At 43.1% G+C, this 57671-nt stretch carries 39 protein-coding genes and 1 tRNA gene (1 of these 40 running past the window's edge); 9 read left to right on the top strand and 31 right to left on the bottom strand.

Going from position 1 to position 57671, the window contains the following annotated elements; genetic code table 11:
- Positions 1-136 precede the first annotated feature (136 nt).
- The 6 genes from ABDW33_RS26865 to cysQ all read right to left on the bottom strand — a co-directional run bounded on the left by ABDW33_RS26865 (position 137) and on the right by cysQ (position 6833).
- On the bottom strand, positions 137-1840 hold the full coding sequence (locus tag ABDW33_RS26865; RefSeq protein WP_343693195.1) for a ribonucleoside-diphosphate reductase subunit alpha: 1704 nt from the start codon (positions 1838-1840) through the stop codon (positions 137-139).
- 136 nt (positions 1841-1976) lie between these two features.
- Positions 1977-2951 carry a ribonucleotide-diphosphate reductase subunit beta gene (locus ABDW33_RS26870; protein WP_343693196.1) on the bottom strand — a complete coding sequence of 325 codons (975 nt, stop codon included), beginning with the start codon at positions 2949-2951 and terminating at the stop codon, positions 1977-1979.
- A gap of 312 nt (positions 2952-3263) precedes the next feature.
- Positions 3264-4043 carry a universal stress protein gene (locus tag ABDW33_RS26875; protein ID WP_343693197.1) on the bottom strand — a complete coding sequence of 260 codons (780 nt, stop codon included), beginning with the start codon at positions 4041-4043 and terminating at the stop codon, positions 3264-3266.
- 24 nt (positions 4044-4067) lie between these two features.
- Positions 4068-4877, bottom strand: a complete 810-nt coding sequence (locus ABDW33_RS26880) for a universal stress protein (protein WP_343693198.1) — start codon at positions 4875-4877, stop codon at positions 4068-4070.
- Between the two features lie 83 nt (positions 4878-4960).
- The gene (locus ABDW33_RS26885) at positions 4961-5959 is read right to left on the bottom strand and encodes a response regulator (RefSeq protein WP_343693199.1); all 999 of its coding nucleotides are present in this window, start codon (positions 5957-5959) and stop codon (positions 4961-4963) included.
- Between the two features lie 115 nt (positions 5960-6074).
- Entirely contained in the window at positions 6075-6833 is a 759-nt protein-coding gene (gene cysQ, locus ABDW33_RS26890; RefSeq protein ID WP_343693200.1) for a 3'(2'),5'-bisphosphate nucleotidase CysQ, read from the bottom strand.
- Positions 6834-7374: 541 nt separating this feature from the next.
- Between cysQ and ABDW33_RS26895 the strand changes: the two genes are divergently transcribed.
- Positions 7375-7740, top strand: coding sequence for a MerC domain-containing protein (locus ABDW33_RS26895; protein ID WP_343693201.1), 366 nt, complete (start codon positions 7375-7377; stop codon positions 7738-7740).
- A 300-nt stretch (positions 7741-8040) separates the two neighbouring features.
- The gene (locus ABDW33_RS26900; RefSeq protein WP_343693202.1) at positions 8041-8937 is read left to right on the top strand and encodes an EamA family transporter; all 897 of its coding nucleotides are present in this window, start codon (positions 8041-8043) and stop codon (positions 8935-8937) included.
- Positions 8938-9270: 333 nt separating this feature from the next.
- Here ABDW33_RS26900 and ABDW33_RS26905 read toward each other — a convergent pair whose 3' ends face one another.
- Entirely contained in the window at positions 9271-10152 is an 882-nt protein-coding gene (locus ABDW33_RS26905; protein ID WP_343693203.1) for a nucleoside phosphorylase, read from the bottom strand.
- A gap of 93 nt (positions 10153-10245) precedes the next feature.
- Here ABDW33_RS26905 and ABDW33_RS26910 point away from each other — a divergent pair.
- Positions 10246-10316: transfer RNA gene (locus ABDW33_RS26910), tRNA-Cys, on the top strand.
- A gap of 280 nt (positions 10317-10596) precedes the next feature.
- Here ABDW33_RS26910 and ABDW33_RS26915 read toward each other — a convergent pair.
- Positions 10597-10863, bottom strand: a complete 267-nt coding sequence (locus ABDW33_RS26915) for a hypothetical protein (protein ID WP_343693204.1) — start codon at positions 10861-10863, stop codon at positions 10597-10599.
- Positions 10864-11409: 546 nt separating this feature from the next.
- Between ABDW33_RS26915 and ABDW33_RS26920 the strand changes: the two genes are divergently transcribed.
- The gene (locus ABDW33_RS26920) at positions 11410-11979 is read left to right on the top strand and encodes a hypothetical protein (RefSeq protein WP_343693205.1); all 570 of its coding nucleotides are present in this window, start codon (positions 11410-11412) and stop codon (positions 11977-11979) included.
- A 1935-nt stretch (positions 11980-13914) separates the two neighbouring features.
- Here the strand turns inward: ABDW33_RS26920 and ABDW33_RS26925 are convergent.
- The 17 genes from ABDW33_RS26925 to ABDW33_RS27005 all read right to left on the bottom strand — a co-directional run bounded on the left by ABDW33_RS26925 (position 13915) and on the right by ABDW33_RS27005 (position 48025).
- On the bottom strand, positions 13915-14265 hold the full coding sequence (locus tag ABDW33_RS26925; RefSeq protein WP_343693206.1) for a hypothetical protein: 351 nt from the start codon (positions 14263-14265) through the stop codon (positions 13915-13917).
- A gap of 22 nt (positions 14266-14287) precedes the next feature.
- Entirely contained in the window at positions 14288-14488 is a 201-nt protein-coding gene (locus tag ABDW33_RS26930) for a hypothetical protein (protein WP_343693207.1), read from the bottom strand.
- 652 nt (positions 14489-15140) lie between these two features.
- Positions 15141-15785: a hypothetical protein gene (locus tag ABDW33_RS26935; RefSeq protein ID WP_343693208.1), complete on the bottom strand. Its 645-nt coding sequence runs from the start codon at positions 15783-15785 to the stop codon at positions 15141-15143.
- Between the two features lie 17 nt (positions 15786-15802).
- A complete protein-coding gene (locus ABDW33_RS26940) occupies positions 15803-16123 on the bottom strand; it encodes a hypothetical protein (protein WP_343693209.1) in 321 nt (106 codons plus the stop codon).
- A gap of 48 nt (positions 16124-16171) precedes the next feature.
- Positions 16172-16891: a hypothetical protein gene (locus tag ABDW33_RS26945; protein ID WP_343693210.1), complete on the bottom strand. Its 720-nt coding sequence runs from the start codon at positions 16889-16891 to the stop codon at positions 16172-16174.
- Between the two features lie 31 nt (positions 16892-16922).
- Positions 16923-17423 (bottom strand): hypothetical protein, encoded by a 501-nt coding sequence (locus ABDW33_RS26950; protein ID WP_343693211.1) that lies wholly within the window; start codon positions 17421-17423, stop codon positions 16923-16925.
- 314 nt (positions 17424-17737) lie between these two features.
- A complete protein-coding gene (locus ABDW33_RS26955) occupies positions 17738-18325 on the bottom strand; it encodes a hypothetical protein (protein ID WP_343693212.1) in 588 nt (195 codons plus the stop codon).
- A gap of 6 nt (positions 18326-18331) precedes the next feature.
- Positions 18332-26899 carry an RHS repeat-associated core domain-containing protein gene (locus tag ABDW33_RS26960; protein WP_343693213.1) on the bottom strand — a complete coding sequence of 2856 codons (8568 nt, stop codon included), beginning with the start codon at positions 26897-26899 and terminating at the stop codon, positions 18332-18334.
- A 10-nt stretch (positions 26900-26909) separates the two neighbouring features.
- On the bottom strand, positions 26910-27689 hold the full coding sequence (locus ABDW33_RS26965; protein WP_343693214.1) for a hypothetical protein: 780 nt from the start codon (positions 27687-27689) through the stop codon (positions 26910-26912).
- Positions 27690-27702: 13 nt separating this feature from the next.
- Complete coding sequence (locus ABDW33_RS26970; protein WP_343693215.1) at positions 27703-35193, bottom strand: hypothetical protein; 7491 nt, start codon at positions 35191-35193, stop codon at positions 27703-27705.
- Positions 35190-35687, bottom strand: coding sequence for a hypothetical protein (locus tag ABDW33_RS26975; RefSeq protein WP_343693216.1), 498 nt, complete (start codon positions 35685-35687; stop codon positions 35190-35192). The genes ABDW33_RS26970 and ABDW33_RS26975 overlap by 4 nt, the downstream gene beginning before the upstream one ends.
- A complete protein-coding gene (locus ABDW33_RS26980; protein ID WP_343693217.1) occupies positions 35684-36781 on the bottom strand; it encodes a hypothetical protein in 1098 nt (365 codons plus the stop codon). Before ABDW33_RS26980 ends, ABDW33_RS26975 begins: the two co-directional genes overlap by 4 nt.
- 7 nt (positions 36782-36788) lie before the next feature.
- Positions 36789-39218, bottom strand: a complete 2430-nt coding sequence (locus tag ABDW33_RS26985) for a hypothetical protein (RefSeq protein ID WP_343693218.1) — start codon at positions 39216-39218, stop codon at positions 36789-36791.
- 704 nt (positions 39219-39922) lie between these two features.
- Positions 39923-41026 carry an aldose epimerase family protein gene (locus ABDW33_RS26990; protein WP_343693219.1) on the bottom strand — a complete coding sequence of 368 codons (1104 nt, stop codon included), beginning with the start codon at positions 41024-41026 and terminating at the stop codon, positions 39923-39925.
- Between the two features lie 91 nt (positions 41027-41117).
- Positions 41118-43349 carry a hypothetical protein gene (locus tag ABDW33_RS26995; protein WP_343693220.1) on the bottom strand — a complete coding sequence of 744 codons (2232 nt, stop codon included), beginning with the start codon at positions 43347-43349 and terminating at the stop codon, positions 41118-41120.
- Positions 43350-43458: 109 nt separating this feature from the next.
- Entirely contained in the window at positions 43459-44973 is a 1515-nt protein-coding gene (locus ABDW33_RS27000) for a RagB/SusD family nutrient uptake outer membrane protein (RefSeq protein WP_343693221.1), read from the bottom strand.
- A 19-nt stretch (positions 44974-44992) separates the two neighbouring features.
- Entirely contained in the window at positions 44993-48025 is a 3033-nt protein-coding gene (locus ABDW33_RS27005) for a TonB-dependent receptor (protein ID WP_343693222.1), read from the bottom strand.
- Positions 48026-48163: 138 nt separating this feature from the next.
- On the opposite strand from ABDW33_RS27005, the gene ABDW33_RS27010 reads away from it, so the two are divergent.
- Entirely contained in the window at positions 48164-49066 is a 903-nt protein-coding gene (locus ABDW33_RS27010) for an AraC family transcriptional regulator (protein WP_343693223.1), read from the top strand.
- A gap of 266 nt (positions 49067-49332) precedes the next feature.
- On the opposite strand, the gene ABDW33_RS27015 is transcribed toward ABDW33_RS27010, so the two are convergent.
- The 5 genes from ABDW33_RS27015 to ABDW33_RS27035 form a co-directional block, all read right to left on the bottom strand.
- Positions 49333-49722: a hypothetical protein gene (locus tag ABDW33_RS27015; protein WP_343693224.1), complete on the bottom strand. Its 390-nt coding sequence runs from the start codon at positions 49720-49722 to the stop codon at positions 49333-49335.
- Positions 49723-49994: 272 nt separating this feature from the next.
- Entirely contained in the window at positions 49995-50516 is a 522-nt protein-coding gene (locus ABDW33_RS27020; RefSeq protein WP_343693225.1) for a hypothetical protein, read from the bottom strand.
- A 132-nt stretch (positions 50517-50648) separates the two neighbouring features.
- Positions 50649-52124, bottom strand: a complete 1476-nt coding sequence (locus ABDW33_RS27025) for a M28 family peptidase (protein WP_343693226.1) — start codon at positions 52122-52124, stop codon at positions 50649-50651.
- A gap of 72 nt (positions 52125-52196) precedes the next feature.
- Positions 52197-53135, bottom strand: coding sequence for a 3',5'-cyclic-nucleotide phosphodiesterase (locus ABDW33_RS27030; protein WP_343693227.1), 939 nt, complete (start codon positions 53133-53135; stop codon positions 52197-52199).
- Positions 53136-53334: 199 nt separating this feature from the next.
- Complete coding sequence (locus ABDW33_RS27035) at positions 53335-53763, bottom strand: hypothetical protein (RefSeq protein WP_343693228.1); 429 nt, start codon at positions 53761-53763, stop codon at positions 53335-53337.
- 280 nt (positions 53764-54043) lie between these two features.
- On the opposite strand from ABDW33_RS27035, the gene ABDW33_RS27040 reads away from it, so the two are divergent.
- From ABDW33_RS27040 to ABDW33_RS27055, 4 genes are all read left to right on the top strand, one after another.
- Positions 54044-54964 (top strand): AraC family transcriptional regulator, encoded by a 921-nt coding sequence (locus tag ABDW33_RS27040; protein ID WP_343693229.1) that lies wholly within the window; start codon positions 54044-54046, stop codon positions 54962-54964.
- A gap of 308 nt (positions 54965-55272) precedes the next feature.
- On the top strand, positions 55273-56019 hold the full coding sequence (locus ABDW33_RS27045; protein ID WP_343693230.1) for an SDR family oxidoreductase: 747 nt from the start codon (positions 55273-55275) through the stop codon (positions 56017-56019).
- A gap of 137 nt (positions 56020-56156) precedes the next feature.
- Complete coding sequence (locus ABDW33_RS27050) at positions 56157-56441, top strand: hypothetical protein (protein WP_343693231.1); 285 nt, start codon at positions 56157-56159, stop codon at positions 56439-56441.
- A gap of 93 nt (positions 56442-56534) precedes the next feature.
- Positions 56535-57449: a hypothetical protein gene (locus ABDW33_RS27055; protein ID WP_343693232.1), complete on the top strand. Its 915-nt coding sequence runs from the start codon at positions 56535-56537 to the stop codon at positions 57447-57449.
- A 163-nt stretch (positions 57450-57612) separates the two neighbouring features.
- Here the strand turns inward: ABDW33_RS27055 and ABDW33_RS27060 are convergent, their stop codons facing one another.
- Positions 57613-57671 carry the end of a hypothetical protein gene (locus tag ABDW33_RS27060; protein ID WP_343693233.1) on the bottom strand. It continues 415 nt past the right edge of the window, so 59 of the gene's 474 nt are visible here — the last part of the coding sequence; the start codon falls outside the window, past its right edge; the stop codon is at positions 57613-57615.

Consider the following 57671-nt stretch of genomic DNA (forward strand, 5'->3'; position numbering starts at 1 on the left):
CGGGATCTATTTGAAAAACTTTCCTTCTCAAAACGATTACCCAAAAATCAATATAGGGCGACCCTTAAAATGCTATATAACTCAAAAAAATGAGAGGGTGCCTCATTTACTTATGAGACACCCTCTTTCAATTTCATTATCCTTCGCAACTCTTACAAGTTACCAGGTTCGTTACCAACTCCTTGGAAACGCTCTGGCTACGTTGATAATAGAGTGTCTTCACACCCAGTTCCCACGCCTGTATCAGTAATCTGTTCACTTCTTTTACAGGGAGGTTCGAAGGTATGTTCAGGTTCAGACTCTGTGACTGATCCACATATTGCTGACGGATAGATGCCTGCTGAATGATCTCCAGCTGGCTGATCTCCTTGAATGTCTTGAATACTTCTTTCTCTTCTGCAGTCAGTTGTTCCAGGTGCTGTACGCTACCATGGTTCATCATGATGCTTCTCCAGGTTTCTTCATTATCGATACCTCTTTCGGCCAGCAGCGCCTTTAGGTATTTGTTTTTACGCATGAAGTTACCTTTAGACAGACCCGCCTTGAAGTAGTTGCTGCTGAATGGCTCAATACCGGGAGATGTCTGACCCAGGATCGCACTGGAAGAGGTGGTTGGCGCAATTGCCAGCAGGGTAGTATTTCTCTTACCATAACCTTTCAGCAATTCCGGCTCACCATAGATCCATGCCAGTTCTTTACTTGCTTTTTCCGCTTTGGTCTGGATATCCTTAAAGATAGAAGATGTCAGTTGTTTTGCACGCAGCCCTTCAAATGGAATCATGTTCTTCTGAAGATAAGAGTGCCAGCCTAATACGCCAAGACCCAATGCGCGGTGTCTCTTTGCAAAACGGTTGGCAGGCTCCAGGAAGTGATTGCCCTCTGTCTTAACGATGAATTCCTGCAGTACGGCATCAAGGAAGAATACCGCCAGTTTCACAGCATTGGTATCTTTCCACTCATCGTACAGCTCCAGGTTCATAGAAGACAGGCAACAGATAAAGGATTCCTCTTCTGTAGAGGGCAGCATGATTTCGGAACACAGGTTGCTCGCGTGGATGGTCAGGTTCTGATCCTTGTATACCTGTGGCTTATGTCTGTTGACATTGTCTGTGAAGAAAATATATGGCAGCCCTTTCTGCTGACGGCTTTCCAGCACTTTCGCCCAGATCTGCCTTTTCTCCATATCGCCGTCAATCATATCCTTCATCCAGTAGTCAGGCACACAAACGCCGTAGAACAGGTTCTGGATCGGATGGCCGATATCTTTGATAGAAAGGAATTCTTCGATGTCACCATGATCGATATCCATGTAAGCTGCAAATGCACCCCGTCTTACACCACCCTGGCTGATGGTATCCATTGCGGTGTCGAACAGGCGCATAAAGCTGACCGCTCCACTGGATTTACCGTTGTCAGTAACCGCACTTCCACGCTCACGCAGAGAACCGAAGTAAGCCGAAGTACCGCCACCCAGTTTGGTTTGCATGATCACTTCACCCAGTTTGTGAGTGATGCCTTCAATATTATCAGGAATGTGTACATTGAAACAGGAAATCGGTAACCCTCTTTCCGTTCCCATATTCGCCCAGATCGGAGAACTTAAGCTCATCCAACCTCTTTCAATCATTTCTTTGAATACATCTTTCAGCTCTGGCTTGTACAGGCGCTGTGCAGCAGCTGAACAAATTCTTTCAATCGCACCTTCTACAGTTTCACCTTTCAGCAAGTACCCTCTGTTAAGGATTTGCTCACTCTCTTCATTTTTCCACCACAGGCGGTTGCTATCCTGTTCGCTGGTGACAGCAGTTTCGGGGGAGGCTGTTTCAAATAAAGTCATCATTGTCTATTATATCATCAAAAAGTTAAAACAAAATCAAGGTACGCGGCAAATCGGTCATTCCTTCTCATCGATCCTTACACGAGCCCTTTCCAGTTGAAGTCCCTGAGGTTTTCTAAAGTAGTCACAAGCGACTTCCTTAGAACAGGTCGTGCGCAGAAATACTCTTATCAAATTTAGTATACTCTACCGGACGTTTTGCAAAAAAGTCATCCAGGCTGTTTGAATAGATTTCTTCTTCGAACCACAACATTTTACCACTCTCTTCAGCCGGCACGTTGAAAATCGGGTCTATACCAATCTGCTGCAGACTGTCATCCGCTCTCTTCTTCATAAAGTTAATCAGATCCGCTTTCCTGATCACCTCAATTTCACCTTCATTGAAGATCCAGTCCAGCATACGGCTTTCAGTTTCAATGGACAGTTTTACTATGTCAACCACCTGCTTTACAGCTGCTGGTGTGAAAATGTCGGGATACTCTTCTTTTACTTTGCTGATCAGATAGATACCCGCATTTGCGTGAATCTGCTCATCTACAGAAGTCCAGGCAATAATGTTGCTCACATTCTTCATCAGGCCTTTGAAACGTGTAAATGACAGCACGATTGCAAACTGGGAGAACAGGCTCACGTTCTCGATCAACAGGCTGAACAGGATGAGAGAAATAGTATATTCCTTCTTATCGTTGGATTTAGCATTTTCCAGTGCGGCAGACAGGTAGCTGATACGCTCCTGGATAATAGGCACTTTCATCAGTTCGGTGAACTCATCATTGTAGCCTAATACCTCCAGCAGGCGTGAATAAGCCTCCGAGTGACGGAATTCACATTCTGCAAAGGTAGAACCCAGACCATTCATCTCCGGTTTTGGAAAATGCTGGTACAGGTTACCCCAGAATGACTTAACGGCTACTTCTACCTGGGCAATAGACAGCAGACTATTCTTTATAGCACTTTGTTCTGGTATAGATAGGTGGGCATGGAAATCCTGAATATCAGCCGTAAAATCCACTTCTGAATGCACCCAAAAAGATTTGTTGATCGCATCAGTATACTGGAGCACTTCCGGATACTCAAATGGTTTGTACTGAACCCTCTTGTCAAATAATCCCATGTCTGATTTTCTTATTTTTTAAACAATGTCCGAACAGATGGAAATAAAACCACATCTATCATGTCCGGGGAGCAAATGTCCCGATAAAATTAAAAGGAGATAAAAAAAGTAATCAACATGGTGGGGATAATCAAGTTTTGGAATGATCGTTCTCCCTATCACGGCTGATTTGGGAGAATTTTGGTGCCAGGAGCCATCCCACACCGTAATATTAAACAATTTTCTATATATTCAGTCCACATAATGAAAGAATACCATACATAACCAATTCGTTTCGTTTGTCGCAAGCCAGCTGATCAGGTGTGGTATCGGCTATTTATTATGTGCGATAAACAAGGGCCATTGCTGTTCTCTCACCAGTACATCTGCCATACTGGGTCTAAACAGCATAGACAGGGCATTTCGCTGGTAAGCGCCTAAAATCACCAGGCTTTCTGGTGCATGTTCCCGCAAGTAACCGGGTATCTCCACTTCCGGCTGCCCCCTCAAAGAAACAAAATGAGCCTGCGGTGCATGCATCGCTGTCAGCTCCTTCACCATGCCTTCATGAGGTAACTGCTGCTCATGGTATGCGGCCTGCACCGTTATAACATTGAACGACAGGGCATTAAAAACAGGCAGAATATAAGAGAACATTTTAAATGCAAAGATAGACACCGGAGAACCATCGTACAACCAGCAGATCTTTCGTATATTATTAAAATGTCTGGGTAACAACAAAACCGGGCACTTCGCATTCGCCAGGATATCCCTGACAAAAGGCGTTGGCACTTCTTCCGTGAAAGGATTCATTGTTTCACTCGCATCCAGCAACAACATATCGGCATACCTGCTCTCCCTGAGAATACTTTGGGTAACCGCATCACTCCCTCTTTTTACATTGTAACTTATACCCGCATCCTGGCAGGCAGATTCAAACAGCGAACACCCATCCCTGTTGCTCCGTCCTCCCCCGCCGGCATAAGCTAATTCCATCCTTTCTGCAAACACGCCGGTAATGGTCGCATTATGCTGTAAACCCATTCTGATTGCATATTGCAGGGTACTATCGGAAAATTTGGACCCGTCGAAGACAGCCACTATCTTTTTCATAACCTTGGAATTTAAAATAACGCTTTACTTATGCGCAATGAATACAGGATACCTGTATGCTGATATATAACTGGTGCAAAAACTTCTCTTAAATAAATTGGACAGACCGGACCGGCCAAAGGCGCCCGTTACAAGCATGGGCTTCGAAATCTCTGTAAGAAATGTACTCATCTCCTGCTGCTCCAGTTGCAGGAAAGTGAGATCATGGAAATGACGGCCTGCCAACTCTTTCAAATAATCTTCATCCGGCATTTCCTCCTGATGCTTCAATGTAGCATACACCAGGGTAGTACTGCAATCGCAGAGATCACTGAAGAGGTAGGAGAACATTTTGATGGCAAACACCGATGAGCGGGTGCCATCATACGCCAGTATAACGTTCTCCGGATAGTCAAATCTTTCCGGCGCCACGATGACCGGACATTCCGTATCATGCAGGATATCGCGCAGGTATTCGCTGGGAACTTCCAGTCGCAGGTTCTCGTAGAACTTCTGACTACCAATTATCATAAGATCTGCAAACCTGCTTTCTTTCTGTAATTTCGAGATAGCATACGGAGAATGATCTTTGTGTACACGGAATTCAATATTATTCCTGACACACTCCTCTTCGAACCGCTGGATATTTTCATCTACCTTTTCTTCGTCTATTTCGATCTGTAATGGAACATACAATCCTCCGCCTCCGAATATATAGCCTAACCCTGAAAAATCAACTTCAGGCAGGAAGGCGCCTACCAACAGGATCTTTTCACTTTCATTCAACCTTTTAGCCAATCCAAATGCTCCGTTAGAATAATGTGTGCCATCAAAGGCGACAATTACTTTTCTCATGGCTTTTGAATTAAGAGATGAACAATAGGGGAACTACTTCAATTTCATTAAAAGAGAAGGCAAAATGAATGACCACCATCAATCTAGTAAATGACTTTGCTTAGCTTGTCTGCATCCAGGATAAAGATGACGCCCTTTTTGATATCAATCAGCTGCTCATCCCTGAAGTCAGACAAAGTACGGGCAAAGGATTCTTTCGCCACGCCAGCCAGTGCTGCCAGATTACTTCTGCTGATGCGGATGCCTTCATTGTTGTACTTCCGGTTAACCGCCAGTAAGGTATCTGCCGTCTTTTTCCTGAGTGAATCATACGCTACCTTTAATAGCTGTCCTTCCTTGTCATCTACATTCTGCGCAAGTATCCTGATGAGCTGATGCTGGGCGTAATTGTTCTCCGTGACCATGCGATCAAAGTCCGCGTTAGGTATTACCGCCAGTTCTACATCATCTACAGCTTCCGCACTTTCATGATAACAGGTTTTGTTGATGAGGGCCACATGCCCAAGAAATCCTTCATTATATAATGCCGTGATCAGTTCCCGGCCGTCTTCGCATACCTTGAAAGTTTTAACCTTTCCTTTCAGGATAAAGAACAGGCAGGAAGGATGATTGCCCTCCTGGTAAATGAGTTGTTTATTTTTATAATAACGGATATTCCTGTTTTTGATCAGGTCTGCCAATGGGTCGTCCAATAGCAATTGTACCTTTTTCACAGCCGATTTTTTCAGCCTGCATTCTATCGAGTTTAACAATTCCGAAGATTCAAAAGGCTTGGTGATATAGTCATCTGCGCCAAGGTCCATACCTCTGCGGACCTCCGCACGATCAGAGCGGGAAGTCAGAAAGATAAATGGAATACTACTGGTTTCCTTATTATTGTTTAGCACCTGGAGGACGACAAACCCATCCAATATAGGTAATGTCAGGTCACAAATAATAAGGTCAGGATGTTTTTCTTCTGCAAGCAAGATTCCCTCTTTTCCGTCAATTGCCTCTAATACCGTATAATTTGCCAGCCCAAGTATTTCAACAATTTCCTCCCGTACAGCAGTGTTATCTTCGATAACAAGAATAGTAGACATACAGCTGTGGATTTTTTTGAGTTCACTCAAAACTACACACAATCGCCCACGTATTAGTTGATGGCTGTCAACCAACAAGGAAACAACTATCTATGATAAATATCAGTTCAGACGATTAATATGACAGAAAATAGGGATTGGTGAGATCGGCTTTGTTATAGGTAAGCTCTTCTTTATTACCTGCATGGTAAATGCCCCGGTTAGATGCATTCAGCAACGCATGTGCAGCAGCAGTATCCCACTCCATAGTTGGGAAGAGTCTTGGGTACAGATCTGCTTTCCCTTCGAGCAGCAGCATGAACTTCAGGGAACTTCCCATGGAGGTCAGGGTAACGTTGGAGAACCGGGCAATAAAATCTTTGGTTTCGTCAGATAAATGTGAGCGGGAGGCGATGATGGTAATGGATGGTCTGAGTAACAGGTCAGATAACGACTGTTTTCTTGCTAATGCAGGTATAGAGATATTATTTTTATACACCCCCGTTTCCAGACTGCCATAATACAGGTCGCCCAACACAGGCGCATATACCACACCGGCTACAGGTTTATTCAAGTGTATTAAAGCAATATTAACAGTGAACTCCCCATTTTTACTGATGAATTCCTTTGTACCATCCAGGGGATCCACCAGCCAGAAATATTCCCATTGCGTGCGGGTTGAAAAGTCCTGGTGCTTACCTTCTTCTGATAAAACAGGGATGTTGGTCCGGGCTAAGTACCCGCTGATGATAGCATGGGCAGCTTTGTCAGCAGCGGTCACGGGAGATGCGTCTGCTTTCTTCCGGGTATCAAAAGCGTTTGATCCGTAAATATCCAATATGGCCTTCCCCGCAGCATAAGCTGCCTCGGTAGCGATAGCTAATAATTGCTTCATACACCACAAAGATAGAAAAGAGTGGGTAGAGAAATCCACCCACTGATTACCTTTGGAACAAAATGCTGTATGAACTTCAATCGAAGCATTTAGCGATTAAAAGTAGCACACATATGGTTCCTGAAACAATAATGACCATCACGTCTTCACGGGTAATCAGTCAATCACTGCTGCTATTCAAATCATGCTATTCAAGAACGTCAAGGCACTGCATGGTTTTGTAACCTGCAGCCACCTTTCTGCCTTTCAATGTTTTCGTTAATAAGAAATTGACCGTGCTTCCAATTATTGTCAGACATGCAATAAATGAGATTGCTTTGATGTACTTTTTCATGATGTACGGGTTTACAATATGAAATTACCACCGGGATAGAAGGCGGCAAATGATGGCCCTCAAGAGAAAGATTGATTCGGATCAGGCGAATTATCTAATTGGCTTTCAAATTGTTACAAAGAAATAAAATTATTTGCAACACGGTTTAATATTCATTCTTATATTTGCAACACAGATGCAATAGGTATAATTATAAAACTGATGTGAATGCTTATGAATAAAGGATGGGATGTTATTGGCATTGGCGCATCAATCGCTTGCGCTATTCATTGTATATTACTTCCACTGATCTTCACCACCCTGACTTTGTGTGGTGTGGAATTTATCGAGAATCCATTCCTGGAAGTGTTGACGATCGCAATATCCATGTGTGCCGGCAGCTGGGCGTTGATCAGGGGATATAGGAAACATGCTCACCGGCTGTCGTTGATCATGTACTTTGTAACCGGCCTTTTATTAATGATCGCGGGCAATTTTGCGCATGCCATATACCTGGAGATGTTATGTAAGTTGGTCGGTGCGGGTTTAGTTATTACCGCCCATGTAAAGAATATGCACGTTTGTAAGCATTAATGCGCATTGCTGTCCGGGGGAAGCAAATCATTCGCTGTGGCCCGTTTCGCCTTCATGAGGAGGCATACCAGCCTAACGATCAATATAACCATTGTAGTTAGCATTTGCATTTCTGAAAATCACGCCTTACCTTTGCGGCCTATTACTCCTAATAAGTCCAACATGAAATTTGCATTCAGAACAGCCGTCTTAAGACACCAGATGTAACTACCCGGTTACTATTGTTCTGATCTATTCATATCTACACTCTCATTTATTCTTTTTATCTAATTCCTGCGAGGGATACCTATCTCCTTTTTCATGAAATTGAAAGAAATCTCTGCATTCTTATGCATTTACATTATCTGGGGTACAACATTCTTAGGCATTTCATATGCGCTCAAAGGGTTTCCGCCATTTATTCTGTTAGGACTCCGGTTTACGACAGCAGGTGTATTGCTATTATCATGGCTGTTTTACAAGGGTGAGAGGCCCGTACAACTGGATACCTGGAAGCAAAATAGCATCTCCGGGGTATTGATCCTGACCATGGGAATTGGAAGCCTCACCTATGCAGAACAATACATTACTTCTACCGAGGCCGCGATCGTTGCAGCGCTGGAACCGTTCTGGTTTATGCTGATCGATAAAAAAAGCTGGAAGTACTATTTTGCGAACAAACTTTCCGTATTAGGCATTATCATTGGTTTCGTGGGACTGCTCATTTTCTTCAGGGATAGCCTGGCGGTACAGGCAGGTATGGATCACGGCCGGACAATGGGTTTCATGGTCATGGTATTTGGCACGATTGTATGGGTGCTGGGTGCTTTCCATTCCAAAAAACCAACCCGGGCATCGTTGCTCATGAATGTATCTCAACAGCTATTTATCGGAGGGGTGATCAGCCTGGCAATAGCCACCATGAAAGGTGAATGGCAGATCATTAACTGGGCAACTATACCCATGGCATCGTGGAGTGCCCTGTTATACCTCATCTTTTTCGGGTCGATCCTGGCACACCTGTCATTTATATGGCTGTTATCAATCAAACCTCCGGCGATGGTGAGCACACATACGTTTATCAACCCGATTGTAGCTGTGCTGGCAGGTACCCTGATAGCCGGGGAGGCATTGACAGGCGGGCAGGCGATTGGCATAACCGTGATTGTTATAGGGGTGGCTATGAATAACCTGATGCAGTTCAAACTGAGCGACTAACTTTTGTAGTCTAAACAGATAAAGAGGCATTGATGTAGCGCAAACTGGCTGACTGCACCTTTTGCAGCGCAAACTGGTTAACTGTTGTTTTACGTGTCAAACTGATCGAATAATCTTTTGCAGCGCAAACTGGCTGACTACCCTTTGCAGCACAAACTGTTTAACTACCGTTTTGCGTGTCAAACTGATCGACTGCTCTTTTGCAGCATAAACCGGCTAGCTCGCCCTTCGCAGCGCAAACGGCCTGACGGACCTTTCCCTGCACAAACCCACTAAATAATTCCAGATGATTCGATTTTCCCCTGGGCATATGATATGCCCAGGGAAAAAGAATTACAATTTCTCAATAATCCCCAGGGACTGCTGAATCAAAGTCTCCACTGCAGCACCTCCATCTTTAGAGAATTCCTTCTTTACTCTATTCGCCACAATCGCGCTGATAGACAGGCAGTCATGCCCTAAAATCCTTCCCATTCCATAAATACCAGAGGTTTCCATTTCGAAGTTTGAGATGAAATGGTCGCCTTCTTTGAAAGCGGTCAGCTGGTCCAGCAGGTCGGGATGTGAGAGTTTACCTCTCAGCGCACGCCCCTGTGGTGCATAAAAACCCGGGCAGGTGATCGTAATACCAGCATGATAACCTGCTGTGAATTTTGAAGCAAGGGCCTCAGAAGCGCTAAAAAGGGTTGGATGGGCGCTGCCATGCTGAATAGCCACCTGTTTGCCAAAAGCCGCTAAAAGGGCCTTTTCTGCCGCTGTATTCTCAAATTGGTACCACGGGAGGAGGTTATCCAGACCGAGGCCATGAGAAGACACCACAAAGCTATCTACCGGCACACTTGCCTGCAGGGAACCGGAAGTACCCAGGCGGATCACCTTAAGTGCAGTCAGCTCATTTTTTACAGTCCGGGAAGTAAAATCAATATTTACCAGGGCATCAAGTTCATTCAGCACAATATCGATATTATCCGTACCAATGCCGGTAGATACCACCGAGATTCTTTTCTTCCCGATATAGCCGGTATGAGTGACAAACTCCCGGTGCTGACGGGTGACTTCAATTGTATCAAAGTGTTTGCTCACAACCCCTACCCTGTCCGGGTCGCCAACAGTAATGATAGTATCGGCCAATTCCTCTGGTCTCACATCCAGATGATACACGGCGCCACGACTATTGAGGATCAATTCTGATTCGGCAATTCGATTATTTTCCATGAAAAAAATATATTTAGTTTGAAAAATATTTGGCAAATATCAGAAATTTACTACTTTTGCAATCCCATTAATTGATGGGGCAAACAAAAAAACGGTATCGTGGCCGAGCGGCTAGGCTGAGCTCTGCAAAAGCTCCTACAGCGGTTCGAATCCGCTCGATACCTCTGGAAAAAGGGATCACAGTAATGTGGTCCCTTTTTATTTGTATGTAACCCTTACGCTGACTATGCTTGTCTCTTTGGTCTATTTTTAAAAAGCCCATTACATCACGAATCCGAATAACTGAACCTTGCCATACAGGATACCCGGTTCTCAGATTCTCAGACATAAGATTTCTAATATTAATTTAATAATACAGCAAATCTCTAAAAGGGATCGATATTTTATGAAAAAAGCCCCGGTGATATTCACCGGGGCCACAATAATTATCACAATGTAAAACACTCATACATTCTTTTTCCTCCTTAGTCTTCTTCCTATGTCTGATATCCACTCTTTTTTAAATCCCAATAAAATCATTAGTCCACCTACACAGTAATTAGCAATTAGCGGAACATGCATTACTGAATTATATCTTCTAACATCGTAGTATTCATAATTAGTTATACCCCTTAAATTTATGGCAATCGTAACTAAAATAAATATAACTCCTATTACAACTAATGTTAGATTGCCCCACTTTCTTAAAAAAAAACCTAAACGCTGAATCATAGTTATTGATCTACTGGTTGCTGGTTTTTGTAATTTATACCATCAAAAATTTGCTTACCTGCCTCTTTTATAAATTCATTCTCGTGCTCATAATGCCTTGCTGTGATTTGATCTAATTGGTTATTAGAATTTTTAAGTCTATCTATTTCTTCCAATGAATATGGCAAAAACCCCGGCATTTATATAATAAATGAACTGAATGTCTACCAATAAAATATTTATGGCTTGTTAACTATATTTGTTAGTATTTTTATACTATTAGCACAGTAAAGAACTATTTAATACAATAATGTGCCAATATAAAAACCCATCAGCAAGAAATTAAGAGAGGCCATAGAAGCTAAACCCTTCTTTCAGGCTGTGTTGGCAAGACAACTAACCACCTACTATTACATTATCGGTAAGTTTGACGGTGATCAAGTGATTCTTAATACTAAGGTCGTTAAAAACTGGCTGTTCTTGAGCCAACAGTGGGTTAAAATCGTTGTCATAATTAATAATGTCAAATTCAAGGCTATTCAATAAACAGGATTTATTCAAATAAACATGGATCTAATTGCGAAATACAACTCTTTCGAAATAAAATTCTGGGACAACACCAAACTCATATTCTCCGGAGCTAGATCAACAGAAAGGTTCCGCTACATATGGGAGCTGTCTGATTCAGAGAAGAATACCATTTCAAAAATAAAACTAAAACCTTATATTATTTCTTTTTCTCTAAATGAAGAATATTTAATCTCATATGTGTTTAATAACATTACTTATAGTCTGATTTTATTTTATAAAGTCAAAAAAGCCCCACATTATAAGGTTGTATTTAACGATGATCTTTATGAAATAATAGTACACAAAGGGACTAAAATCTCATTTTTTAAAAACCACCTGCAATTCGCCTATTTAATGGAACAACCAACAAGTATTGGGTTCTCAGGAAAATTAAATATCGTAGCAGATGACGACATCAACATCAGTTTCTTCTGCACAATTATCTATGCGATTATATGCAAACAAGAAACTGATGATGGCAATATTAACTTTAATATTGGCAACCTGTCTCCAGAACTGAGAAAATTCGATACTCAATGGCAACCAAAGCTAAAGTTTAGTAACTGATTTAATAACCTCGTTCAAAGTATTTCATTATATAGTAACTCAGATTCTCAAAAGCCCCGAAGCTAAACTGGCAGCTTCATCTCAATAAGTAATCTGAGCAATTTAAACCTGCATGCATTCAAAGTAATTTATAGCCAACACAATCAAGTATATCCATATATGATTGGAAGTATTCTCGCAGATAGATATCTTTATTGGCTTTGATATCTCTAAGAAAAAAGTCTTTCTTTGAACTTTTCTCAGGCGACATGTATTTGAAATACATCATTGATACTTTTACGGAAACGACTGCCCGAAAATACGTGATAGATCGTTGATCCACCTTCCCCGAACTATATATATGTATGTTAGGGTTCTCTCTAATAAAAGCAGGAAGTGTAATATTCTTTACTATAAAGTCCTTAAAATCATCCGCGTACAAAAAAATATAGGGCAAGTATGAATTCTTCTTTAATGCTTCAACTAAACTAGTATCATTTGTACTGATAAACAATCCTTTAAAATGTGGCTGTGTATATATTACAAAACCGGTGTCCGAGAAAATCAGATATTTATCATTTACCAATTTACCGGAAATATCTTGACTGTATAGCTTACTGCAAAAAAGTAAGATTACAAATAAAAAGTATTTCCCCATTTCAAATTATTTTTTTTAGAATATTAGATGCTGCTTCAACAGGTAAATTTCCATCACTAAAGACTCCGTATTTGATCTTTTTTTTAAATAAGAAAATCTCGCTAATGAGAGCCAACCCTGACATATAAATAAATGTGTATCTATCCAACATGAATAACAATGCAATTATAAAGACGACTGGGACTAATACTAAATGTCTAAACTTTAAAATTTTGATAAAAACATAGGCTACTGCTGATAATAACAAAAAGTAGCTTATGCCTCCAGCAATCAGTAATAATATTAGCCTTGGCTCCTTGTGAGGAGCAATAAACTGATAAAAAATCCTACCCCAAATAAACACTAGTACCATGCATATTATAATTCAGATAAAATTCTTCATAAAACTATTCTTGTATTGTAAATTCCGTACCTAAATACACTTTGCGCTTAACTCCAAATTTTCTACGCTGTCCATAGATCTCACACCTTTGCTCTCGCGACTTCATAATTTATAATCCTAATTAAGGATGCCTTGTTAGTCACTGCATATTTACCAAGCTACATTGGTTTATTCCTAAAGCTTCCAATTTTTCACTATCATATTTTTCAAATTTCCTATTTACATGAACGAAAAGGCAACCGATGATTATTTTCTTAACATCACGGGTATTAATTTAAATTTGGTCGTAGTAATACTTTAAATACTTGGCCAATCAGTCACGTTTAGGTTAATCCAAAGCGTATATTTTCTGGTATAACAATTTCACAGACGCTAACCTTCTCTTTCCTTGTACAAAACCTTCCTTCTTAAAAAAACTGTGCCGATGGGTTCCATTACTACAACTATCATCATTTAAAAAACCCTTACAAGGTCTTTTAAATCCTGTAAAAATCCATAGAATGGATACTCATGGATATCTAGAAAATCTAAAATAATTATTCCTAAAATTATTCCCGAATTATTTCCGTATCCAATTACTAATTTTCAACTGTTGCCCAACATCAATTGTATTCTGATCTTTAATATTACCGTCTTGGGCTAATCTGTCTACCGGTGTTCCTGTCTTTTTTGCAATTTCTGATAAAGTTTTCCCTTTCTCTAACAAATAATTTGATACCATGCACCTTACCGGTACCATCCAAAGCAACAGATACTTCTTCAGCGGCACCTCTAATAATGGATATTGCCTCCGTATATACAACTCCACCTCCTTCTGCAGCCAATACTACTTCCTTAGCAGGGAAAAGAAGTTTTGAACTTGGAAGCGCGTCTCACCTATTTTGATGAAACGGCTTCGAGTTAAGGTAATGTAAGCTTAGTCATGTTGCGGAACCAATCTCGCCGTATGGTAAGCGACTTTCTTCAATCGTGGCTTTTCAAAATTCATTCTGTATAATACATTAACAGAATCTACCTGGGGCTCTATGACATACACTTTTGTCCAGACCTTTTGCTGATGAACTCTTTTATCCAGATAAAATGAGTCAGGACTAATTACTCGCCATGAATAGGCTACAGAATCATTCTTAGTAAAATCCCATGGCTTTTTGATTTTATAATAATAAGTAAAATACAAATCTTCATCCGGAACTTTTACTCTTTTTTCCTGTGCCTGCGCAAATGTGGTACTAAAAAAAGCGACTATTATTAGTATATACTTTTTCATTTTATTTTTTTTCATAAATAGACTATCTGGCACCTTGTGCAGCTCTGTAGGGATCTCCATCCGTTACACCTGAAAGAGAATAGACGATATTAGCTGGTGTACCTGACGTTGCTGGAGCATTCGCGCCTGTCGCCTGTTGTTGAATATTAGGATTAATATTTACACTTACATTAATATTCAGCGTACTTTTTAATTTCGTACGGACTGCATTCCAGGATGCCATTTGAGAATTGTTACTTACTGTAATTGTAATTGAAAGTAGTTTATAATTAAGTCACTGCGTAAGTATCTCAGGATATTGCCATTCGCATCATATCTAATCTTTTCCTGGAAATCAGAAAGTGCACTAGACGCGTTCGTTCAGTAATCAGTAAGACTATCCAGCCATCTGCATACTATGCAGGCTTTTGCATATAGTATAAAAAATCCAGAAAATCACCTTCTCTCATATCATTATTATTCTCCCTGTCATTAAAACCATACCTGTATTCATTAAACAAAATGCTGTAACTCACTCCATTCCGCCACACCCAGATCAGGATTAGAATGGTGTACCTATGATTGCGGAAATCCATCCCCATCGCGCTTGAAAATTCATTTCCGAACTCAATTGATTCTGTATATAATTGTTCGGTAAATTATTTACAAGTTTTGTCACTGCTAAATTTGAAGGAATTGTATAGCCATCGATGATTACTTTCCCTGGTTCGTCCAAGCTCATTCTAATATGCCTACCTTTTCCAGGCATCAGCATGACAAAAGAATAATAATCCTGAGCAGATGTATGACTGCATCATTAATGACACATGGCATTAATGAAATATCTATTTTTGAACGACCATATATTGCCAAATTTAAATCACCATATTCATTCTTTATAAGTATCGTCGATAGTAATACTTTGTAGATGTTATGGGCCATAAATAATGAGCACGACTAAAGCTCTCTATAACAGTCCTACTAGGTACGAAGTCAATTATTAAAAAAGTGAATACGAATGGCTGTCCCTGATATTCGTTTTTTGCCTGATCAACTATTTTCTCAGAATAAGAGGGATTACTTCGTTTAATTTCCTCGTATGTACTATCATAATAGGTAGTTGTAATTCGAATATTATTCCCTCCCCGAATAATTGAATATACACCGATACTCCTAAGGAAATAAATCCGCTCTAAAATTTTATTTTTAAATTTGCTGACAGAATAGCTTTGACCAAGTGTATCCAATTTTCTTTTAGTAAGATCATTATAAGCCCATAACATATTTCTATACATATGAAACTTGTATGTTTTTTTATAAACCACAACCCAGAATAGACTTGGACCATTAGCTCCATAGGGGCAATAAAATGACAAGTCATCGTCATTTATTTCCTTAAGCAGATAATTACAAAGCTCTTCCTTTGGCTTATTCCATTTTCGATATTCTATTTTTTCTCTTTTAAAAAGAATAAATATCAGAAAACCAAAGGTTAGCAATACAAAAAAAATAATTCGCCGATAACGAATTCCAGATTTCATAATATATACATTAAGCATCAATTATTCCTAAACCAAGTAGGTCTGGTAGTATTATAAGATCTCCATAAAAAATTCCCTTTAGATTGTGGCTCCAGGAATCGCTGCTGATAAAAGAATCCTGCATTTATTGCACGAATATCTGCTTCAGAATCTGGTGTATGATTTTTTATCATTTCGTGCCGGTCATTACCCCACATCACAAGATCATGACTTATGTTCATTCGCGCAGCAGCAACTCCGAAAAGAAAATTACCAGCATCTGGCAGGTTATATATATAGTTCAAATGGTAATCCTTACTTCCATTAAAATAAAAAAATCCTCCATTAGAATTTCCCATTAGTCTAAGATAACCCTAAACTAAACATCTCTATTTTAAAAATCAAACTCATCTCCTTAATTGATCATATAATTGTCTATAAATCGTATCCAAAATCTCCGGCTTTCCTACAATCATTTCATCCAATAAAAAATGACCGTTTGATGCTGGGAAAAGGTAATTGACAAGACGGTGATCATAAAACAACAATTCTCTCACCGGGAAATTTAAAGTATCTCTAACACTAAATTCTGAATTAAAAACTGAGTCTTTTACATTCGTGAAACTACTATAATCTGCAGAACTCCCATCTGAGGTTTCTCTAATGACTAGTGTGAGATTAAAATTACTATCCAGACAAAGGCTATCTATAATTTTCGAACAATTAGTTGATGCACCATTCTCTTCGACAAGAATATATTTTGCTGAATATCCCCTCGGGAACCCATTGTCACTATCCCAGGGGTTATCTTTCCTGTATTTATTCAACCTTGCAAATATTTGTCCCCTTTTAACCGAATCTACTTTTTCACCTGGAAAATAAGACGCCCCAATTAATTTACTTTTCTTGTCAAAAAACAACAAATATGGATCATATCCTGCTTCATTTTTGGAGAAATTATAAACGAGTATTAAACCTCTGTCTGTTCTAATAATTTGATCTGCTTCTTTCAAAATTTCCAGGGTTAATGGGCAACCCTGTGAAAACTTCATCCTAACTTGTTCAGGCAATTGGCTACCACAATAACAAAAAAGAACGCATAACAGGCAGTTCAAGTAATACTTCATAGATATTTAATTTCAAGGTGCATATTTGTCTTTATCTATATACCTCAACACCGTTCAATTTATATTTAAGGTTATTAGAGTTGATAATATAAACCCAATTTCTCACGCCATTTTCCCAATATTCACTTTTGTCCCTAAATTTGTTATATGGTAACGCAGGTTTATCATAATCGCCGAAAAAAAATGTGTATTCCTTAAAATCAACTCCTGTGTTTTCAAATTCTATTGAAAATTTGAAGGGATCTGTCCAGTCTGATTCATTACCTATAGCCCATATCATTATCCCATCTATAGTTAATATGCTATTTTTCAATTCCAATTTTGTTATTAAGCAGTCATCAATCCATTTTGCACCAAGCCACTCATCATTTTCTTCTCGCAAATGAACCCGTAAGAGTCCTGCTAAAACACCAGAAGTGAACCCAATTACTTCATTATAATATTTAAACTCTCCTTTCCAATCTTCTGAATCAAATATGTTTTTATGCAGCTCATCAATTAAAACCTCCTGCATTTCGGGTATTGATTTCATAAATTTAAATACTTTTTTGTAGCCTGAACTAATTGCTGTTCTGCGGCTTGTCTTTGTCAATGCGGTTTGTCACGACCTAGTCTGGCAGTATATCCAATCCTTTTTTTATACAAACTTTTAGCCCTTCCAAAAGGATTACCAAATCTTCCTTTGAATATTTTGCCCCATGGATATCATAACTATAGAAGGACGCAATTGAAAACTCTTAATAAATCGTGCTCCTTACACTTAAAACAAAGGTGTCCGGATATCCAGACACCTTATTATATAAAGATTGTAGACGTTGCACGTGACGTTATATATACTACCCCTATTTATATACTATTGTTTACCAACTGCCAAGTGTTATAGTACTCTGACATCAGTTTACAATTTTTATCCTCAGGATTATCTGCGACAATGTTTTTTAAAACTGTAAAATATTCATTTAGGGCAATTGAAACAGCTTTAATCCAAACCTTCTTCGGTATATATACACCATCAAAAAAATGCGAACCTCTTTTTTTAACCGGCCCATCATTGACAGATAAATAAGACAGTACTATATTATCACTATCAGCCTTCTTCATTGTAAACAATTCGTTCAAACCAAATTTTATATCAATTTGTACGTCCTCACCATCAATATCAAACCAGTCACTCTTTTTGCCTTTAAGCCAATAAATAGAACTGATTAAAAAAGAGGTCGCCTTTACCATATTGTAAAAATTGTGCGAAGTAAATATTGTATAAAACCCATCAATTGTAATGGAGAATCCCCCTAATGAGGCCCAAAAGTTAGTTGGTGTAAAATCGTCTTCGTCGATACTATCTATACCATTGGATATTTCGTAATAATTAGTTTCCCGTCCGGTATAGGAATAGTATAAACACAACACTTCTACTTCACTGCTGTTTTTCATTTCTTATTATTTCGCTTTTGTAAAAAATACCTGATGAACCGATTCTACAAATTGTTCGCCCACGAAGTAACCTACAGCTCCACCAACAAATCCTACCAGTAAGGCACCAGGACCAGTTTCCGATGCAGCTAACGCACTTCCCGCAGCAAATTCACCTGCTACCGTCCAACTAAACACTTTTTTAGTGACTGTGTATACTTTATCGTCGCTGTTGTAAACTTCGATTATATCTGATGCAGCACTTACTAAAAGCATAGCTCTTCCTCCCCAGTGAACAAACCTTGGATTCTGATTGCCAAATTGCACTAATGCCTTTTGAATTGCCTCACCAGATATCCCATTCAACTGTGTAGGAATATTCATTCCAATATGACTTAAAGCTTTTCCTACAGAGACATTTTCAATTTTTGCTAAAGACTCTAAAGCACTTACCATCTCCTTGCTAAACACCTTGCCAAGAGATTTATTTTTAGCCAGATTGGCAAAAATTTGTTCTCCGCTAGCTGCACCACCTGCTTTAGCTGACCTTAATGCAGCAGTTTCCATTTTTGTCAGGTTTATAATCCCCTCACCATTTACAGGGTAGAAATGCCCATCCTTTGTATTAATATTCCACGTTGTTCCATTACTTAAAGTAACATCTGACATCGTTTTTCCGGAAGCTTTTCCAAGCGCCATTGCTTCCTGGAAAAAGCCTTCGATAGCTGTTCTGTTTTGCCAGGCAGGGTTAATAATTACTGAATTCGGCATGTTAGCAGGAGCACTTTTACTCATATTTCCCCCTAAAAGATGTCTCTCGGCAAAATGCACCCAGTCTAACGTCGGAGGATCACCAAGTCCCTTATAGTCTGTAAAGTTAACCGGATTATTTCTGTGATATACAAAAGGCGACTGCCATGGATAAGCACCAGATTGAGGATCTATTGACATAAACCTGCCAATCCGAGGATCATATTCCCGAAACTCAAAACTTATGAGATTACCCTCGCCATTCACCTCATTATCATTCTCCTTCCCATTAAACCCATACCTATACCCATCACTACTATACCTCCTATCCGGCTGCATCATCCCAAATGGATAATAATCCTGCGCACTTGTCGCAACCGCCTTATTATCCCCGCCCAGATAATCTCCAACCGTAGCAATCACATTTCCCAGATGATTACTAAGCTCATACTTCTTCTTACCTGCCATTCCCCACAAAGAAACCGCATTATTACTGGTCACAACCATATCAGGCGTCCAGACACCTAACCGCTGACTACCATAAAGGTTTTGCTCCTTCCAGTAAATCTGGTTATCTCCGTTCTTATTTCCATATACAGCCAGCACATTACCCTGCGCATCCCGCACATACCAGGTTTTATCAGTTACACCACCATGAGTGTACCCTTTATAGATTCGATTGCCGGTCGCATCATAACGATAATCAAGATAAGTATTATTTTTCGTATTAGTAATGGATCTGATTTTACCATAAGCCGTCCATTCTATTTTGGAAATCCCCGCCTGGTCGTCCTTTACTAAATTACCAATATTATCATAACTATAATTACCATCATTCTGTGATCGAAGATCATCAGCATATTCTGTACTGGTAACCGCATCCTTTACCTGCAATAATCTGTTGGTTAGCAAATTGCCCGCGGCATCGCGCTGGTACCCATAACTAAGGTTGTCCATCGCTTTACCCTTATTTACTCCACTACCATTCCTCAGATAAGTGAGGATATTACCATTACCATCATATGTCACATCCTCCTGGTAAGCATCCCCCGCCGTAGCCGCACTCCAGGTCGTCGCACCTGTCGTCAATCCATGTGTACGCATCTTTCGTAACCTGTTTAACTGATCATAGCGGTAACTATATCCTACTACGTTATTAAACTGGCTGATAGCCATGGTACTACGGCTGATGTTACCATTATAAAGGTTTCTGCCCACTTCTGACGTTGCACCGTCTGCCCAGCTGAGCGGAAGCAAAGCAGCTGCAGTAGTACTGATAGGCTTATAATCGCCCTTAAAATAATCAAGTGAATACCCATATACATCAGGCGCTACTGCTGATCTGCCACCAGTACCACCATCTCCACCGATATCACTGGTTGGAGACAGGTATTGACCGTTCACCAACTTTACCCAACCTTGTATGGTATAAGCGTAATCAATCCCCTGCACCAACTGTCCATGTCCTAATTCTGTTCGTGCCAAAGGCCCATGGAGATAATAATTGTACGATGCATCTGTCTGTTCATTCTCTATATCCCATCCGTCATCCGATACTGTACTAACACCTGTCGTTGCTGACCTGATCCGGTTGTCCGCATCATACTGGTATCCATACCAGAATCTATCATTACTATTTCCCTGGTAATTATACCGCAATTTGTTTGCTTTATTAATTGCCAGGTCATACTGATAATCTACCTGTTTAATGCCCAGATCCTTGAGCTGCTGCCAAAGTGTTTTTACATTTCCCAGCTGATCATAACTGTAATAAGTCGCCTGCTGTACCTCGCCGGACGCCAGGTCTTTATACGTCGTAGCTGCTACCCTTTTACGCAGGTTCTCCTGCGTATAGGCAAATCCACTGTATGTGTCATAGTAGGTATTTACAATTTGCCCATTAGATCCAGACGCATGAAAAGCAGTCACCTCCGCCGGTTGCATAAACCGGCTCACAGGTGCAACGCCGGATGTTTTTTCTCCCACTTCTATTATACGACTTTGATCATCATACCTGGTGTAACTGTACTTTGCCTCTACGTTCTGCTGTGCATTCTGAGAAGCAGTAATTCTTCCTAACCTATCATACCAAAATTTACTTTTCCCACCATCTGGTGATGCCTGTACACTCACCTTATCCAACGACTGATACGCATACGAAGTCGCCAATCCATGTACCGGGTACACAGGAGAATACTGCGTTTCCGTATAACTACCTGCACCTGACGTAGTGCCCGCACCCAAGGTCGCCGTATTAAACCGCCCCCTGTAAATCAACGCCCCACTCAATGCCGCATAATAATCCGATGCCAGTGACATACAGGACTCGGCCGCATTCGCCGCTATTTCAGGAGCAGATAAAGTCCTGTTATAAAAACGGATCTGTTTCAGTGATGCCAGGTTCTCCGGATAATTTCCATTCTCCAACGTCCAACCGCAATCACCCGATGGCTGATTAGTAGTCGTGACCGGGCACAACTTTCCATTCACATATACCGACAGGTTATTCGCATTCAATATGGCCCCCTGGAATACCACATGCGTCCACGGCGTTAACGGCAATGCAGATTGCATATCTGCAATGGTATGTACGGAAGCGTTGATAGCCACCTCATTCGTTGTCGTTGCCAGTGTATACACATCCAGGTGCAGATACCTGCCAGATACACACGCATTGACCAGATACTTCTGGTCGCTGCTGGTTGCCAGGAACTGCCCTCCCGTTGCCGAAGCATTATACATCCACAACTCCATTGCCCGTGGCGAAGTTGCATTGAATGCATCCCTCAACGCCATCAGCGTCGAATCTTTTAAAGTATTCTTTATCGGACCGTCAAATGTGCAGCTCTCACCTTTACGATTTCGTGCCCCATCAATTTGCGGTTGTAATGATGCGTCCAGCAAATGTACCCCTTCAGGCGGCACCGTCCTTACGAGATTACCTGCCTGATCGTAATAATACAGGGTATAATGATACAACTGCTCAAATGTTGTCATTTGCAGGTTAGGCTGCGCTCCTCCGCAGTAAGCAATATAGTTCCTACGGAACTTCTTCTTCTCTTCTGCAATGTATTCATTATATAAAACAGTTCCTGTTGATACCGCATCGTCAATCATCTCCTCTGTACATCTGTAAGGATTCACCGTGACCGTACCATAAACAGGTGTATTACACAATACAGCGTTCGGATTTGTCGTCAGCTTTGTTACATAATCCTGGTAATCACTATAGGAAAGTGTGAAACCCCACAACTGATTCAGGTAACTGGCATATACATGCTCATAATTCGGATGCTGCGCATCCAGCCAGCTGCCAATTTCACTGTTCATCTGGGCAAGGCCTGACTGAAAAGTAGCAGAGGTAATTGACCCTGTTGCTGTTCCATCCAGGAAAACAGGTAAAGTCAGAGAGTTCGCCAACAGATAACGGCAATTATCACAACCGTTCTGTAAACTGGTCAACTCCGCTTCTGTCAGGTTCATCGCCGAACCATAAGTATTCACAAGGTACTGGTAGAAACTACTACCGCCGCCCGCACTCGTATATGCTGCCTTCAACGTCGCCAGTTTTGCACAAACGGTCGCATCCGTCTTTGAGATCAACTTACTGGACGTCTGAATGGTTACATTGTAAGGATAAGGCGCATCAAGTAACCACGGATTACAAACCATACTCAGTGTATGAGGCGTGAGCATACCAGTTAGTACCTGTTTAAAAGACGTATATCCTCCTGAAGCCGACTTGCCACCTGGTGTGGTGCTTGCACCCAGCGGATGTGTAGCATCTCCTCCTATCTTACAAAGCTCTATCAGCTTTGCCTTAATATTGGTTTTAGCGGTCTGGTAATCTGCCTGACCAGACAGACACTCATCCAGCTGTTTCATCCACATTTCTGCCTGCGCTTCACAGTTTTCGTTGATTGACTGCGTCAGTGCAGCGGCTCCCTGTGCTTTCAGGGCGATGGTATCTGTAGAAATGCCTGCTGTACTATAAGACGTACTGTTAATGCGGGACACCTTGTATTTATAAGCACTACAAGGAGAGTTGTCTACCGGAGGTGTCGTTGTCCCGGGATTGGGATTGTAACAAGCAGGAATGCCCATATCATAAGTTACATCCTTTACGCCCTCTAATACCTTCGTTATGGACTTGGTAGAACCAGTAAACACATACTGACGAAATGTTGCGTTGGGTGCCGGATTGAATCCGAATTCTACTGTACAAGTAATGGATGCTCCTGACGGGAGATCAGGTCCGGAATAATAAATCGTACAATTATAATTGGCATAACCTGTACTTGGATTGTATGTTAAACCATCTCTCACCACCTCCATTCGGAAGTTGGAGGCTGCCGCTGCAGCTCCACAACTAAATGAACTCCCGCCGCCAGTAGATCCTCCGTTGCAGGAAATACCACTTACTAATATTGAAGCTGTCCTGATTTCACTCGAAATACAAAAAGCAGCTTCGGTCTGACCCGCTGCAAATGGTACAGATGTTATCGTTGTCAGGCCATTATATTCCGCGGGGTATTTCAGGGACACTGTCACCGGAGCGGTCAGTGGAGCACCGGTATAGGTTAGTTTTAAAGATTGTAATCCACCATTACTACATGTGGCATCATTCGTCTGTACGGTAAAGGATGATAAGGGAGGGCAAGTAACCGGCGAAGTGGCATAGCCCAGGGGCTCACCAATCTGGCACACGCTACCACAGTACGCGTCCGTTCCTCTTGCCATCGCATAATATTTATCCTTCAGCTCTATATACTTAGCGCGGTAAGTCTGCCATTCCAGGTCAGGAATACGACAGCTGGCAACAGGGGCACAGGTTGTCCAGTTATCAGTACCAGGCAACGGATGATTATTCGCGTTGGTACTCCCGGAATTATCAGCACAATATAACAGGTAGTCGACATAACCGAACAGATTCTTCGTACCTACCTGCGTAATCCCCATTACGTTCTTTGAATAGTTATTTAAATCACTGACAAAATTTGTCTTATAATTTAAAAGTACGTTATTAAACGCCGGATCGTAATCCGCCAGCCAACTTGCATTTGCTGTATTATACGTTGCTCCTGGTACTACTGCGGAGAGGTCTGCTATTTTCGCGACATTGCTTAAGCGCTCTTCCCATTGAAGGTTTGCGCTATTGTCACGACAGAACTTCAACGCGCAATACTCCGGGTGCCATTTTACAAATGGCTCGGCCCACTCCGGCCGCCAGTTATGCACCAGGTCTGCCAATGTCAGCTGCTCATCATTTACACTCATCACTGTGCCATCTTCCAGTGTGAACTGGTTGGCAATATAAGTGGCATCATTCCTGTTCAGCACCGGGAAAGCCTCTCTCCAATGTAAGTACACCACATTAAGATCTTGTTCCAGTGCGTTGTCATTTGCATCAAATAAGGCATACTGTCCCCCGGGACTTACATCCTGCTTCATTGTATTCTCAAGGTCTGCACAGGGATTAGAAGTACAGTTCGTCTGCAATGACACACAATTATTATACAATGAGGTGTAAAGGTTATTTGCCCAGGTATCTATTGTACTGGTCAACTCAACGCCGTCTTTACTCAGCCTGTTCTTAACAGCTGTAACAAATGCTGTCTGCGTTCCTAAAGATGTAAGACAGGTGGTACAATCATCAAAGCAGGTGGTCATATCCTTCGCCTGTAGCTCCTGGTTGATATAAGACCACTTACTATTCAGGTTAGTATTCTTTGTAATAAAATTTGTCGTAAAATTATCCATTGCTGTTGACGATAACGCCAGCTCATAATAGATATAATACTCCCCTATTTTATCAAAGCTGGTGCTTATAGTCGCAGCAGCATTACCTGTTGCGGTACAATCACTTGTCAGGCTACCAACAGGGGTTGTCATGTCGTTTATAACACGTTTGCAATCGTCTGTGATTTTAATATGCAAATCATAATAACAATTGCTACAGATCTTCACCCCATTCTCCTCATAGGTCTGGATCAGTTTCTGTACATTATAAGTAAAGGAAACAGGTCCTGTAGAGGTAGGTGTATATGAGGATGATGCACTCAACGTTAACTTACTCTCATCGAAAGTGAAGTTTCTCGGCTCGAGTACATAAAAGGTCTCCTGTTTAGGGCTTGTTTTAGATGCCAGGGCATCCTGGTTAGCAGGGGCGTCGCCGGCAAGCGCTGTGGCAATAGTTTTGCCGGCAGCATTCAAATAGCTCACTGACAACTGACCATTCCCATCCATCGTCATGTTTTTCAGGTAATGGTTCGCATATCCCACATCATTACCGAACATGCGATCCAGTTCCCACTGTTGCGGCTTAGCATAGTAAAGCCGCGTCGCTTTGCTGACAGTATTATCAGGTCCGGGCTGGAAGAGGGCGCCTACTCCGCCCTGCACACTCACCCTATTCGTATTATCAGGTGTATAGAGGGTTACACTAAAGGGATAGCCCGCTGCATCCGGTATATAGGGCGTTTCCGGATGGGAATTATCGGACATAAATTCATTGCCGGAAGAATAGTATTGCCCTGCACCAGCTCCTGTTCCCATTGCCTGCGGGGTATTGATACAATCGGTACTGTTACCATATACATTCGCCCAGGTATAATTGCCATTATTGGCAGCATTCAAATGCTGCCCTGTATAATATTTCAATACATTACTGTTCTTTGCATAGGGTAAAATGCTGACCATCGGACGGCCGAATTCGTCATACAGTTTTTCCTGGATCAATACCTTCTGATCTGTATTACTCAACGTCACACTTTGCCTGTCTCGCATACTACCATCAAAATAGCTGACCACCTCTTTTCTCTTTCCCTCTTCTGAATAGGTAGCCGTATACTGCCAGTTTAAATTTGGCTCATGAACAATGGCATCATCCAGCGCTATCACCGCATTCACAGTATTTCCACCGTCATCCATGCTATAATCCCAGTCCATTTCTCTTCTAAAACCAAACCCATCTATATAGGCAAACCGCTCTCTTACCAGTAAAAACTTCTTATAATGTACCAGGGGTATATCATAGTATTCATGGCTGACCGTTACACGGGTCGCATTATTCTTAAACATTCTGGCCAGTTCACTGACCGGGGTCGCCGTTCCCTGCTGACTCAATATCTTACCATCGTCAGATAATTCATCTATAAACGTCCATTCCAGGTCATAAAAATCCGCCCCGTTACTTACCTGGCTATCCCATGATATAGAAGCCACACCAGCCTGCGTTCCAGTGGAAATAGCAGACCTCATCATAGCGGCATTAAATGTACCTGTTTTCCCACTCGTTGGTAATATCACCCTGGGTACTATATGCGCACTATCTACTTCGTAAGAACGCTCTACGATCACCTGACCTGTCAGTCTGAATATCCCCGGCAACTGATCTCCCAGTTCATCACTGGTGATATCGTTCACTGTCAGTTTAACCTTATAACCATTTTTAAAACGATAGGTAGCATTTGCCTGGTAACTGATCCCTTTGACGGTATCATAATCTATTTCAAGTTTCACATGATCGTCAACTACCGGATCTACCTGATCTGGCGATGACCAGTATTCTACTTTTAGATTAATTGTACACTTGAACTTTTTTTGCGGTATCGACATAGAATCCCGGTATAATCCAAATGTGACAATGTCTGTAACCGTTTTATTATGAATTCTGCTCCAGTCATAGGCACTGTTCAGGAACTTCTCATCCTTTACTATCAGCGTATCACCTTTCTTAATGGTACCCTGCTTTTGATTCTGATAGGGCTCAATACTGGCATACGTCTTTCCGGACAGCATGCCGATCAGTAGTCCTGTTATTAATAAGATCTGTTTAATATGCATAGGGATAACATTAACGGTTGATTAGTTCATAATCTTTGAAAGCACCTGCCGGAACAGGTGTTCCATCCTGCTGCCGGATATAATGTGCTGGTTTCAACAGTTCTTCGCGCGCTTTGAATGGTTCAAACTTCTTTACCCTGAAAGTAATCAGCTTGTCCTTATTCCTATCGGCAGGATATATTTCATCCGCCATCCGCATATCGGTCTGCGTGATCCACGCTGCGCTATCATATGAAAGGGAATAATCTCTCATCCTGATATGCGACGGGTTACTCATCGTGATCGTTACAACACCGTTCTTCACGTCGCGCGTCACCTGGTAACCTTCCTGGCTCATATGCTTTACCTGTATATCAATAGGCGTAGACATAGGATTCTCTATTTCCTTAGGTGCGGAAAGGAACAGTTCTTTTGTATCATGCGATACGGTCAGGTAACAGGATTGCAGCGATACTGTTTCCTCCTGCCCCATCCTGTAATACATATCATTACCTGAACGGGAATACAGGTAGTCACATGCCATGTTATTAGTACTATCCTTCAGATCCCTGACAACAATAGTACCTTCTATTGTATATACAGTCATGGAATCCAGTTGATGGGATACTGTGTATAATTCATTCAGTATGGCCTTTTCTTCCTTATTGTTTTCAGGAATCGCCGATGTGGGCGATTCCTTTATTTCATTTTTGTGCTGTATCAGCGAAGGGATGCCAGCAATAGCTGCTGCTGTGGTCAGCAATACAAGTACAGTAGCCAGTACCCTAAAATTGTTCTTATTTATAATCATGGTACAGGTGGTTTTAGCGTTTACGATATGAAGAACGATTTTCCTTAATGGTCATAATTCCTCTTTCTGTCTCCTTCTTCAATCGGATCAGCGTGCCTTCTTCGTCATACTCATAGAAGGTAGCATAGTTATTCTCATCCAGCTCTGTCATCAACCGAAGGTTCTTATCATCATAACCATAGGATTTTAACTGCCCGTCATATGGGAATATCCTGATGTCGTCAATAGATTCATTTGCTGACATATTAGAGATCTTCAGTCCAAAAGAAGTCATATCCGTAGTACCCAATTCATTCGGGATATCAAGTACACCTTCTACCAGTTTCCATCCTTCCACGATGGCCTTGGTACTGAGCGTAATCACTTTCAGATTGTGCAGCCACTGCAAACGAAGACTTGGGGAGTTGCCATATGGATTAGGCACATGCACCCATGCTGAGAATATATATTTTCTGCCAGTTACCGGTGCCCAGTCACGTAAGCCTAACCATCCGTCTGTACCCTTGTAGTATTCACCCCACAGGTTATTCTTAAGGTAGATACCCGGTTGGTGTTCCTGGCTATACATATAAGTTTTCAGCGTAAGTGTAGAATCAAGTTTGAGGCTATAGTTTCCGGAATGTGCATTCACCATATCCAATGCCGTGGTATAGGCATCACCCAGTTTCCTCCTGATGTTAAACTGGTCAGGACGACAGGTCAACGCAGTATTACAGCCACTGTTGAACTTATAATCATCAAAGCCATCATAGAATATTTCCCGCTGACGCATATTTACACCTACCGCCAATGGTAATGTATTCTTGAATCCAAAGCGTACGCCACTATACTGATTCAGGGCATCTTTGCTTTCCAGGGCTTTCGCTGTTTCATCATACAAGGTGGTCGTTGTATTCGTTACCCAGCCGGAATTCGTACTCATCTCCCATCCGCCATTGTAATACCAGAATGGATAAAACGTAGTATACTGACCATTTTGACGGATATTCACCGCACCAGTTGTATTATCAGGCAAATCCTGTCCGGACCTGTCTGACAACCAGGTCATTTCTTTATACATCAGCCAGTTGCCCAGGTAGCCGGTCAGGTATGGGTTGATCACATTACCTGAAGGAATAGCCGGACATCCCGGAGCATCATCACAGATGTTTACTGCGCCTGAACCACATGAATAATGCCGCGCTAATACGTTGCCCGAAGCATCTTTTACATAAGTATCATATGGCTTTGAAGGGTTGAGCAGCTGGTTGGTCGTAAATATCGTATCCAGCCTGTATGTCTTCAATTCAGGTATTGTGTTGTTATAGATCTCCATACCAACCGCTCTATCCAGGAGCCCACCCGTAGTCACATGGTTCATGGCCTCTATCGTAAATATGTGGTTGCCGGCTGAAAGAATACGTGGACGTACCTGCCAGTATGAATAGAAACGATGGTCTGTATTATCATCTACTCCAATATGTTCTTTCCACAGTATACCATCGATATAAATACGGAGATCGTTATCCACACCATAACCGATATAATATTGTTTGCTTTCAGGAACCTTCACACAGAAGTTCATACCAATCCACTTGTTTGCATAGTTCTCACGCAGCCAGATGGAAGTCGCATTTAACCTGCCGCAACCGGTATTATAGTTAATAGATGAAGACACCATTGCCTGGCTGGCTACCTTTGCACGTAACGTCGCACTACTATCAGATGATGCTTTTGCCACTACTGCCGAACTGGTAGTTACGGCTGAAATAGTGATCGGTGTAAGTCCGCCCTGGTCATCAGGAGGTATATAGCCACCAGTACCCTGGGCATTAGGATCCTCCCCATCACAACGATATCCCCAGAAAGGATCTTTACGGATACTATCTACCACCTGTCCTGTACTGTTGAAGAACAACACGCCCCATTGGCTATAGGTCGGGTTCCTGTAACCGGTCCTGATCTGTAATGAGGTATCATTATTGATCGTCATAGGAGTAGTACATGCCTGTCCGTCTGCACTCAGTACATACCCATCCGGGCACGCCTGTTTCGGCTTATAGCCGCAGTTAGGGGTCCCGTCGCAGAGGTTCAATTCACCTCCATTATCACATCTGTAATTTTTAGAGCCTTTGTTACCATCCCCATCTGTGTAGAATAATAAGGCTTTCTTATCACCTATCAGGGTCTTTGAAGAGAAGATCATTTCGCTTTCTATCGTCTGTGCATCCCCTGCTTTCAAAGTCGCTTCGCTGCTACCGTACACTTCTACCGCTGCAGATTTAACATCTTCTGCGTTGGCGGCATCCATACGGATAATATGCTTACCTGCACTCAGGTATTTCTTCCTTATCCTCCATGCCTGGTAGAAACTTCTGCTTCCCCCCCGGAACTGTGGTTGTAACAACTGGTTGTCGACATATACACGCATCACGTTGTCAGCTGCATATCCAATAAAATAAACACCAGCGGTCTTAATATCAATACACTTTTCTACCCCCCACCAGTCATGTACGGGCCTGCTGGTCATCCACACACCTGCTTCAGAAAGGCGGCCACAACCTGCTGCGCATCCCATCCAGTAGGTGGCTGTACTGTTATAATAATGACCTTCGGCCTGTGGCTCAAAGAAGAAAGCACCCCTGTTACCATAATTAGGATTTCTGTCTCCATGCTGGAGGGCAAATCCTGTTGATTCCGAAGGTTTGAAATAACACTGCGTACCGTCTGCCGTTTCTTCATAACCATCCGGACAACTATTCGGGCGCTCACATATTGCTGGTTGTCCCCATGCCTCAGCATACAATACAGCCGATGCATTGATCACGTTATATCCCCCCAGTTCCTCATTGCTAATGATCTTTAAGCGTCCACCACTTACCGGGTTTTTCAGTAAGGTCATTGCGGTGGCTGCTGCTGCCAGCTGGTTGCGATAACCGGAACGGAACACCTTCATGGTACCACCGTAATCCTTAATGGTACGGCCCGTTTGTGATATAATACGTAATACCGGTGTTGTATTGTTTACAGTGGCAGACTTGATCACCCACAAATGAACACCTGTATTCACATCGACCAACTCATCCCCGGGCGATAAGAAAGCTGCATATTGAGAAGGGATAGCACTCCCCATGATAGTAAAATCCTTTAGCAGCATACCAAGATTCTGGTAAGCCATCCCCATCTGCTTATACATCCAATAGGCAGGGATACTTACACTATATACAGGATCATCAAATTCATTCTGCGTCTGCGATAATACAGGGGCACCGGTATTCCTGTCGTACAACAGTGTTTTTGTCTCAATCTGGGAGCCATTCACCCGCTTAACCGTCTTATTTATGATACCCGTGTATTGAATTGTTTTAGCAACACAGGACGAACGGAATAACCGATAATCTTCATTGGACGATTTAGGCCAGTGAGGGATGGGTATCGGGTATCCCCAGATAGGTATTACATCCGCTCCCAGGTTAATGCTGGTACCCGTGTTACTCATCTCTGATTCCCGCATATCTGTAAACATCTCTATGTCCCTGCCTATCACCTGGTTGGTGGTAATGTTCCCGCTTGCATCTACCACATCCACTACATTTTTCAACCGCAGGGTGCCACCATCATTGGAAGTATTGTAATAGAACTCCTCTGCACTTACTTCCTGGCCAGATTGATTATATACCCGTTCTGCCTTCGGCTTCCCGTGCATATCATTCAGGATAATGGAATATCCCTGTGACATGGCCAATTCATAAATAGATTTACCACCAAAAAAGCTTGACCATGAATTGGGGTTGTGCAGGTATTTATCGATGGCTGTTTGCTGCACGATCACCGGGAAATCTTTTGCTGTATAGAACTCGGCAGTCGTCCAACCCGTTTTATTATTGGTATCTACCGTGCCATCTGCTTTCAGGTTCCGCACGGTCACCTGTCTGTATACAACCTCCGGTGAAGGGAATAATGATTCTCCCATTGGCTCTTCCAGGTAGAAGTAGTTATTCAGGCCCCACTTTACATCCTGTGAATATTTTACCGGCATACGCATCGGGTTCTCATCGCCGCCGTTTGAAGGTTCATAAGCAGCAACACCACTACTGATAGCCTTTCCATCTTCTATGATGGTATAATCATATTGCTGGCCATAAATAGCACCTTCCTGCCCGGTTGCCATGGTATTCCACTGGTCTGATAGTTTAATGGTTTTTACCCGTGAACCACCTCCCAGTTTCTTGCCCGTCATATTCACAACACGGGCAAAGCTTTTTTCAAGCTTTACTGTACTCGCAAACCTCTTCCTATATGCTTTCTGGTTGAAGTTCTCCCAAAGTTCAGACAAAGTAGAGATGGAGCTGGCTATCGCCCTTACTGCGGTTATGACAGGCAGATCATCTGTAATACGATTGAGATATCCGGGATATGCATAGCGCTGGTAATCCATGCGCATACGTTGCCATGCAGCACTGATGACGGGATTGACTGCCTTGCCACCATCTGTGTCATCTTTAAAAGTCACCTCGGCGGTGGCACCGGTTATTTTAACTTCACTCACTGCGGCGTACACCTGTATGAAATCAAATTTGGAATCATCTGTAGATGAGGTGGCATCAGTTACATTCACGAACATTTTCATGTACATATAATCTGACCCGTCCAGGTATTTATTCTTAAACCACTGTAACCGCGCTGCTGCATCTGCCGGTACATTTACAGCTGTTGAATCAAGTGTTACGATAAATGTCTTCGCATCGCGAAGCGACGTAGTGGTAGTTCCATCCGGACCAGTCTTCATCCCCGTGATCTTCGACATCACCATCGAACGACGGTTCTGTACATATGCATAATCATCGGCTTCATAATCAACTGAAACCTTACCTCCTGTGGGTAACTGTATTTCACTTAATTGCCACATGCCGGCATCCGTGGCCGCCATGTCATGATCCTGTGTGGTATATGGGAACTCATCGTTACCAAGGTTGATGCCTCGCTGGCTGTTTTCCGTAAGCCGTTTTAACGTGCCCCACCGGTCCGTCATCATCGTACCATAGCCATGATTGTCATTATAATTAAACAGGTAATAGTAGTTCTCTCCTCTTGTAGAGTTACCATAGGTATAATACAGCTTATCCAGCCTTAATTTTCCACCAGTAAGACTATTGGGCACGTTGCCAAAAAGACTATAACTATATACAAATTTCACTGTTTTAATGGGCGTAGTTAAATCATTCTTGGCATACAGGCGGATTTCCTTCAGGCATTTTTGTTTCACTTTCGTATCCAGCCCACCCAATGAGTCATATCCCAAAGCATCCTGCCTGTCTTCCGTAATAAAATAAGCGATCATGTTCTTTGATTCAACAGAATGCAGGTAACGCAGTTCTTTGGTACCAAATACATATGACCCTTTGTCGTCATCCGGATCAGCTCTTAAACCCGGGTTAAACTGGGCGGAATCCCCATAAGGCGTGCGCCATTGGAAATTACTGTCTACTTTCGAATAATTAAACTTATAAGCAGTACCCCTGTCATCTTCTGTAATACCATCGTTCGTTACATCTACATAGTCTGGTGACAGTACTTCGGTAAGCAACCAGGATGTAGCATATGCAGGCTGTTCCTGCCGGGTATAGTATTCATCAGAAACAGATTTGCCATTTACTGTGGGTTTATGGCCAGGTACACCACCTGGTGCGATGAGTTTAATCTTCTTGGTGGCTGCTGTCAGGTTGGCCGTATTGGTAGCATACGTGACCTCTACCTGTTTCCTGTTGTACACAGGCATACCATACACCAGTCGTTTACCATCATCAGTGGTCTTGATGATCTCGGAAATATGTTTTGACTTCCTGAATTTGTTCACCCTGCTTTCCTTTTGCTTCACCAAAGCATTGCATGCATAGGGAGTGAATGAACCAAAGTCGTTGAACTTATAATTATATAGTACAGAATCAGTACTGCCGATATTCACCATTTCTCCGGCCAGCAAAGGCATCACCGGCGCCTTTCTTATCTGACGTCCGTTTCGCTTATAATTTCCGGCCGGTGTAAATACCTGCGTTCCTTTCTTCAAGCGATTCAGCGCCTGCTTTCCATTAAACTGTACGTTTACGGCATCCTCTCCCTGCACACTATTATAGAAAGCCGGATCTTCTACGGAAGTTTCTCCGCCCTGTTTAAAATACACATCTTCCTCACCCGCTACGCTGGTAACAGGAAAATCCGCATTAGAAAGGAATGCATTGTACATAGTCCATTTACCTATCGAGGTATTTACATTCTGTTTGTACACGGAAGAACCCCCATGAAAATACGATCCTACACCCACCTCGATGCTGGCAGATGTATTATTGGATAAATCCTGTGTGCGGTTGTCAAAGAACACACCTGACTGGTTGCGGTATAAGCGGAACTGCCCACCGTCTGCCTGGCTTGAAAAAGAAAAGATATCTGGGGTGGCAATGGGTACTGCCAGGTTTTTTAAATCGAAAATGACAGGGTTATCCTTTTCCCTCATAAAATCCATCAATGCAGTCGGATTATTTTTCCCTGTTTCTGCATACATAAAACCATAAGCCTTGTTCATCTGCTTTGGATTGGCTACCTCACGCCTGGTTTTATAACCGGTCACACCGCCACCTCCGTACAATGTAAAATATTCTACCCCTACGTCTCCACTGAAGGTAAAGTTATGAGAGGTAAAATTCATATTGGCTTTAGGATAGAACGCAGGCTGGCTATAACTCCAGGAGGCACTATAGGACCAATCGGTCACATGATCGAATATATTGTCATGAAAGGTCGTTTTTAAGGTAAAGCTTTTCAGGCCATCGCGTGTATTCCAGGCCATGTTGCCAGACAGACCTATTCCCGTGGCGGCATTTTCAGCGGTAAGCACCTTCACCGACAGGGAGGGACTTACGGTCACACCCTCACTACTGCTACTGGTAAGGCCGATACCCACACCTGGGGTAAGATAACTGGCACCGGGGATAGACAAGGACAGTCCCGCATTCCCACTCAGATCTGCACCGATACCGGTATAGTTATCACTGTGTATACCGCGGGTAAAGGTGCCGCCTACTTTCACTAACCGGCCTACACCGGTTACTTCTACCCTATCAGTAAGGCTAGCACCGATGGTGATCTTCGGTTTTACATAGTTATCTGTCCACACGCTATCACCATAACTATCGTCTGCAATCCCGCGTAGCTGCCGGTTTACTGCTCCCACATTCAGGTTCCAGCCAAATCCGACCCAGCTGGCTTCATCATCCATACCTGCGCCAGATTGATAGTTGAGGCTGAGGGGATATCCATCCACATCCATCAAAGGGATATTATATTTAAAATTACCGGTTGCCAGGTCGACAAAATCTGTTGTACCTGCCTGCGTAAATTGCTTTGCCTCCGGTTGTGCAGGCCCGGATGTCAGGGCCCATGATACCATAGGCGTTAATGTCTGCGTGAGTAACAAAACAAGGAAGAAACAAGCTATTCTTCTCCGGGATGACGTTCTACTGATTATCATAGGTCTAGGCTTAAAGAATCAATGTGGTTAATAGCAGCGCCCTGTACAGGGAATGTGATGTACTTGTGATTGAATAAATAGTCTCTGAAAAGCAGCCGGCAATTGACTTGCGAATACGCCAGTGGACGATCAAATAACAACATGTACTCCAATCCACCTATATTTCCATTCGCCACACGTACAATATCAACAGGTGCTGTGGTATCTGTTACATTCACAAATGCAAACATAGAATCCAGGCCATAGGTATATGCAACGTCACTGGTGTTCTTTAATGTTGAACCATCGCTGTTGGAAATCGTCAACCGGAACCTCAGCAGGTCCATCTCGCCTTTCTTTGCCGGGGGCAAATACTGCAAACGGTAATGAATACCATTCTCTTCCTTGTCCTGCAACATACCTGTTGCCGCTATGGTAGTCATCAATTTTTGCTGATTACTTCTGCAGGCACTCAGTACCAATAGCCAGCAGCACACGATTATTCCGTACTTCATTCTGCTTGTTTATAAATAAATCTTAATTGTTTACGACTTCCGTCAGGCAATGTCACATCCATGATGTAGTAGTACCCGTCTTTGAAACTACTGTTGTCAGACAGGTCAATGATTATCTGGTTATAACCTTTTACAACGTGTACTACCGGCAATTTCTTCACGGCTTGTTCCGGCTTTGTAAGACAGCGTATCGCATACACCAGGTCCGTGGCGGCATAGGTATTTTGTATGCTGAACAGCACCTGCCCTCTCGCTATATAGAAATTTCCCCTGGTCAGGTCCTCCAGGTTTCTAAAGGCTTCTGCCGGTAGCTTAGTGGAGTCTCTTTCGCATCCTACTGTGAATGACCAGATCTCAGATTGTGCCAGTAGCAGTTCATGCTGAAATGCCGATACCTGCCAGGCATATTGCTTTCCTTCAACCAGTTCACTGGCGATAGAAGGATATAATAACATCGGCATAGGGATCTGCCGTTGATTGATAATCGCCAGGTTCATTCTCAAAGCCTCTACCGGCTGTTGCCTGTCTTTTACTTCAACCAGCAGTAGTCTGTATTCCACGCCATTCACCGCGGGTATCAGGGGCTGCCAGTTGAACGAAGGACGCTTGTCACAGATCGCATCTTCATCATATGGCTGTATCAGCTGCATGTTGGAGAAGGGCTCCAGTTCATAGTTGAAACACTGCTCTGCCAGTAAAGGACTACTATGGTCCGTACCTTCGTACAACTGGAAACAATATTCATAATCGCCTGTAGGGAAATAGCCACTCTGGCGGATGATCGTAGCCAGTTTGTTTGTACTAAAGTTTACAGTAGCCTGGTACACTGCTGCAGGTGTTGCCGTGTTCACACCCGGCATCAATTGAAACTGCGGGATATCTATCGTTACCACCGCACCGGCATTTGCTTCGGTTACCACGATATGGAGCCTGGCTGTAGTCACGCTACCCGCATTACTGATGCGAACTTTACAGATATTATCAATTGATCGTCCCTGCACTTCAGGCATGAATGCAAAGCTAAATTGCGCCTTCGCCTGCAGGCAAAACATACCGAACAGCGTAGTCAATAAAATGTTGATTCCTTTCTTCATATTGCTGTCAGTTTATCTGGTAATGAACCGCCATAGCGGTGTTGAATTTTCCGTAGTAGTAATTGGCTGCCGAATTGTACAGGTTCTTTCTTACATCAGCTGAAAGACTTACACTCCAGCGTTTGTAGAATTGCGTAGCAGCTTGCTGGCGGATACCGACCTGCTCTACGACATTCGTGCTGTTCATGTAAATCAGCGAACTACCGCAGGAGATTTTCTTTGCCAGGGTATACTGGTAGCCACCCTCTGCGTTCAACAGGTTGTTGTATACAGCCTGATTATTAATATCCTTGCTGAATGTGATGCTGGAGATCACCATTCCCTGCCCGGCCATCAATGTCTGGGTAGCGCCCACATTCAGGAACAGTGTTTTTATATCGAGGTAGTTCAATTGCTGGAAACCAAGTGTGGAGTTGTTACTGAAGGCCTTGCCACTGATCTTTCCATTTACCTGTCCGTTGAAAGATATCTTCCGGTTCATATAAGCATTGAACTGATGGCCACTGCTATCTTCACGGAGGGCACTTTGTAATACATTCATACTGACCGTTAACTTCCTTGTAAACCGGTAGCGTGCATCTAAAGCGTAGGTCAGACTCCTTCTTTTATTACTGGTGAGTACAGAGGTGGTCATATCCCGGATATCAGTACGCAGGCTCATCATGGCCCTGTTTTTCAACCAGCTGCGTTTTAAGAGAAACCCATACTGCATCGTACCCCGGCTGCCAAACGGAGCTCCGGGGTTCACATAACCTAAACCAGCATAATTTATATATACTTTATGAGTGAGGCCCCACTCTTTGACACTGCCATTCAATGCAAGACCTACTGACGCTGTGGCCCAGAAATCGTCCAGTAAATGGCCGGCAGCAGACTTTGATACGTTTGCACCGTCGGAGGCCGTACCATATGTACTACTGGATTTTGACAGGGTAACATTCAATGTACCCAGACTACCTACACCTACCTGTTCTCCTACAGAACCAACAAATACATTTCTGCTGATAGCCGATGTGTTAAACCCATTATTAGTCTGTGCTTTTGAATTGGCATTCAGGGCAGAAAACGAAGTGCCGCTTTTGCCCAACTTAACGCCCTGCATGCTATAAGATGTCTTACCCGTAGCCGATTGCGCACCTACATCCTGTATGCCGAGTTCACTGCTGTTACCGGCCAGTAAGCTGATAGCTTTATTGCCTTTCAGGAAGGAACCGGCGGCTCCATTCATAAACAGACCAGCTGAATCACCTATACTACCTGCTCTCAGGGAACGCATGTTCATCATCATCTTTTGCAGGAAGCTCATTTGTAAAAGCTTTCCGCCCATAGAAGCTGTGTTCTGATCGTTTTGCATCCAGCTTTGTATATTTCCGTCCACCTGCTTTTGGGCTGCCAGTAACTGGTTCATTTCTTTTACGTCACCTATCTCCGACTTCAGGGCCAACACCTTTTTAAAATATACAGATTGCTGGTACTGCTGGAACAAAGCCTGGTCGCGACTATTTTCTGATGCTGCCAGTAATTTTGCAGAATCAGCAGAAAAATTCACCGGCAAAGCATTGCCCATGATATATCTGCGTAGCTGTGCAGTATCTAAATACATCAGCTGATCACCCGTGATCTTATTCTTCACACTTTGCTGATCAACGCCGTTCAGCGCGCTGGTGGCATAAGATTTTATGCTGCTCTGGATATCCAGGTCATCGAGGAAATATTTTTTCAGATCATAGTGCTGATTCAATTGTTTATTGACGGAGCTCAGGTACGTCTCCCTGTCAAACGAGAACTGTAAAAGGTGAGCATCGCGCAGCGAAGGGCCGGCGTAGTTATACCCTGAAAGAGTGCTATAATTAATCTGTACCGGGATCCCTCCAATTGTAAATACATCCTGCACAGTGCCTTCATTCCACCAGCCAGATAGCATGGCGGTCGTGTCCATATAGACGGTGGTCCATGATGCACCTTTGAAGGTATTTGCAGGGGCTGTGGGGAGGCTGAATTTATTTCCGGGTGGCTGGTTTCTCAGTGCATAAAAGCCACGCAACTTATTATCCAGGTAAGCGGCAGTCCTGGTACTGTCTTTCAAACCATTGAACATAGTCTTCATCTTAGCCATACCAGCAGCACTGTTCCCGGAGTTCAGGTATTGAATAAATGCCGCTTTAGCCGAGGTATTCATCCCACTTAAACCCAACCTGGTAAAGGGTATGCTATCAATATGCTGAAACTGGGTATCCTGCACAGAACGTTGATTAACAGCTGTGATGAAGGCCTGCTTCAATGCCGGCCGTTGCAACAATTGACCATCTGCCAGGCAGGTAGGCAGTGTGTCAGGGATAACTGAAGATGGACATAGGCCTCCCGCCAAAGTACGGGTACCCTGCAATACCAGTAGCAATAGGATTACTGGTAGTGCCCTTTTAAGCTTTCTATACATAGTAAAGGGTTCAGTTCGATATAGGTGTATGAAATACGTACGGTTGGTTAACGATATCGCATACAGTCAATAAAAGTATGATGTATGGGATACATACGTTTGGGTAATATATCGCATACAGTCATTAAAAGTCGGTTGAAAAACAGTGGGTATTCCAGCTTTAGGCTATTAAAGTCCCCGCCATACAGCCTGAAATATTTTTTAGCTAATTTTGTACTTTGATGCTATATGCATGTCAGAATAACAAACTTTTGCCATAGGTATAACTGCAACAACGCAGCACAAAGAAATACTTTTTTTTTAAACTTTTGCTGTTTTTTGCAATAAAGTATTAATCATTAATAGCCAGTTCAACGCCTGATTTCAAAAAAATTTATCTAAAAAAGCCTTACCTGCAAAAGAGAAATAAAACAATTGCCGTATACAAGACCCAAAGACGAATACATAATTCTGTCTTCCAATCAGCTTTTTTTGTCGACAAAAAAGATACAATAAGCTCAAAATCAGTATTGATCTTAAAATGTTTCAAAGCGAGCCTTTGAACATGTATAAAAGTTTCGGTTAACTTAATAGTCGCAAACAACTTTAAACGGATACCAGAATTGTCGTCTCCCTTTGCGAACCTATTGCAATCACAACCAGGTTCGCAAATACTCAACATCCATTCCATACCTCTAAAATATCACCCATAAATTTACTACACCCTACACCTCATTATCCAGCCCAAAGGCAAAAATCGTTATCGCCTGGTATACTTCGCCAGGCCGTAATACTGTATCCGGGAAATGCGCAAAACGCACACTGTCCGGAAACGCCTGGGTCTCTAATGCGACAGCCCCATGCTGCTGATAAGCCTTCCCCTGAATTCCTGTAATGCTGCCATCCCAATAGTTAGCAGTGTATACCTGCAAAGCAGGTTGGCTGGTATAAACCGTTAACAGGCGTCCTGTGTACGGATCATTCAAAACGGCAGCTTTAATAAGGTCTCCCGCTGGAACCGACTGCAATACAAAATTCTGATCATATCCCATATCCTCCTTAAAATAAGCAATACCAGCCGACAATGCCCTGGGTATACAAAAGTCCAGCGCCGTTCCTTTGACCGGTTTTATCGCCCCGGAAGACGTATTGCCCGCGTTTTTTTCTGTATAGTATGCTGCATTTACCAGTAGAAAATGATCCAACACCGTTGGGCATTCAAAGCCAGTTAAGTTAAAATACGTATGGTTCGTTAAGTTTACCGGCGTACTTCGGGTGGTGCTCGCTTCGTATTCCAGGTGCAGTCTCCCGGTATCATCAAGAACATATGCTACTGTCACCAGCAACTCCCCTGGATATCCCTCTTCTCCATCAGGACTGGTATAACTAAATTTCACACGACAGGTATGCCCATCCTGTTCCAGCAATACCAGGGACCAGATTTTATGACTAAATCCCTGGAAACCGCCGTGAAGGTGATTATTTCCATTGTTCACGGAAAGCTGTATTTCCTCTCCATCCAACTCAAAGCGCCCACCGGCTATTCTATTAGCATATCGTCCTACGATCACGCCAAGGTAAGCTTCATTCGTCCGGTAATGGTTCACCCGGTCATAGGCAGCCACAATATTTCTTCTTTTCCCCTGCCTGTCAGGCGTATATATACCCGTAATGGCACAGCCAATATTAACAATTTCAACGGTCACATTTTTATTGTGCATCCGGATGTGGATGATCTCCGGGTCAAATTCATCCACGCTATAATCTACAAAAACATTCCCTTTATTCTCCTGATACGAAGCATTCGGGTCATACTTTATTTGGTTCATATTAATACATTACACCGGCCATAACAGCGGCAAATAGGTTAAAACACATGCTTAATGATTACATTTCCGATGCTCTTTTTTTAGTACGAGCTTATTCCGTTGGTACCAGCCTTACCAGCAAAGCATCTGCAACGGGAACCGTAAGCTGGAATGACGCCTGTTGCTTCGCAATTCCACCGATCGGCTTTCCTGTCTGCACATCTTCCAAACGGTATGTTCTATCTGCCTGCCACCCTACCTGCTGGCGGGTGAATGTTTCCGTAAAAGCTGCATCCAGGCGGAAATTAAACGCTGCTACTGCCAGCGAATCCGTTCCCGGCAGGAATAAACTGATCTGTTGATCCTGACTGGTACCAATAGGGAAACGTAGCGGTGTAAACGCCCGTGGATGACTAAAAAATGTACAGATAGCTTTATTATTCAGGAACTCCCGCCCACGTGCTGCTGCTTCCCTATCCCTGAAATCTGATCCGTCGCCCAGTATACTACCCATCACAAGCATGCAATATAAACGGACTTTCACATCCTGCGCTGAGATCTCCTTATTCTTCTGGAAGCGCTTCATCACCACCACATCCATATTGGTATAAGGCCACAGGTTTCCCTGTGTCCACCAGAAATTTGTAGCACTAATCATCGAAGCACAGGTGCTGGCGTAATGCAGGTAACCAGGCATATCATTTCGCAGATGAGAATATACATCTGTAGACAGGAAGCGGGTATGTGCATATTGACTGGGGAATAAAGGAGAAATGGCCTGCCAGATGAAAATATCCGGCCCCATCATAGAATCTACCAGGTGACGCAGCAGCTTCATTCCATAATTATAGGCCTGTATACCCGTTCTCACCTCCGGATCATAATGGTGTGCCGCTTCCAGGGAACCAGCCGTCAAAAAGTCTATTTTTATAAACCTGGCACCCATGTCTTTAGCCCTCCTGATCTGGTTGATAATAAAATCCCTTGTATATGGATGGGTAGGGTCTATTGGAAATGCACCAAAATCCCCATCCTTATAGGGAATATAATTACCCTTGTCATCCCGCAGAATAACATCGCGCAGCGGGTGATCGGTTCCATTTAGCTTGGCCTCATTGATACCATTCTTCCACGTCCAGAGTGAAAACGGGATAAAATAAAATCCCAACTGCTGCCCTCTTTTCTGCGCATACCGGCCGATAGACTGGAACATAGACGTGGTGTATACATCTCCGTCGTAAGAGTCTATACTGAGTACAGGTTGAGTTGCCTGATTAAAATTCGGCAGACTGGCGATATAATCAGATATCTTCGCTATATCCGCAGGCATCATCACCTTCCGATACCCCAGTACATCTTCCACACCAAAGCTGTTCCAGTAAAAAGGAGCCGGTTTACTCCAACCGGAATATCCATTTGTTTTCCTGATGAGTGCTCCATACTGCTGCAGGTCTTTCGTAATATCAGCACCTGCTGACAGGTATACCAGGGGAGAATATACAGACCGGCCAACCTGTGTGCCATGTAACATATAATCATGTGTACCATCCTTACCTCCATACGAATCGGGTAAAGAAGGATTGTCCTTCGTAGATACCCCGCCGAAAACAATCAGCGAATCCATTCGGTTGGCCTGAATTCCGGTACCGTATTGAATACCTGTTTTCCAGAAATCATGCATTACGCTGCCTGCTACGAAGCTACTTCCCTGCGCCGGATCATAGGCAGATAATAACTCATAACTCATCCCACTAACACTCTTTCTATTATCTGCAGGCCATTGCCTGGCCACTACGTCAACCCAACTATCGTTATCAAATGGATAATCTGTAATAATTCCCCGCTTACCGGGCAGTAACACCGCTCCTTTATAAGCCGGCAAAACAGCCATCGGCGAAATATCACGCGTTTCAATGACCTGACCCGGAAGCGCTCCGGTCCCTTCAACACTCACCAAAACAAAAGGAATTTCCTCATAAAAAGTGATATACTGTATAAGCCGGATAGACTGGCCTGTTGATGCATGTACCACGTTAATGCAGGTTCCTTTACCTAAGGGGTCCCTAATCGGATCAGCCGTCACAATATGCTTCTCAAATGCTGTTGATACCTGCATCCCTTCTTTCAGATCATTGACGTAAGCCACTGCATTATTTATAGCTGTACCATCAGCAAAACGGTAACTCACAGTTCCGCTGGAAATGTTTACCACAATTTTTACATGGGCATTTCCATACACAACGCTATCCTTGTCCTGGCAAACTGCTGCAGCTGCCGGCTGTACCTCCAATAGCAATAGAAATAACCATGCGATACCTACGCCATTCCTTATATAATTTAACATCCCTCGTCGTATTTACTGTTGAAAAAACGACCAGTATTTACCCAAACAGCCGGCTGCAACTGTTACATTGCAGCCAGCAATTTGTGTCATACCGATTCCTGTTTAATGGTTAGAATCCAGGATTCTGGTCACTGGGCCTGAGTGAGCGGTTCAGCTCAAATTCCCTTGCTGAAATAGGGAACAATAAGTTCTTGTCAGAAATATTAGCAGTTGCATTACTATTATATGCCTTTGTTTGTTCAATCAGTTTTCCTGTTCGCTTCAAATCACACCAGCGCCATCCCTCAAATCCCAACTCACGCATACGCTCTTTTAGCAACTCAGTACGCAACTCGTCCTGACTGGGTGTATGTCCAAGAACATTCTCCCAATTGTCAAGCCGGGCACGGTTGCGTATGATATTCAGATAAGGGAGTGCTTTGCCTGGCTGATTGAGCTCGTTGAGCGCTTCTGCATACATCAGAACAGCATCTGCATATCGCAGGAAATAGAGATTACGGGAAGACAATCCCCCATTGAGTGACTTTCCCTGCGTAATATCAAATTTCTTAACATGCGGTTTCGTTACATCCGCCCACCACGAGTAATCAACGACATTACCATTGGCATCATAAAATACATACCGGATAGACGCATCCCTGCGTGTGTCACCCTGTTCAAAAATATTATCATAGTAATCTGTCGGTATTACAACGTGCCCACCGCCACCAGGGTAGGTATTGGCAATCGTCCACGCACCCAGCGTATTAGCCTGTCCATTTGTATTACCATTTTCGTTTGAATACTGAATTTCGAATAGCGACTCCTTATTATTTTCATTTTCTTCCCTGAACAAATCAGCATAATTTCCCATTAAGCCGGTCGTGGTAGCCGTCATCAGCGGCTGCAGAACAGATGACGCACTGTCATAATCCTTATGGGTCAAATAAACCTTACCCAGCAGCGTACGTGCAGCCTCCGCATTTGCATGTCCCACTTCTGCCGTACCCTTTGCCTGCAAGTGATCTACAGCAAATTTCAGATCGTTGACAATGAGCGCATACACCTCACTTTCAGTGCTACGGGGCTTCCCTCCATTAGCATCAGCTACAGGATCTTCCTGATCCGTTGGCATGGGTACACCACCGAAAAACTGTACGAGTTTAAAATAAAATACGGCGCGCATAAACTTAGACTCTCCTATTAACCTATCTTTCACTTCCTGCGAAGTAGCAGATGAGGGGATATAACGAATGGCCTCATTGGCATTGGCGATACCTTTATATAAAACGTTCCATACACCTTGTACTAACTGGTTCTGAGCCGTCATCAGGCTATTGTAACTATTGATGCCGTCATAGTGCTGCCAGTAACCACCCCAGGTGGGGACAAAGGAGGATGTTTTTGCTTCGTCAGTCCCTACAATACCCACAAAATAATAGTCCCCACTATTAAGTTCCATCATCTTCCGGTAGATACCGGTCACGCCGGATATGGCGCCCTGCTCTGTCTTATAAAGTTGTTCCGGTGCTACAAAAGTCTCCGGCGTGATATCCAGTTTCTTGTTGCATCCCGACAGGAACCATGCTAGTAAGATAGTCGCGAGTATATAGCGTGGTAATAATATTTTCTTCATGTTGTTCATAACAAGGAAATTTGAATAATTAAAAACTTGATTGTAGCCCGAAAAGGAAGGTGCGGTATCGTGGATAAGTATCATACTGGCCCACCCCGATTTCCGGATCAATGCCCTTGTATTTAGTGAACAGGAATGGCTCTGTTGCCTGTGCATATACACGAAGAGACCCGATCTTCGTCCTTTGCAAAATAGCAGGCGGAAAATCATATGCGAGCGTAATATTGCGTATACGGATAAAATCGCCTTTCTGTACTATAAAGCTCGACGTACCTGATGGCAATGCCCTGAGCGAGCGTCCAAACTGGTTGGGACGTGGTACATCTGTATCTGTATTGTCAGGTCTCCAGTAGTTCAGCCCTTCTTTTAAAGTCCTGGTAGCTGTCTTACTGGAATAGTAGAGGTAGTCCTGGTAAGCCTTGTTGGAAATATCATGTCCATAGGTATAGTTGGCAAAGATGGTCATCGATACCCGCTTATAACGCAAATAGGTCCAGATACCGCCCCATCCCTTCGGCGTTGTACGGCCAACGATGGTCCTGTCATATTGGTTAATAATGCCATTATGATCGAGATCCCTGACCTTCAGATCTCCGGGACGCGCCTGCGGATTGAGCGAAAAATCATCTCCCTTTTTGTAAAGCCCGTCATATACATAATCTACAATAAGACTATTCGGTGCTTCTCCTACCTTCAGGTAAGGGCTTAAAGAATCCACACCGGGCAACAAACGGGTGATCTTCGTCTTAAACTTAGACCAGTTTACATCCATCTGCCAGTCGAAATCCTTTTTCCTGATAAGATTCAGCTTCACTGCCAGGTCAATACCACGGGTATTCATATTGGAAACGTTGATCCACTTGTTGTCAAACCCCTGTGATGGTGCCAGCGGATTGTTCAACAACAGGTCCTTGATGTTCTTATTGTAGTAATCAAACGTTATGCGGATAACGTTATTGAACGCGGCAAAATCAAACCCTGCGTTAAACTGCCCCTGGCTCTCCCACTTTAAGTCCGGATTACCCTGTGTACTTGTACCCAACTGGAAACCCGAAGTTTGAGAATTCCCATTATAGGGATAAGCAGCCGGGTTCATCTGGGTATAGGTCGCCGAGATCGGGATCTCCTGGTTACCTACAATGCCATAGCCCACCCGGATCTTCGCATCATTGATGACTGCCTGTGTTTTCAGGCCGATAAACGGTTCATCAATAATACGCCATGCACCACTGACAGACGGGAAATAACCGTACCTGTTACTTGCGCCAAATCGTGAAGATCCATCCCGGCGCATGGTTCCATTAATAATATAACGGCCCTTAAATTTATAAATAACACGGCCCAGTAGTGAAGAAACGGACCAGTTAAAATAATCACTCGCAATGACATCCCTACTGCTGGCAAGGCTCATATTCTTATAAGTCAGATCATCTGTTGGAAAACCAGAAGCCTCCTCATAATTCCACTCCTGCCTTCTTTGTTGGTAAGTTGCACCTGCGAGAAAGTCAAACTCATGCCTGGCAGATGGCGCATAATGGTAAGAAAGCGTATTTTCCCACAGGTAATCCCTCCAACCGAAGTTTTGTATCTTTGCGACCCCTTTTTTTCCAAAACCGGTGCTGGTAGTACGGGGATAATATTCAAAACGCTGATCCTTATAGATGTCAACACCAAAACTTGTTCTAAAAAGAAGGTCTTTGACGATTTTATACTCTCCAAAGACATTGCCGAGAAAACGGTCATCGACATTATGAACAGGTGATTGCGTCAGCGTAACAGGGTTATTGAAAACCAGGTTGCCACTTGATGGATCTATGTTAGCCGAAGGCTTACCAGTTGAATCATAGATAGACATCAGCGGACTAATTGTAAGGGCATTATAAAACGTCTCATTACTGACCACATCATTCTTAATATGGGACACGTTGGTATTCACGCCTACTCTTAACTTAGCACTCACCTCAGATTCCATATTTGCCTTCACGGAGTAACGGACAAAATTCGACCCTTTAATGATACCATCCTGATTCAGATGATTGCCACTGAGGTAAAATTTATTTTTCCCAAAACCATTGGAAATACTCAGGGTATGACTGGTTTGCGGCGCCGTCTGTGTAACAGCTCCCACCCAGTTCTGCCAGCGACCTGCTGCCATATTCCGCCTTTCATCTGCATTGAATAATAAAGAATCAAGACCTGGCCCCATTGGCCATGCCACCGGGTCCTCATCACTAAGGCCTGCGCGGCGCAGGTTCACATAGTCATTGATATTGTCAACAAAATCGTAGGTTTTGACCATTTTCTGCAGGCCAAAGTATGCATCATAGTTAACAGTGGTCTTACCACTACTCGCCTTTTTGGTAGTAATGATCACAACACCTTCTGAGGCCCTGGATCCATAGATAGCAGCAGCCGATGCATCTTTCAATACATCAATCGATTCCACATCATTGGGATTGATTTCACGCAGATCATAGGTCACCACCACACCATCTACTACGTAAATGGGTCCGGTGCCCTGTGTAATGGTATTAATACCACGAATACGAACATTGGTACCAGCTCCGGGCTGATACCCGGCAGTCACAACCTGCATACCCGGAATACGTGCCTGTAAAGCCATGTTAATATTAGTTACAGGCAGTTCCTTTAACTCCTTTCCGGACAGGCTGGAGATGGCACTGGTCACATCCTTCTTCTGTTGCTTGCCGTAACCAATCACAACTACATCGTTGAGTGTTTCGGTTCCCTTTTGTAATAATAATGTAACTGACGTATCAGTCTCAGGTACAGTAATCGTCTGACTCTTGTAGCCAACATAACTGATAATTAAAATAACTTTGCCCGACACCTTCATGTCAAAGCCGCCGCCCGCATCAGTCACCCGGCTTATGGAATTGTCTAATGTTCGCACCGAAACTCCCGGTAGTGGAATACTGCTTTCTGCATCACTAATTCGTCCCCTTAACTGCCGCTGGTTTTGTGCCTTCACATTGGCAACAGCCAGCAAATGGATAAATAGAAGTAGGATCGATGTCCTAACAGGAATCAATTGTGGCATAAAAATGTTTGTTCAGTTCTTCAAAACGTATACAGGAATCTGTTTACAATATTCGTATTACTCCCATTTCAGAAAAATAGCGATTCATGCAAAAAAGATGGACATTTGTATGATTTTACAAATCACCAATGTTTCAACATGAAGGAAAGGAAAACACGTAAAAAACAGGGGTTTAACGGGCAAAAGCTGATTATAATACCCGCAAAAATCAGAAAAGAAATACTGAGTAATGATCCAATTACCCGGCAGATCTATGTCACTGATATCGGGTATTATCCCAAGGCCTTCCAGCATTATATCGACCGTCCTAATGGCAGCGATCAGCACATTATTATCTATTGCGTGGAAGGAACCGGGTGGGTGACCATTCAAAAGAAAAAGATAACTGTCCCCCCATCCAGCTGCATGATTATACCAGCGGGTACGCCACATAAATACGGGGTGGGAGAAAATGATCCATGGACTATATACTGGGTCCATTTTAAAGGGGATATTGCCACATTTATCGTGGAGCTGATCACACAAAATGCAGAGAACTATTTACCCCGCCTCTCCTATCATGAAAACCGCATTCGTCTCTTTGATGAAATCTATCTAAGCCTCGAAAACGGCTACAGTATTGACAACCTTCGATATGCCAGTATGCTGTTTCACCATTTCCTTTCATCGTTGCTATATGGGGAAAAATACAATTCTACAAAATCCGTTGAACCACAGGATATGGCTGCTACCACAATTGAGTATATGAAAATGAACTTATTTAAAACCCTGACATTACCTGAACTAGCCGATCAATGCCAATTGTCTATTTCCCATTTCTGCACCATTTTCCGGCAAAAAACCGGGTTTGCACCGATCGAATACTTTAACCATTTAAAAATTCAGTATGCCTGCCAGGAACTGGCCTTCAGCAAAAAGAAAATCAAACAGATAGCAGAAGAACTGGCTTTTTCTGACCAGTATTATTTTTCCAGGATCTTCTCCCAATATATGGGCACATCCCCCAGGGAATACCGGAAAGATTCGGCAAATAAAAAATAATCGTAGAATAATACATGTTTTATTGACATTTATTACCCACAGATACGGCCCTATCAAATAAACAGATACTCTTAACAGCGGTAAGAGCAGAAGATGCCGCTAACTGCTTTACATAGCGTGGTCTATTTGTCACTGTTCCGAAAATAACGTCCGCCCGGAGAGGTAACGGTTTACTCATTGTATCAGGTATCTTACCTTAAAGTATTATAATGAACCGGTACAAAAACGGTTAAAAAAGAAGTCTGATAGTAGTGATGGATGATTCATTAAGCCACAGCAGCCTGTTTAGATCTAAAAAACTGAATTTCCTCCGCTGTCAGGTTACGCTTGCCCAACATGATCAAAAACCGCGAAGGTGCTTTTACCTCAAGGATAACTGATCCGCTTAAGAAAACAATGTTTTTAACCCAGTCCCAACCTTTGTGTTCAACCAGGTCTTTATTCCTATGCCTGATCACTATCTCCTCGTCACCAAATTCCACTACTGCATCGAAATTGAATAACTTCACCAACCGAACTGTACTAACGTGATATAACGGTACCAAAATAAGCATACAGAAAGCAAGGAAGTAGATGACGCCTGATACCTCCCAGTTAAAGCCGTTCAGGGGCACTACATAGGCAATTGCATAAAAACTAATTAAATAAAGCCACATGCTTTTCCTGAAAAAGAATATCATTTTCGATTGTAAGATGGAACGGTAACTCGATTTTATTGGTTTAACAACTAGCATGGTAATATAATTAATCTGAAATTCCGGCCGCAACCAGATTCAGCATGAGCAACTAAAGATGTCCATTCAGGAACAAGTAGAACAAATGCAAATATAATTCCTAATTTAATTTACTCAAATAGCATCCTGTTTTCTTTCGTTTACAGGTGGCACCATAGCCACCCTGTCATGAAGACTCCTGGGGCTGCCAGCTATCAGGTACCTGCATTTTCCGCCAGCACCTTCTTCAATTTGTCTAAATCGTTATCTAACAAGTCAATCGCTGCATACACCAGATTCCCCTTCTTATCAATCACAAAAAAAGTAGGATACCATTTTACCTGGTAAAGATCCCAGATCGTATCATCATTCAATAATTCCAGCCCATTGACCACCTTACAATCCGCAAAAGGATCTTTCTCATTGAATGGGGCGGCCAGTGTAACCGTGGCCGGTTTTTCCGTAGTATAGATCGGCTTCGAAGACCATTGATCACCTGTTTCAAAGGCCGCCAATATGTTTGCATAGACGGAATGGTAGTCACCGGATATGGTCACTTTATTACCGTGCACTTCACCTGGGATAGACTTATAACCACCTTTCAAACGATAATAATAAAATTTCATGTCGTGGGCATGTGCACTATCGGGCAGGACAAAGGTTACTTCAAATTTTTTCTGTCCAAACAACAAACCCGGGCCAACAATAAAGATCAAACAGGTAATGATCTCTTTCATAAGGGTATAATTTGGAGCAAAAGATAATTTAATATTTTATAGCGGATAGTTATAGAATTGCTAAATTACCTGCTGCTCCAAAGATTTCTTTCTTAATCAGTATGCTGGTTTCAGCCCCCCACTTTCTGCTACTTACTTTTCAAGTTGAAAGCCTGCTACAATCCGTGGCCTGTTCACTGCGTTCGCAACATTGAATCCCGTCGCATACATCCACCGGGTCATCTTTGTCAGCTTAACGATATCGATCGTCGCAGCTTCGTCAGCCGGGGTATGATAACGGGGATGCGTGAGCGTGGTAAAGAAGATAGCCGGGATATTCTTTCTCACATATGGCAGGTGATCGCTGCGGAAGTAAAAACCTTCAAAATGAGTAGCCTTGTCCCACGCCGTATCCAGTTTAAACTTTGGTCCTTTCTCATTTTCTGCCAATGCTATGTTTGCCAGATCGGAGGAGTTCAGGTGTGGGGGTGTAATCCCCAGTAAACCTGCACTATCCGGCGCATTCATACCAATCATATCTGCATTCAGCACCGCCACCATTGATGATGCCGGCACGGTCGGATGTTCTGCAAAATAATAGCTACCCAGCAATCCACGTTCTTCTGCCCCATGCCATACAAATAAGGCACTCCGCTTTGCCGGTTGTTGATGAAATGCACGGCCAATTGCCAGCAGCGCTACACAGGCAGTGGCATTGTCATCTGCACCATTTAATATTGAATCTTTGCCTGGCTCAATAGTACGCACCCCATCATGATCGGTATGACCGCTGAACAATACGTACTCATTTGCCAGTACAGGATCTCTTCCTTTTACTTTCGCCACCACATTCACAGATGGATAAGTGAATGCTTCGCTATAAATATTTGCCTGCAAGGTCTGGTCAGGCATACGCACCAGGTCCAGCGCACCAGCTCCCACCCAGATAATAGGAATACCATTGAGCAGTTGGCGGGATGGCCGGCCTTCTATCCGGTAAGTACCACGCATCCGGTCCTGCACAGCGCGTGCCCATGCTTGTTCCGCCCGCCCATCCGATACAAACAGGATTGCCTTTACACCTTTGGCAGCCAGTTGCTGCGCCCATTTCTGTACCACGAACGATGCATATCGCCAGGGAATTACTTTACGCGGGTCTGTCAGGCCCTGTGCTGTGAACTGCAGCGCAACTACCTTTCCGCTCACTGTCGCTTCATCTGCCTTTTCCGGGTCGGTTACAAATACAATGCGGGCATCCACGTTAGCAAAGGTGGGTTCCCACACGATTACATCTTTCCAGAGATCAAAGGTACGCTGACCGATCTTAACCGTACTCCGGTTACCCACACGTTCGCGTAGCAGCGAATAATACTGGAAGTAGGAACCATCGTCACCAGCAGGTTCTAAACCCGCTTTACGGGCTTCTTCGGCTATCCAGGCGGCAGCTTTCAGTTCATCGGGTGTACCTGCCTCCCGGCCCCTGAAATGGTCATCAGCGAGGGTGAACAGATCCCGCTTTATCTCTTCCTGTTTGATAGCATCGATAGCTGCTTTCTTCGCCTGTGCGTTTACCTGTAAGACGAAACTGTAAGAAAGGACAAAAGAAATAATAAAGAGATCTTTTCTCATAAGCAATTATTACGATTGATTAACTGGTTGCAAATAGAACGAACAGGGTTTTATAGATACCGCCCTTCTTATTTAAAATGTAAGCAGTTTCGCCTGCTCCGGAATGATGAGTCTGACCTGCAAAGGATTGTATGCCTTTAGCTGTGTCCTGATCAGCTGCTCACGGTTACCACCGGGTTTGATATGCGTAACGACGATCGGGAAACCTTTCAACGCCGCTGCTCCCGCCAGCGAGGCGAGATCCTGTAATTCAGACATCAGCCAGCGGGGTGTGAGATGCCCGAACAATTGTTTATCTGGTTGCTCATTGGCAAAAGACACTTCTATAAAGATTGCCTTTAATTGCTTTGCCTGTAATAAGGGGGCTGCCTGTTCCCAGAGCAGGTGCATTTTATCAGCATGCTCCACTGAGTCGGGCCCGGTATCCCCCAGGTAAAGTACATATGCATCCTGGTGACGGATCAGGAAGGCTGTGCTCTGGTAAGGATTAGCATGACTGAGCGGGAAAGCGGTCACCTGCATATCTGTATGCTCCAGGGGCACTTCCCTGCCAGGCGTTAACACCGTATAGTGGTACTTCCCAAGGGCTGGCTTTTCCCCTTCGTTGGCAAAATTGGCCCAGCTCTTCCAGCTGAAATATTTATCCTTCAGGATATTGAGACAATCATCCAACCCGTAAATGTTTTTCGTACTATCGTCGGGTGAATTGATGATCATACCGGCCAGGTGATCAAGATGGCCATGAGAGATCAGGAAACCTTTAATATTCTTTTTCAGGATCTCACCCGCTGTACCCTGTAAGAGCCTGGCCTGTACGGCCTTTTCAATACCGTAATGGACAGTGCCTGCATCCAGGCATACATATGCGTCACTCCCCTGCGGAGCAATCATATAAGACGACAGGTTGCTTTCATCCGTACCGCCCTTCACACCCAATGGTATTACTTTGAAAGATGTTTGTGCAGCAGCAATCTGGCAGCACAGTATTAATACAATAAGAACTGACTTCATGATTATTTTTCTGGTAATCGAATAATATGTTCCCAATTCAGCGACCCTGCAAAATCAATAGTTATTTTCCCCGGTTTCCCGGCGTGCTATGTCAGCAACTGCAACCAGCATATTACCGTATATGGTTTCTCTATATCGCAGCGCATCATCCACCAAAAGCTCATGGTTCCGGCTATAATTCGCGGTTATACAAATAAGCTTACACCGCTTTATTCCATTTTGGAAATGCGCCCAGTATATCCTGGTGCTGTCTCAGTAAAGTGCGCTTTAACACATCCGGGCAATCAGTATAAGTACCATCACAGGTCACGTACCATTTTATATTCAACGCTTCCATATTCTCCCTGACCATTTGCTTTTTCCAGGCGATATGTGCAGGTGTTTTTCCAAACTGGTTGCCATGAATGATTTCCTCCTTCAGTCCGCCTTTCTTTACCGAAAGGGAACCATCTTTCTCAATTTTACCGGCACTGCCAATATAGACCAGTTCAACTCTGCCTTTCTTTAGTGCATAAATGACATACACACCACTCTTATCTCCAGGTGCATTGCACACCGTTTGCAAATCCTGCGCCGGCGTAAGAAAGAAATGTCCCTGTGCCGTATACTTATTTAAAACATCAAACATGGCGCAAAGATAAGTAATCAGGCACTTACTGCGCCGCTTTAAGGTCACGCTCGGCTTTAAGGTCACGCTCCACTTTAAGCATTACCCATTCAGCAATAGGGATGGAAATGACAATGAGGCAGGCGGGAAGGTTGGAGAAATACTCCCTGGCGAAAACCGCCAGCGGTTGCTTTTCTGAGATAATCTCTTTTAATTATCTTTAGCTGTAAATGAACTGTGGATGGAAGTTATATCAACCACTCCGGCCGCCAGAATCATATAGAATTCATATCTTAGATACATGAAAGATAATAAGAAGGTGTTATTATTTGATACATTAGCTGATCAATACCGGTACAATAACCTACCTACTGATCTTATTCACCTCAATTCCGAATTCACTATTTTCAACCTGGCGGACCTGAAGCAACCCATGCCTTTCAGTTTGCCCATCAGCCGTCTCAACTTCTTCGTTTTTGGCTTTATGAAGCAGGCGAAAGGGAGTTATACCCTGGATCACCATACCTTCGAATTGAAGCCTTATACCATTTATTTTACCAACCCTGGTCACTATCGCTCATTCCGGCATGAAGAAATTACGGAGGCCTACCTGATCACTTTCAGTGAAACCTTCCTGAAGGAATCTATCCACGGGAATATCTTTGATGAATTTCCTTTCCTGCTGACAGAAACAGTACCAGCCATGACGGTAGATAAAGACACTTTTGAACAGTTTGAAAGACTCTACCTGCAAATCCACCGGGAATATATCAGCCAGTCTCCTTTCCGGAAAAAGATCATCGTCAGCCTCTTTTTTGCCCTGCTGCTAAAGTACAAGGAATACTTCTTCATGGATTACAATGCAATTTACGAGGGAAATCGCGGGTCAGAGATTGTGGTCACCTTTAAGAAGCAGCTGGAAAAACACTACCGGGACCTTGCCAGCGGGAAGGCCACCGAAGTATTCAGGATACAGGACTATGCAGATGCACAGAACCTTCACCCCAATTACCTGAGTAACGTCATCAAAACCAAAACCGGTAAAACGATCGGGACCTGGATTTCCGAGAAGTCGATCGCCGAATCCCGCTCCCTGTTACAAAATACCAATCTCCCTATCAAAGACATTGCCTACAGGTTAGGTTTTACGGATACCGCCCACTTTAGTAAGTTCTTCAAAAAGCAGGTAGGCACCTCCCCGGTCGAATACCGGAAATCTTAAGATTATACAAAACATGCTTTATCAGCTACTTTATTGACGGCCCATCCTACTACTACCTTTGATATAAAAAAAGAATAGTATGAAAATGCTGCATAGTAAAGTAGCGCAACAGCCTCGCGCCTCGCCGGTTAGCGGCATGCCTGTCGCTTCCCGGCACACAGCTGCTGTGCCCAAAGTGATAGCTGTTTAATCACGGAATAGCTATGTTCATATAACCATGCACGTTCCGGTAAGAGCATGCCGGTGGTTATAATACACAACTGATCAGCGCAATGCCTGCGCAATGAAACAACTTAAAATAAAAAGCAATGAATTCGTTAAAAAATAAAGTAGCAGTAGTAACAGGATCTGCAAGGGGTTTGGGCAAAGCGATTGCTGAAAGATTTGCCGCCCTGGGTGCGGATATCGTGATCAATTATTCAAAGGATGCCACCAGTGCAGATGAGGTAGTGAGCACCATCAAAGCAATGGGTGTAAAAGTAATCGCGGTCAGAGCGGATATCAGTAAACCCGCAGAGATAGCACATTTATTCGCTGCCGCGAAGCAACAATTTGGTAAAATAGATATTGTCGTAGCAAATGCCGGCGTAGAATTAGTGGATGTACCGGTAACTGCATTTACAGAAGAGCAATACGACAGGCTGTTCGGCATCAATACCAAGGGAGCATTCTTCACCCTGCAGGAAGCAGCAAAGCATGTGGCAGATGGCGGCAGGATCATTAATATCGCTTCCAGTACCACCCTATTCCCTTTGGAAGGCATGGGGTTATATGGAGGTAGTAAAACGGCACCTAAGTACCTGGTAGAGGTGCTGGCAAAGGAAATTGGAGGCAGAGGCGTAACTGTTAATTCTATCATTCCGTATGCCGTAGATAACGCAGGTATTTTTACAGACCCCCATGAGCCATCCATTGAATGGCTGATAGCCGCCAACCCAATGAAACGGCTGGCAAAGGTGGAAGACGTGGCAAATGTGGCGGAGTTCTTTGCAAGTGATCTTGCCTCCTTTGTAAACGGGCAGCACCTGCTGGTAAACGGCGGGGCAAGTCATTAGCGACGGGGCCGGTGTCTCATTTTTTTACATGAGACACCTTTATTTTTATTTCATTTTCATTGTTTTAATTACATTTACGGACAAAGTTGATGCGGGCGGATATTCCGAACGTTTGATCTTTAAGCAAACCGTTACCAATGAGATCCAAAAAAGAAAATGTAAGAGAGGTATTTCCTGCAACGATCGACAGACTAATTGAGCGGGCCCAGGATGCCGGCAAAACCTTGACTGAAGCCGACATAGCTGCCGAACTCGGTATACCGATGGATACATTTAATTTTTATTATAAGAAAGATAAAGCGCCTGCTGAAATCTTCGACCAGATGCGAAAAATCTATAAACAGTTTATTGGAACATTGTATATAGAGCGTGTAGTCCTCACTGATGACTTTGAAGACAGCGAAGAAGACGAAGAAGAATAGTAACTGTAAATCAATAATTTAAGTTCGTAAACAGCCCTTGAATTTGAAATTAAGAGTTCATGTTATAATTTTGTTGCCACAACAAAAGTTAGTATGAACAATAATCTTCGGTTTTTATCCCTATTCGTTATCCTTTTCCTATCTCTCCTCTCCCCTGCCAAATCCCAGCTAAAAGATATCAAATTATCAGATGAGGACGTTCAGCAGTTAAAAAGTAAGACCGTTATCTTCGTTTTACCCAAAACAGCCTACCCGTATGTAGATGACTATAATCAAATGTTATCGAAGGTATGGACCATGACACCCCTGAAAGTAATCAGGTATGAAGACATCAATCACTATTATGAAACTGCGGACCAATATGCATTTTTCCTGATCGATGGGTTTCAATTCCACAGTGCTACACATTATTATCTCACACTTTGTATGCCCGAAATTTCGAAGGGTAAGATGAGATTTAAGGATGATTTGCTGTGCAGAGTCATGCTGTACCCGGATGTAATGACGGTATCACGATTCAGGACAGGTAAAGGTGGTGAAGCACTGTATAAAGAAGCGGTTTTTAGAAATTTCACATTACCTTATATGATGGTATATCTGAATTTCGTACAGGAGAATATAGCAAACAGGATCAATCCAACGGTTATAAGAGGGTATCGCGATAATACACTGGCCAGGAAGTTAAGTAAAGATACCTTGTATGTTCCCAAAAATATCCTGTATGGCCATAGCATGTTCGGAGGACCGGAGACGCTGGCGGATAAGGGTGTTTTCTCTAAATATCCCTATCCATATAAATTTGTTTCTGAAGATGAATTGGTAGATCTGGTGGAAGCGGATGATACATCCAGGCCGATCTATTTGCTGGAGTATATATTGAGTGGATCTGACAAGTATGTAGGCGTACTGGAAGTGAGGTCTGGAAAGGTGTTATACAGAACCAGTTCACCAGTGAGCACTAATTTCAAAGAGAAGGACCTGGAGCGGATACTGCAACAGGGAGAATAGTAAAAGAAGAGGCTGTAGCATAAGTACGCTATAGCCTCTTTTTATTCGTATCCCTGATGGAGTCGGGTATCCGTTTAAGTGATGCTCAGCGCCTGGTTTTACTTATGAGCCATCTCTTCCTGGATACATTTTTCAGGTCCTCCGGTGCATTCAACATCCTCATTTACGCAGAAGGCATCGTGAACGACCAGCCGCTGATCACTAAATCCTGCACCGCTTCGT

Origin of the sequence: Chitinophaga sp., from assembly GCF_039596155.1 — a bacterium.
Lineage (GTDB): Bacteria > Bacteroidota > Bacteroidia > Chitinophagales > Chitinophagaceae > Chitinophaga.

Bases quoted from the DNA above. Each gene is read 5' to 3' on its own strand.
- ABDW33_RS26935 (WP_343693208.1), bottom strand. From the start codon at position 15,785: ATGAAATCTGGAATTCGTTATCGGCGAATTATTTTTTTTGTATTGCTA.
- ABDW33_RS26915 (WP_343693204.1), bottom strand. From the start codon at position 10,863: ATGATTCAGCGTTTAGGTTTTTTTTTAAGAAAGTGGGGCAATCTAACA.
- ABDW33_RS26955 (WP_343693212.1), bottom strand. From the start codon at position 18,325: ATGAAAAACAGCAGTGAAGTAGAAGTGTTGTGTTTATACTATTCCTAT.
- ABDW33_RS26970 (WP_343693215.1), bottom strand. From the start codon at position 35,193: ATGATAATCAGTAGAACGTCATCCCGGAGAAGAATAGCTTGTTTCTTC.
- ABDW33_RS26870 (WP_343693196.1), bottom strand. From the start codon at position 2,951: ATGGGATTATTTGACAAGAGGGTTCAGTACAAACCATTTGAGTATCCG.
- ABDW33_RS27040 (WP_343693229.1), top strand. From the start codon at position 54,044: ATGAAAGATAATAAGAAGGTGTTATTATTTGATACATTAGCTGATCAA.
- ABDW33_RS26905 (WP_343693203.1), bottom strand. From the start codon at position 10,152: ATGGAAAATAATCGAATTGCCGAATCAGAATTGATCCTCAATAGTCGT.
- ABDW33_RS27045 (WP_343693230.1), top strand. From the start codon at position 55,273: ATGAATTCGTTAAAAAATAAAGTAGCAGTAGTAACAGGATCTGCAAGG.
- ABDW33_RS27035 (WP_343693228.1), bottom strand. From the start codon at position 53,763: ATGTTTGATGTTTTAAATAAGTATACGGCACAGGGACATTTCTTTCTT.
- ABDW33_RS26995 (WP_343693220.1), bottom strand. From the start codon at position 43,349: ATGTTAAATTATATAAGGAATGGCGTAGGTATCGCATGGTTATTTCTA.
- ABDW33_RS26990 (WP_343693219.1), bottom strand. From the start codon at position 41,026: ATGAACCAAATAAAGTATGACCCGAATGCTTCGTATCAGGAGAATAAA.
- ABDW33_RS27030 (WP_343693227.1), bottom strand. From the start codon at position 53,135: ATGAAGTCAGTTCTTATTGTATTAATACTGTGCTGCCAGATTGCTGCT.
- ABDW33_RS26925 (WP_343693206.1), bottom strand. From the start codon at position 14,265: ATGAAAAAGTATATACTAATAATAGTCGCTTTTTTTAGTACCACATTT.
- ABDW33_RS26940 (WP_343693209.1), bottom strand. From the start codon at position 16,123: ATGGGAAATTCTAATGGAGGATTTTTTTATTTTAATGGAAGTAAGGAT.
- ABDW33_RS27015 (WP_343693224.1), bottom strand. From the start codon at position 49,722: ATGTGGCTTTATTTAATTAGTTTTTATGCAATTGCCTATGTAGTGCCC.
- ABDW33_RS26965 (WP_343693214.1), bottom strand. From the start codon at position 27,689: ATGATTATAAATAAGAACAATTTTAGGGTACTGGCTACTGTACTTGTA.
- ABDW33_RS26930 (WP_343693207.1), bottom strand. From the start codon at position 14,488: ATGGCATCCTGGAATGCAGTCCGTACGAAATTAAAAAGTACGCTGAAT.
- ABDW33_RS27000 (WP_343693221.1), bottom strand. From the start codon at position 44,973: ATGAACAACATGAAGAAAATATTATTACCACGCTATATACTCGCGACT.
- ABDW33_RS27010 (WP_343693223.1), top strand. From the start codon at position 48,164: ATGAAGGAAAGGAAAACACGTAAAAAACAGGGGTTTAACGGGCAAAAG.
- ABDW33_RS26985 (WP_343693218.1), bottom strand. From the start codon at position 39,218: ATGTATAGAAAGCTTAAAAGGGCACTACCAGTAATCCTATTGCTACTG.
- ABDW33_RS26865 (WP_343693195.1), bottom strand. From the start codon at position 1,840: ATGATGACTTTATTTGAAACAGCCTCCCCCGAAACTGCTGTCACCAGC.
- ABDW33_RS26950 (WP_343693211.1), bottom strand. From the start codon at position 17,423: ATGAAATCAATACCCGAAATGCAGGAGGTTTTAATTGATGAGCTGCAT.
- ABDW33_RS26945 (WP_343693210.1), bottom strand. From the start codon at position 16,891: ATGAAGTATTACTTGAACTGCCTGTTATGCGTTCTTTTTTGTTATTGT.
- ABDW33_RS26900 (WP_343693202.1), top strand. From the start codon at position 8,041: ATGAAATTGAAAGAAATCTCTGCATTCTTATGCATTTACATTATCTGG.
- ABDW33_RS26980 (WP_343693217.1), bottom strand. From the start codon at position 36,781: ATGAAGAAAGGAATCAACATTTTATTGACTACGCTGTTCGGTATGTTT.
- ABDW33_RS26960 (WP_343693213.1), bottom strand. From the start codon at position 26,899: ATGCATATTAAACAGATCTTATTAATAACAGGACTACTGATCGGCATG.
- cysQ (WP_343693200.1), bottom strand. From the start codon at position 6,833: ATGAAGCAATTATTAGCTATCGCTACCGAGGCAGCTTATGCTGCGGGG.
- ABDW33_RS26895 (WP_343693201.1), top strand. From the start codon at position 7,375: ATGCTTATGAATAAAGGATGGGATGTTATTGGCATTGGCGCATCAATC.
- ABDW33_RS26880 (WP_343693198.1), bottom strand. From the start codon at position 4,877: ATGAGAAAAGTAATTGTCGCCTTTGATGGCACACATTATTCTAACGGA.
- ABDW33_RS26920 (WP_343693205.1), top strand. From the start codon at position 11,410: ATGGATCTAATTGCGAAATACAACTCTTTCGAAATAAAATTCTGGGAC.
- ABDW33_RS27055 (WP_343693232.1), top strand. From the start codon at position 56,535: ATGAACAATAATCTTCGGTTTTTATCCCTATTCGTTATCCTTTTCCTA.
- ABDW33_RS27020 (WP_343693225.1), bottom strand. From the start codon at position 50,516: ATGAAAGAGATCATTACCTGTTTGATCTTTATTGTTGGCCCGGGTTTG.
- ABDW33_RS27025 (WP_343693226.1), bottom strand. From the start codon at position 52,124: ATGAGAAAAGATCTCTTTATTATTTCTTTTGTCCTTTCTTACAGTTTC.
- ABDW33_RS26875 (WP_343693197.1), bottom strand. From the start codon at position 4,043: ATGAAAAAGATAGTGGCTGTCTTCGACGGGTCCAAATTTTCCGATAGT.
- ABDW33_RS26885 (WP_343693199.1), bottom strand. From the start codon at position 5,959: ATGTCTACTATTCTTGTTATCGAAGATAACACTGCTGTACGGGAGGAA.
- ABDW33_RS27005 (WP_343693222.1), bottom strand. From the start codon at position 48,025: ATGCCACAATTGATTCCTGTTAGGACATCGATCCTACTTCTATTTATC.
- ABDW33_RS27050 (WP_343693231.1), top strand. From the start codon at position 56,157: ATGAGATCCAAAAAAGAAAATGTAAGAGAGGTATTTCCTGCAACGATC.
- ABDW33_RS26975 (WP_343693216.1), bottom strand. From the start codon at position 35,687: ATGAAGTACGGAATAATCGTGTGCTGCTGGCTATTGGTACTGAGTGCC.